Here is a 57,671-nt window from a genome sequence, read left to right as displayed (position 1 = left end):
TTTGGTGAAAAATATCGCCGTACGTAAACGTTTCATTCCATTGCAAATCGTACACATTTTCCACGCCTTGAATGTACATCGCCAACCGTTCCATGCCGTACGTAATTTCCGAGGCTACCGGATTGACATCAATCCCGCCGACTTGCTGAAAATACGTAAACTGCGTAATTTCCATGCCGTCCAGCCAGACTTCCCAGCCTAATCCCCATGCGCCCAGCGTCGGCGATTCCCAGTTGTCTTCCACAAACCGAATGTCATGTTCCGCCGCCCGAATCCCCAAGGCGGCCAAACTTTGTAAATACAATTCTTGAATCGTATCCGGCGACGGCTTGCAAATCACCTGAAATTGATGGTGTTGATACAGGCGATTCGGATTGTCACCATAGCGTCCGTCCGCCGGCCGACGCGACGGTTCGACATAGGCCACCTTCCACGGTTCCGGTCCGACGGTCCGCAAAAACGTGGCCGGATTCATAGTGCCGGCTCCCTTTTCCACATCATACGCTTCGTACATAATGCAGCCTTGGGAAGACCAAAACGTCTTCAATGCAAACATCATTTCTTGAAAATTCATGTGCGTTCCCTCCTACAAAAAAATCCCTGTAACACGAATACACGTGTTACAGGGACGAGTTTTCACCCGCGGTTCCACCCTCTTTGGTCTGCGACCCGCTTCATTTCCGAGCCATACACATTCACCGAACTTCCGGCTCCGGCCTTCAGAGCGCCTTCAACATCGCCAACAGGCTCCCACCGTCCCTGTTTCGCTGCTTTGATGTCTACTCCTCTCCTGCATTGCCATATAATTTTTTTTATCATACCACACTCGGCGTTTCGTGTCAAAAAAAACAGATACGAGTCGAAACTCGTATCTGTTTACAGTCCGTGCGGACGTTCTCTTAGAAAGAAAAGTTCAAAGAAACAGTGGTGTATTCAGACGGCTTCGTCTGTGCATGCTGTTCCTGTCCGGCTTCTTTCTTACCATCAAACTGCGGTTTTACTGCTTTAGAGCCAAACGTCTGTGCCGCTTTAAGAACAACATTCTTGGAAACCGTATAATCGACACCGATGCCCCAAGATTTAACGTTGTCCAAATCCTTACGCCACGAAGCGGAAGAGCCGCCGACCAAAGAACCGGCATCAGCATGGAGATATTCCACCCATGTATCCCAAGAACCGGCTTTTTCCTGATCCAAATTGCCGTACGTAACTTGACCTACCCATACAGCCGGCGTTTCTTTATTCCCGGCCGTCTTTGCAGCAGCTTTAGCGGCGGTCGTCAGATTGACGGATTCATAGTTCGCCATAGCGCTGAGGTTGTCCGCCAATTTAGCATTTACATACGCGCCCCAAAGAGAATCGGCTTTAAAGCCGTCCTTATTTTGAGTCGAATACTTATGAGCCGGATCAACCGTAAAGTTGTTGTAGTATACACCGGCAGCGGAACCGTTGCCGAAGAAGCCTTCTACTTCGCCGAAGCCCGTTTTAACATTCTTCCCGGCATGATCCCCGCTCTTCAACTTGCCGTAGCCGGCAGTCACGGCGAACTGATCGTTGTGATAGTTGGCCTTTACGCCTTCCAATACATCGCCGTATTGATAGCCATACGCATTGCCCATGGTGTAGCCGTCGATGCGACCGATTTGTACGCTTGAATTGTCATTAGGCGTGTATTCCAAGTTGGCGTTATTGACAAACGCATGCAAGTCACCGGCAGCTTTATCATCGCTGAATTGCTGATCATCCGTAAATACGCTGAAATGCGCCGTCATCGTATCGCTGACTTTGGCATCCGCATTGAGGTGCATGTTGTAATCCCATGCCTTATCATTCTTATAAGCATCATCAGCGGTTTCACTTGTCGTAGTAGTCCCTTTGAGTTTATCTCCGTCTTGAGCCCATTTAATTGTTTCATTAGTTGCACTGCCGGCATGACGATACCGTACCCGTGCATCACCGGAGAATTTTACTGTACCCACTTGTTGTTCCAAGTTGGTAACACGTACGCCCAACGTATTCAATTCGCCGGCAAATTCATTGGCCAGTTTATTAATAATCGCACGTTGCTGTGCATTGGCGCGATCGGCATGGGCCATAGCTTTGGCCGTAATTTCAGCCGCTTCATACCGCGTAATGTTGCGTTGTCCCTGGAAATGCGTGCCGTCTACACCCTGGATGATGCCGGAGTTGGCCAACGTAACGACAGATTTGTATGCCCAGCTGTCACTGGGAACATCAGCAAACGGATTAGCCGCAAAAGCGCACGTAGCGCCTACAGCCATAGTGGCAACCAAGGCTGCCAATACTTTACTTTTTTTCATGTGAATTACCCCTTTTCACTAAAATGTGATGTCGTTTTTTCATCATACAGGGTAACGGACGAGTGTTCCTTGTTTCCTCTCTGTGCCCTATACGTGAAAAACGGTACATCCGCACATGCAAACCATGTGATAAGGAAAGTATACAGGCATTTCTCTTTCTTGTCAACTATTTTGAGCGGTGTTTTCATATTTCTCGACAAGTACGCGCTGTTTTTCCGCCCGGTTTCCCCTGTGTATCCCGTCCGATTCTATGGTATGCGAAAATTCGGCTTCATGTTCCCGGCAGTTTTTATAGTTCTTCTCACTTGTGTCGGGAATGCGTCGCTGCCTGCAGGTCGTTTATTTTTTCAGTGCGACTATTTTTCTGAACGACCGTTCCGAACCGTGCAGAATATATTTTCATCATACACGTTTGTGCGAGCCGTTTTTCTTATTTTTCTATAAAAAAAGCCCGTTTTTCATTATGGTTTATATACGCAAGCAAAAAGAGCGCAGAATGCTGCATGCTGCCTTCTGCGCTCTTTTTATGTCCCGGTTTGCAGAAACGGTAAAGGAGAGGGGTCCTATGGGGTAGTGCCGTTCCCACGCTCCGGAACAGTCTTATCATTACGGGGATAATGATAATTACAGGTATATTGTAGCTCTCTTTTTTTTCCTCTTCCACTCCAAACGGTTCAAAAATAATCCAATCGGACATTTAGTTTATTTTTTTATAGTTATATTTATTATGAAATTTATTTCGCTTCTCCGTGCAGCATATGTTCCGTGTGCAACCCCGATTTTCCCGCAAAAAAACCGCCCCTTATAAGGAGGCGGTTGTCGATATCTTTCTATTTGCGCATGGCGCGTTTACGATCATGTTTATCTAAAATGGCTTTGCGAATACGAATGCTTTGCGGCGTAACTTCCACCAATTCATCCTCATTAATCCATTCCAACGCCTTTTCCAAGCCCATATCTTGCGGCGGAATTAACCGCAACGCTTCATCGGAAGCGGAAGAACGCGTATTGGTCAAATGTTTTTTCTTGCACGGATTGACATCAATATCCACATCGCGGTTGCTTTCCCCGACTACCTGTCCTAAATAAATTTCTTGGGCCGGCTTAATAAACATTACGCCGCGATCTTGCAAATTGAAGATTCCGTACCCCGTAGTCGTCCCCGATTCGAAGGCGACCAAACTGCCGCGCGTACGGCCGGGAATTTCACCTTTCCAAGGCGCATACCCGTGAAATACATGGTACATAATGCCGTTGCCCTTGGTGGCCGTCAAAAATTCACTGCGAAAACCGATCAGTCCGCGAGCGGGAATAATAAATTCCAAGCGTGTATACCCGGAAACATCCGTCATATTTACCATTTCCGCCTTGCGGGTACCCAATTTTTCCATTACTGCTCCCATAAATTCCTGCGGTACGTCAATGGTCAACGCTTCCAGCGGTTCACATTTTTGGCCGTTAATCTGTTTGGTAATGACACTGGGCTTGCCGATCTGCAATTCATAGCCTTCCCGCCGCATTTCTTCAATTAACACGGCAATGTGCAATTCACCGCGACCGGAAACTTTGAAAGCATCGGCACTGTCCGTTTCTTCCACGCGCAGGGATACATTGGTCTGCACTTCCCGGAACAAGCGATCCCGCAAATGCCGACTCGTCACATAGTCGCCTTCCTGTCCGGCAAAAGGACTGTCATTGACATAGAAAATCATGGACAACGTCGGTTCATCAATATCAATTTTCGGCAAGGCTTCCGGATTCTGCGGATCCGTTACGGTTTCGCCGATTTTCAAATCGCCGATGCCGGCAATGCAGGCGATTTCCCCCATTGCCGCTTCCGTCTGTTCCTTACGTTGCAAACCTTCATACGTATACACGCGACCGATTTTGCCGCGTCGCTGGCCTTCGCCGTCCGTGACTACTACATTCTGATTGGGAACCATTTTTCCGCGCACTACACGACCGATGGCTATTTTCCCCACATATTCATCATAATCCAAAGTCGTCACCATGAACTGCAACGGGCCGTCCGCATCTCCCTGCGGGCAGGGGCAATGGTTCACAATGGTCTTGAACAGCGGTTCCAAATCCTTGCTTTCTTCGTCCATGGACAATTTGGCAATACCGTCCCGACCGTTGGCATAGACGACGGGAAATTCCAATTGTTCATCCGTCGCATCCAATTCCATGAACAACTCCAGTACTTCGTCTTCCACTTCCGCCACCCGCGCGCCGGGTTTATCAATTTTATTAATGACCACAATCGGTTTTAATTTCTGTTCCAACGCTTTCCGCAGCACATATTTAGTCTGCGGCATGGGGCCTTCAAAGGCGTCGACCAGCAATAACACGCCGTCGACCATGTTCAGTACCCGTTCCACTTCACCGCCGAAATCGGCATGCCCCGGCGTATCGACAATATTGATTTTAACGCCGTCGTGCATAACGGAAGTATTTTTGGATAAAATCGTAATTCCCCGTTCCCGTTCAATATCTCCCGAGTCCATAACCCGTTCCGCTACTTTTTCGTTCGTACGAAAAATATGACTTTGTTTCAACATGGCATCCACCAAGGTGGTTTTACCGTGGTCAACGTGTGCAATAATCGCAATATTACGAATGTCTGTACGTTCCATCTACATTCTCTCCTATACCAGCAAATACAAAAACATTTTATTGAAGTATGTAACTTACTAAGTATAACACGAAAATATTCATTCGTGAATATTTTCGGCTTTTAAAATAAAAAAAGCGGAAGATCCGTCGATCTTCCGCTCCGTTGTTCCTCATTTTTCTCCCAAAATTCGCACTTCCGGCTCCAAACGCACGCCGTGTGCCGCTTCCACCCGCTCTTGTACGGCATGAATAACCTGCAATACATCTCGGGCCGTTGCCCGACCGGTATTCACCACAAAGCCGGCATGTTTCGTCGATACTTGCGCGCCGCCGAACGTTAACCCTTTGAGACCGGTTTGATCAATCAGGGTGCCGGCAAAATATCCCGGCGGCCGTTTAAACGTACTGCCGGCACTGGCCATTTCCAAAGGCTGTTTACTGCGTCGCCGCCGCATGAGTTCTTCCATTCGTGCCTGAATGGCGCTGCGGGAAGCGGCATGCAACAATAACTCCGCTTCCACCACGTACTCCTGCGTTTCCTGAAAACGGCTGCGACGATACGCGAAGCGACATGCCGCCGCCGCATACGTATGCACGCCGCCTCTATGATCCACCGTGCGTACGCGGGCGACAATATGACTCATTTCCCCGTCATAAGCACCGGCATTCATAAAGACGGCGCCTCCCAACGTGCCGGGAATTCCACAGGCGAATTCGGCACCGCCGAGTCCTTCGGCACAGGCAAACTCGCACACGTCCGCCAACATATGCCCGGCGCTGGCCGTAATTCGGTCGTCATGTCGGTATAAGACCTGCGTCAAAGCCTGCAACTGAATAACCGCGCCGCGAATACCGCCGTCCAAAACCAATACATTGGAACCGCCGCCCAACACGGTAATCGGCAGCTGTAACGCCCGGGCCGCCCGAATGGCCAGGGACATTTCTTTGACGGTATAAGGCAACAGCAATAGATCCGCCGGCCCGCCTACGGCAAAGGTCGTATGGCGGGACATGGGTTCATTGGCCAGCATCTGCTCCGGTTTCATATGCGGTTGTAAGGTTTTGATCAATAGGGAAAGACGATTATCGGTCAAGAATACTCATTCCTTTAGCCATGGCCTGTTGAATAATCTGCAATATTTCGCCCGCCATATTCTGCCATGTATGATATGTTTGTAAATAATCCTGTGCCTGTGTGTTGTTTTTTATCAAAACGGACAACTCATTCAGGCGATCCGTCCGTTTTTTGGCCGGCGCGGCGCCCATAGATTGTCCGTAGGCCAGTTCCGCCTGCAATACCAAAAATTCTTTCACCATGTCTTTCGTGCTCTTATCTTTTGCCAACTCTTCGCCGGCTTTGACCAACTGCTCATACTCCCGGCATTCCCCGATCGCCTTGGCCAGCGCTTGCGCTTTGTCATAAATTTCCATGTGTACACCTCATTTTTATTGTAAATTATCAATACCTATGCCGCCGGTTAATCCCGGAAATTGCAACTGTCGCAAGGCTTCATAGGCAACAATGGCCACCGAATTGGAAAGATTCAAACTGCGTGCCGCTTCGATCATGGGAATCCGGAAACACCGCTCCGGATGTTCCTTTAACATGCTTTCGGGCAAGCCTTTCGTTTCTTTTCCGAAAAACAGCAAATCATCTTCCGTAAAGGATATGTCCGCATAGCATTGTCGGGATTTGGTCGTCAAATAGTACATGGCATGTCCGGCATACTTAGCCATCACGTCCGCTACATTTTCATGTACCTGTACATCGACTAACGGCCAGTAATCCAATCCGGCACGCTTTAAATATTTATCTTCCAACGAAAATCCCAACGGCTTCACTAAGTGCAACGTCATATGATTGGCTGCACATAAACGGGCCACATTCCCCGTATTGCCGGGAATTTCCGGTTCCACCATTACAATATGCATGATTCGTCCTCACTCCGCTCTTACTGGTTTCATCGCCGCCGGCTGTGACAACCATCGGCCGCTACGGCAAGTCTTAATATCCTTTATTATAATACGCTTTTTTTCTATACAAAATCAACTGTTTACGAAAGTTTTGCCGATTAATTTTCCGCCCCGCTTTTCTTGCAAAAAAGCGGCCGCCCCTGCTGCGGGCAACCGCTTTTCTTCGTTTCGCCTACCTTCTTTGTACGGCCCGTTGGCAACGACGTAACAGGTGCGCCGCCAAAAAAGACGTCAGCGCCGTAAATACCATTCCCGGGCACGCCGCCAGCCACATGGCGGTAAACCCCTTGCCCAAGATGAGCGTAATCACCGCCCGCGCCGCAGTCGTCCCGAGAGGACCGGAGAGGGCATAAAACACGCGTGACGATCCCAAGGCCATCCATACGACGCCCACAGTCAACCGAAATGTCATGGCAATACATACACTGATTAAGGTTTGTACGCCCAACAGCAAACTGATAACGGAAGCGATGATCCCGGCGGTTATGTATTTTTTAAATCCGAATACTCCGCATATGCCTACGGCAATAGATGCGGACAGCTGAAATTCCGTCCCCGGAAAAATCCCGGGAATTTTAAACATGCCGCTGACGCCGATAAGTGCCGCCAATAACGCGATTTGACAAATATCCCGGCCGGTGCCGCTCTTTTTTTTCGGTTCTTTACCGGCCGTTTCGGTCGCCGGTAAAGCCGTATGTTTTACTGTTTCCATGTCGCTTTTTCTCCTTGTTCATTTAAAATGTCGGCACCTCGCCGCAACTCGTCGGGCGTATGCCCGGCCGTAACCGTAATACGTAACCGTGCCGTACCTTCCGGTACGGTAGGCGGACGAACGGCCGATACCAGGAGCCCCGCCTCGGCACATGCGGCCGCATACTGCATAGCGGCTGCGGAAGACCCCGTCAAAATCGGTAACACGGGCACGGGCGGTTGCCGTTGAGAAATAGTCGGCACTTGTCGGCACATATACGCAATATGGTCCCGAATTTGTGCGACATAAGACGCCCCCTGTGCCCGTAACAGTCGCAATGCCGTCAAGGCCGCCGCCGCCACGGCGGGCGGTAAGGCGGTAGAAAAAATAAACGGCCGGGACTCGTTTTGCAAATACCGGCAAATCGCTTCCGAAGCGGCCACATATCCGCCTAACGCGCCTAAGGACTTGGATAACGTACCGATATGTATATCCACGTCATGACACGCAAAATATTCCGCCGTACCGCGGCCGCTCTTTCCCAACACGCCCAAGCCGTGCGCATCATCCACCAGCAATACGGCACCGTAAGTTTGTTTAAGCCGTACCAATGCCGGCAACGGGCATACATGACCGTCCATGCTGAACACTCCGTCCGTAACAATATACCGCCTGCCGCCGCTTTCGTGCTGCAACTTTTTTTCCAAATCGTCCATATCCATATGGGCATACACGACGGTGCGGGCGCGGGACATGCGACAGCCGTCTATAATACTGGCATGATTTAAGGCATCACTGAAAATCACGTCGCCTGCCTGCGGCAATGCCGAAAGTACGCCGACATTGGCCATATACCCCGTACTGAACAGTAAGGCCGCTTCCGTGCCTTTAAAATCGGCCAATTCTTCTTCCAATTCCCGCAATATAAACGGCGCTCCCGCCAACAGGCGAGAACCGCCGGCGCCGCAACCGTCCGTGACGGCTCTGCGGGCCGCCGCCTGCACGAGCGGATGATGGGATAAACCCAAGTAATCATTGGTATTAAACAGAAGATACCGACGGCCTTGCCTATCGTATCCGCAAGTAGACGAAATCATGTGTAAATCCCGAATGCGGCGGAATCGCCCCTGTGCCTGCCGCTGCGCCAGACGGGAATTCACAAACTCATAAAGGTTCATGGCAAGTCACCAACACCGGCTGATATTGTAAATACGCCATATACGCTTCCACATCCGTAGTCGGCCGGATAAAAATAACCCGTCCGCCTACGGGATCTCCCGCTTGCTTCATCACCATAATGCGTTCATAACCGTACCGGGGCGAAGCGACATAGCCGGTAACATATTGCGGATCATCGGACCAGCACAACTCCGCAACCGTCCCCGGAGCAGCGGCCACCTTGGCGGCCAGGACAAATGCTTCCCGAGCATGCAGGCCGGTATACGGCGTATGCGCCAGTGCCCGGGCATACGCTGCCGCATCGGCACAATCCATGGTACTGCACCGCACGCCGCGCTCTCCCTTACCGTCCACCCGTTCACCGCTGACCGCATCCACCAACATGGCGCCGCGCATACTGTCACGCAACGCCGTAAGATACGAAAAGCCTTTAGCCGCGGCCGCTGCCGATACGCCGGCTCGCAGTAACGCCAATCGCGCCTGCCGCCGCCCTTCCGCCACGGTCTTAACATCCTGTTGCCGCACCGGCAACAGCGGACAATACTGAATTTGTGAAGGCTCGACGCAGGCCACTTTAATCTGAATAAAATCGGCCGCGCCGCGTTCGTGTTGCCGGGCACGTCGCAAAACCCGGATCACTTCCTGTTCTATATTTTCGGGCTTCACGATTCGTTCCGCACCGGAAATATGTCGACCGACACGGCCGTTTTTTCCGCCCTTCCGAGCATGCATTTTAATACTGTACAACATCTGTACCGACTCCTTTCCTGATGTTCTGTAACGTACGTCCTTGAGTATACGTATTTTTTTCTTAATTGTCAATGTTATTTTAATTTCAAAAAGTTTACAATAAATTTATATATATTCTCCGTCCAACGCCTTTCCGGTCGGTATACCGCCCGTATTGTAAAAAAAATACCGATAACCCTGTAACGGTTTATCGGTACTGTTTTTCTTTCTACATACGTGCCAATTTTTTCGGATCCATCACTTCATCATAAGCGGGCGCCTCCACGCCGGACGCCAACGCCGCCTGTCGCAGGGTAATTCCTTCCAGCGCCGCTTTTTTCGCAATCGCGCAGGATCGGTCATAGCCGATAAGCGGCACTAAACCGGTAACCAAAATCAACGAACGTTGCAATAATTGCGCAATCCGTTCCTCATTCGGTTCTATCCCCGCCAAACAATGATCCGTAAAGGAGCGCATCGCATCGCTTAATAAGCGCACGGATTGCATCATCGTATACGCCATGAGCGGCATAAATACATTTAATTCAAAATTTCCCTGACTTGCCGCAAACCCCATGGCCGCATCATTGCCCATGACTTGCACGGCCACCATGGTCATCGCCTCGCACTGCGTGGGATTTACTTTAGACGGCATAATCGAGCTTCCCGGTTCATTCGCCGGAATGCGAATCTCCCCGATACCGCACCGCGGTCCCGAGGCCAACCACCGCACATCATTGGCGATTTTCAACAAATCCGCCGCCAACGCTTTTAAGCCGCCGTGCACCGCCGTCAGTTCATCCTTGCTCGTCAGGGCCTGAAATTTATTCGCCGCCGTATGAAACTCTTCCCCGGTCAATTCACTGAGCACGGCGGCAAATCGCACATCATACCCGGGCGGGCAATTAATTCCCGTTCCTACCGCCGTACCGCCCATGGCAATACTGCGTAAAAAATCAGTCATCGTCGTAAGCATTTGCCGATTTCTCCGAATCATGGCCGCCCAACCGCCGATTTCCTGCCCCAACGTCAGCGGCGTGGCATCCTGCAAATGCGTTCTGCCGATTTTTACAATATGGGCATACGCCTCGGCCTTGGCATTCAATACCTCTTCCATATGCGCTAACGCCGGGAATAACCGCGCTTTTAATTGTAATACGGAAAGCACATGTAAGCCCGTAGGAAAAATATCATTGGAGCTTTGTGAACGGTTAACATGGTCATTCGGATGTACGTGTCCCGGTTGGCCGTGTGCCGCCATGATTTGCTCCGCCCGATGGCCGATAACTTCATTCATATTCATGTTGAATTGGGTGCCGCTGCCGGTCATCCATACGGATAACGGAAACTGATCGTCCCACCGATGCGCGACAATTTCTTCACAAGCCTGCACAATAGCCGCTTTCCGCGTTTCGTCCAAAACCCCCGCCTCGGCATTCACCAAGGCCGCCGTTTTCTTTAAATACGCAAAAACGGTTACCAGTTCCAAGGGAATTTTTTCCGTACCGATTTTAAAATTTTCATAACTGCGTTGCGTTTGTGCGCCCCATAATTTCTGCGCCGGTACTTTTATTTCTCCCATTGAATCTTTTTCTATACGATAGTCCATAGGATCCTCCTGTCTGTTACCGTAATCCCATTTTCGTCTCCCCGAAAATACGTGCATCCATCGTTTTTACATGTGCGGCCACACGCGGCGAAAAATCCATAAACGGTATAATATGCCGGCGTATATCCACGCCGGGTGCTACTTCCGTAAGCAGCCAACCGGCCGGTGTCAACGTAAACACCGCCCGTTCCGTCACAAATAACACCTTCTGCCCCCGCTGTTTTGCCGCGACGCCGGAAAAGGTAATTTCTTCCACTTGTTTTTTAAACTTATGGTATCGACCTTCTTGTGTAATGCACAAGGTGCCCCGTTCGCAATGCGCCTGCAGGCCGACAGCCGTGAATGTGCCTAAGAAAATAATTTTTTTGGCCTGCCGTGTTAAATCAATAAAGCCTCCCGGGCCTACGACACACCCGTTAAATCGCGATACATTAACATTTCCCAGATAATCCGTCTCCGCCAACCCCAAGGCGCATACGTCCAAGCCGCCGCCGTTGCAAAGCGACAGCATGTCCGCCATGGGAATCATCGCTTCCGGATACAGCGCGCTGCCCATTTCCGGCCCGGTCAATTGCACGCCGCCGATCACCCCCGAATCGGAAGCGGAAATAATGCGGGATTCCATACCTTCTTCGGCCAGCACACTCCCGATACTTTCCGGCATACCGATGCCCAAATTCACCAACTCTTGCGGCTGCAATTCCAACGCCGCCCGCCGTGCACAAATCTTCCGCACGGTCAGCGGTTCATGCGGTCTCCCGCCGTCGGGATCCGGCACAATCTCCGTCCACACGTCACGCTGCCGTACCACCGTTACATAGTCCACCAAATGACGGGGGATCGTCACTTGTCGCGGATCCAATTTTCCTCGTCGCACGAGATCCGCCACTTGTACCAACACGATCCCGCCGCTTTGCTTAACCGCCATGGCAATCTGCAACTGCTCTCCGATCATGTCTTCATGCTCCAGAGAAATATTACCGGTTTCATCGGCAATAGAACCGCGAATAATGCCCACCTGAATAGGAAAGGTGCGATAATATAAATATTCTTTTCCCTGTACGGTTTCTACGGAAACCAAGGGCTTCCCTTCTTTCCGGGTGCGTGCATTACCGCATGACCCTTCATACCGCGGGTCCGCCGTCGTCCCCAGTCCGACTTCCGTCAAAAAACCGTTTTCCCCTCTGGCACAAGCCTGATACAAACGAAATATGGTGCCTGCCGGGATCATATACGCTAAACAACGTTCCGCACGAATGGCTTCCGCCAACTTCGGTTCCAAACCGACATGACTTGTAATCAGCGTCCGGATACATCCCGGCGCGGCCAACCGATCGCCGCCGCGTCTGCCGCCGTCACCGGCACCGGCCACTTTGACCAGCGTCAGTTGTGCCGGTTTTCCGGTCAACGCATATTGTTGCTGCAACGCTTGTAAAATAGCATCCGCCGTACCGAAACCGGCATGACCGCTCATGGCCACGGTCGCATGATCGGCAACTAAATGCGCCGCTTCTCTCGGTGTTATAAATTTTATCATACCCCAAAACTCCCCCCTGTTCTTATAGTATGCGTGATGATGACCGAATCTGCAAGCCCCTGTCGCCGATATTCTTACAACCGCCGCCGACAGCTCCCCCTAAAAAGCACCAACCGTACGACGGGACCGCCCCTGTCGTACGGTTGATTATGGAAAATACGTTACCGCCGGTTTTGTATCCCCGCTGTACCCGGTGCCTCTTTTCCGCCCGGGCAGGCGACCGTATATCCGTATCGTATGCTATGGCCGGCGTTCTGCACCGCTTGTTTTTCTAACAAAAGCGGCGACACGTCCCCCGAATACGCGTCGCCGCACAGCCTCATTCAACGGCAATGAGTTTTCCGGGATTCATAATCTGCTTCGGATCCCACGCCCGTTTAATACTGCGAATCAGCTGCAATTCTTCAGCCGACGTACATCGTGCAAATTCATCCCGTTTTTTATAGCCGATACCATGTTCTCCCGACATTTTTCCTCCCAGTGCATATACTCTGGGAAATAAATCACGATGAAATTCTTTAATCTTTTCAAACCAAGCTTCCGGCGAAAGTCCTTTGTTATTTAGCGGCAATACATGAATATTGCCGTCCCCGATATGAGCAACCGTCACACAATATAAATCATATTTTTCTCGTAATTCCGGCAATTGCGCCGTAATAGCCGAAATTTTATCCAACGGCACGACAAAATCTTCCGCCTGATACATTTTATCTATATTCCGTGCCGCTTCGGCAAATTGTTTGCGCAAGGTCCAAATCCGTTTATCCGCTTCAAATTCATCAATCGAACCGTTTTGTTCCGCCAAATCACAGAGTTGTTCCATCTTGCGATCCAGTTCGGCTTCATCAAACGTTTCTACTGTGACAATCACATACGAACACCCTTCTTGTACATGCGGCATGGACATATCTAAAAACTTGCACGTCATTTGCAGCGCTTCTCTATCCATATATTCAATACTCGTCGGATTGATACCCGCTTTTAAAATTTTATTGGGCAACGCAAACGCCGCCGTATCATCCGTAAATACACATACCATGTTAAACGCATACGGAGGCAGAGGACGCAACCGCAAAGTTATTTCAGTAATAATTCCCAAAATTCCTTCCGAGCCGGCAATCAGTTGTTCCAAGCAAAGGCCGGAAGAACATTTTTGCAAACGACCGCCCACCGTCACAATCTCTCCGGTCGGCGTCACGACTTGCAAGCTGTAAATCTGATGGCGTGTCGTACCGTAACGAACTGCTTTATTACCGCCCGCATTATTGGCAACGTTGCCGCCAATCTGACAACTGTCGGAACTGGAGGGATCACCGGCATATAACAGGCCGTATTTTTTCGCTTCCCGCTGCAAGTCCCCCGTCAACACGCCTGGTTGACAAACGGCATACATATTTTCCGCATCCAATGTCAAAATTTTATTCATCCGTTCCAGTTCCACCACAATGCCTTTGTAAATGGGAATTGCACCGCACGCCACCCCCGTTCCGGCCGCGCGGGGCGTAATCGGGACCACATACGTATTGGCCAATTTAACGATTTGCGCCACTTCTTCCGTAGTACCGGGAAAAACCACCACTTCCGGTTTTTGAAAAAAATGGGAATTTCCTTCTTCATCCGTTTGATATGCCGTGAGACAGTCCTCGTCCGTTTTGACATATTTGTCTCCTACCGCTTGTCGTAACGCCGCCAATACTTCCGGCGTCACCGGGTTAAAATGAGTTTGCATACGTATCATCCTTTCCTTATATAATAGGTTTAGTATACCATGTAATAATCGCTTGTAAAGTAAGTTAAACGTTTAATAATATAAATTTCTTATAAAATATATAATAAAAAAAAAGAATGAAGATATTCATTCTTTTTTCTCACTTTTCTCAAATTATTCGGCCAACGTTTCCCACTTTTCATAGGCCTGTTGCAACGCTTCCACGGTCTTTTCATACTGCTCATTGAGGGTCATTAATTTTTGACTGTCCGCCATATTTTCCGGTAAAGACAACTGCACTTCATACATTTTTACGGTAGCCTCCAATTCAGCAATCTTCATTTCTATGGTTTCCAACTGTTTTTCCTTACCGTAGGAAGAAGGGGCGCTTTTTTTTATATGCTCCGAAGCCCGTATTTTTCCTGTCGCTTCCTTTTTTTTCGGGATTGCCGTTGCGGGTTCCGCCTTTTCCTGTGCGGCTTGCTGTTCTTCTTGCCGTTTTTCCCGATAATAGGAATAGTTTCCCAAATATTCTTTTACTGTCCGATTTTCCAATACCAACGTACGGCCGGCAATGGTATCCAAAAAATAGCGGTCATGCGAAACCACTAAATACGTCCCGCCAAAATCCAGCAGCGCTTTTTCCAATATTTCCCGGGTAGGAATATCCAAATGGTTCGTCGGTTCGTCCAAAATCAAGAAATTGGGACCTTGTAAAAATAATTTCAGCAACGCCAACCGCGCTTGTTCCCCGCCGCTTAATGCGCCAATCGTTTTATCGACTTCATCCCCTCTGAATAAAAACCGTCCCAATACGGAACGTGCTTCTTCTTCTCCATAGCTGAAGGTATCCATAATTTCCGCCAATACCGTAGTGCGGCCGTTAAATTCCGTATGTTCCTGCGAAAAATATCCCGGTTGTACCCGACTGCCCCACACAATATGCCCGGAAGTCGGCGTCGTTTCTCCCATAATCAGCTTCAACAACGACGTTTTCCCCGTGCCGTTCGCGCCCACCAAAGCCACCGTTTCGCCGCGACGGATGGAAAGCGAGAGATGCGAAAATAACGGCTTCCCCGTATAGCCGCCGCAAACATCATCCAATACTAACACTTTTTGGCCGCTCTCTACGGCCGGCGAAAAAGAAAATTTCAACGTAGCCGCTTCCGGATTCAGGTCAATTCGTTCCAGCCGGTTTAATTGAGATTGACGACCGCGCGCTTGTTTCGCTTTAATACCGGCCTTGTATTTTCGTATGTAGTCTTCGGTTTCCCGAATATGTTCCTGTTGCTTTTGATACGCTTTTTCCAAGGCATCTCGCTGTTGTCGATACTGTATTTTGTACTGCGTGTAATTCCCCTTATATTTTTTTACACCGCCGTCGGTTAAGTCCAAAATTCCCGTAGCTACCCGATCTAAAAAATACCGATCATGTGAAACAATCAAAATACCGCCTTCATACGACAATAAATAGGTTTCCAGCCATTCCAACATGTCCACATCCAAATGATTTGTCGGTTCATCCAAGAATAAATAATCCGGTCGCCGTACTAACGCTTTTGCCAAATTAATACGTGTTTTTTGACCGCCTGAAAATTCTTGTACCGGGCGTTCCATATCGGCTGCCGAAAACCCCAATCCCTGTACAATCTTACGAGACATACTTTCATACGCGAAGCCGCCGAGCCATTCAAATTTTTCCTGCATGCGTGCATACCGCCCCATCAGTTCCGTATCCTGAGGACGTTCCCGCATAACTTGTTCCGTCTCTTTTAATTGCTTTTCCAATCGCAGCACATCCTGCCATGCCTCGGTAAGCAATTGCCGCAATGTAAGCCCCGCATCATAGGTAATATTTTGCTGCAAATAGCCGACGGTTTCACCGGCCGATACGATAAAATTCCCGTCATCGTACTCTTCTTCCCCTATAAGACATTTTAATAACGTGGATTTTCCCGCCCCGTTCGCCCCGATCAAACCTAACCGCTCCCCGCGATGTAATTCAAAGGATACATCCTTAAAAACGGTATGTATGCCGAATGACTTTGTTAATTTCTGTACTTTTATACTCCCCATCCGTGACACCTCTTATGCACTTCACCGGCGCACCGCCGATGATCGCTGTTTTTATTCTTATCATAAAACGTCCGGTCTCTATGGTCAAATAAAAAAAGAGAGCAGTTTTCTTCTGCTCTCTCCCGCTTCTTTCTTCCTTACACATTCCACTCTTCTTTGATTGTCGAAAGGCACATAAAGGTCTGTGAGGAAGCAACCGTAGGAATTTCATTCAATTCATCCATCAAAAAATGTTCCAAATCATCCGGTGTTTTTACCAACACTTTCAGCAAGTAATCAAAAGCGCCTACAATATGATGGCATTCCAACACTTGCGGAAACCGGATAATACTGTCACGAAATTCTTCCACTTCTCCGGATCGTTCCAGATTGACCATAATAAAGGCAGTCACATTATAGCCTGTCTTCCGGCGGCTGATTTTAGCTCCGTATCCCTGAATAACACCGCCATGTTCCATCTTACGTACGCGTTCGGCAACGGCAGGAATTGACAAGCCAACGACTTTGCTGATTTCCGTCGCAGATGCTTTCCCGTTCTTCTTTAAAATCGTTAATATCTTATCATCAATATGATCCATATTTACTACCATCCTCTGCGAATATTTAAAAACTATTATGTACGCCTATATTATCATATATTATGAGGAAAAAGTAAATATGTTTTGTGCAAAACAGACATGCCTTATACAAATACCTGCGCATTATATATGTATATTGATTCTTATTATTGTGCTAAGTGAAAATCCGGATGTAAATCGGAAAAATTCTTTTTAAATCCTTTCGTCATATATACCGTACCGTCCGTACCGGTAATTTCTCCTTCTACGCCCGGCGTATTTTCTATAAATGCCAACCCTTTTTCCGGTCCCAAAACAAATACGACCGTCGTTAAAATATCGCTCAACATACCGCCGTGCGGTACATCTCCCTGAATAACAAGGGAATCACTCATGACACCGTGACGCGCCGGATAGCCGGTTTTAGGATCAAAAATATGATGATATCGTACCCCGTTTTTAATAAAATATCGTTCATAATCACCGGATGTGGATAAAAATTGATCTTGAATTTTAACAATCCCCAAATACGTTCCGTCTTCCTGCACGCGCGGATGCTTAATACCGATATTCCATGCAGTCCCCTTCGCATTCGTATTCATCGCATACATGGAGCTGGCCCCCAAGTTAATCAGACCGTTAGTGACCTTGTGTTTTTTATAAATTTTGAGAATTTCATCAACGGCAAATCCCTTGGCAACTCCGCCCAAATCAATATACATGCCGGGTTTTGCCAACATTACGGCATGATCCGACGGACGCAATAAAATATCCTTATAATTTACATAGGACAAATGTTTTTGTATCTCCGCCGGTGCCGGAATATGTTCATCCGGATTTCCTATGTCCCATAATTTAGTAAATATACCGACACTAATATCCCAAGCACCCCGACTTTTTTCCGAGTACGTCTTGGCAAAAGAAATCATTTCATACACGTCGGGATCAACCGCTACATACGATTTTCCGGCGGCCGCATTGATTTTGCTGACATCACTATCAGCATGATTCGTACCGGCCAACCGATCCAAGCGATTAATAAAATCCATACTTTCTTGTAATGCACCTTGGGCGTCTCCGCCGGCCGCCCGCAACGATACGGTCGTATCCATTGCCACCCCGTTTCTGTCAAAAAACTGCTCCGTCTGTGTTTTACCACATCCGGAGCAGCCTGCAATGACAAGAAACGCCGTAAGTATCCATCCTATAATACGTCGTTTTCCCCTCATATGTTTACCCTATCTTTTCTTCCGATACAAGATGCGATTCCAACATGGCCGTAATCGCTTTTGTCGGACATTTAGTAATACAAGTAGCTTCTTCACAGCTGTGACAAATAGCCGGATTAACAACGGCTAAGTGATCCACTACTTTCACACCGCCTTCATGAGAACAATTTCGCATACACAAGCCGCAACCGATACAAGCGGACGAACAGTTTTTCTTGGCGGCCGCTCCCATTTCTTTCGAAGAACACCCTACGCTGACAGGCGCACTCATCGGCAATAATTCAATAATATGGTTGGGGCATACGCCGGCACATTTACCGCACCCGGTACACAGTGATTTGTTCACTACCGGCAAGCCGTTTTCCCCCATAGTCATCGCGCCGAACGGACAAGACCGCACGCAATTTCCGAATCCCAAACAGCCGAATTTACAAAACTTGGGTCCCTGTTGTACCAACTTGGCGGCGGCACAGTCGTGAATTCCTTTGTATTCAAAGGCCACTTTGGCAATACCTAAACCGCCGCGACAACGAACATGCGCAAATTGAGGTTCTGTTTCTTCCGCAATTTTTCCGGTTAAATTGGCTACAATATCCGCCACTTCTTTTTTCCCCGGCACGCATAAATTCGGAGCTACTTCGGGATCCAACACGACGGCTTCCGCATATTTTGCACAACCTGCAAATCCGCAAGCCCCGCATTGTCCTTTCGGCAAGGCTTCTTCCACTTCACCGATGAGCGGATTTTCTTCCATGGCAAACTTTTTATCCGCAAAAGCCAAAATGAACCCGAAGACAACGCCTATACAAGTCATAATAGCTACCGCGGAAATAGCGATTTGCGTATATTCCATGATATTAATTCCAACTCCTTTCCATTATATCATACCGGAGAACCCGAGAAAAGCTAAAGCCAACATGCCGGCTACAATAAACGCAATCGGAGTTCCCTGCAAGGCCTCCGGTACTGCGGCATAATCCAATTTTTCCCGGCAGCTGGCCATCAAGACCAAGGCCAACGCAAACCCCAAACCGGAGCCGACGGCAAATACGAGATTTTCCAAAAACCCGTAATGATTGGTAATACTGATCACCGGTACAGAAAGTACAATACAGTTGGTGGCAATTAACATCAAATAAATTCCCCACATGTTATATAAAGTGGGTGACATTTTTTTAATGACGATTTCCAACAGCTGTACGAAGCTGGCGATTAGTACCACAAAAGAAATGGTTCGTAAAAAAGTAAGATCCAACGGCATTAATACATAGTTATATAACAACCATGCCAGCACGGTACTCATGGTAATAACGGAAGTAACGGCAAACCCCATGCCGATCGAGGCGTTCAAATTTTTTGAAACCCCGAAGAAAATACAAAGGCCGAGAAATTTTGTCAAAACGAAGTTGTTAATCAACACGGCACCGATGAACAGGGTAAAATATTCTCCCATTATCCTTCACTCCCTTTCATTTGTTTCGCTTTTTCACGAGCATTATTCCACATCTTAATCCCCGCCATAAAGAAACCGATTAACATAAACGCTCCCGGCGGCAATGCCAAAATAAGTGCCGGCTGATACGACGGTCCGAACATGGGAATCCCCAACAAGGTGCCGTTACCGAACAGTTCACGAACCACGGAAATAATAAGCATGGCGCCTGTAAACCCTACGCCCATGCCCATGCCGTCCAAGAAAGATACGACAATACCGTTTTTGGAAGCTACCGATTCGGCACGAGCCAAAATAATGGCAAATACAACCACCAAATCCAAATATACGCCCAGCGCCTTATATAGTTCCGGCGCATAGGCCTGTAATACCAATTGTACACACGTAACAATCGTGGCAATACAGGTAATGTACACAGGTACCCGTACTTTTTTATTAATCGTACGACGAATAATAGATACTACCACATTATTGGACGTAATAACGAACCATACCGTCAAGCCCATGGTCAAGCCGTTAATAACACTGGTCGTAACCGCCAAACCCGGACACAGACTCAAGGCCAATACAAAGTACGGATTTTCTTCAATAATGCCTCGGCTAAATACTTTCCAAAGATTCATTATGATTTCCCTCCCATCTGTGCCGCTTTTTCTACAGCCTGCTTAACGCCCAAAGTAAAGGCGCGGGAAGAAATGGTAGCCCCTGTCATCGCTTGTACTTTGTCTTTTTGACTCGGATCCTTGGTAACTTCCAGAGATGCTTCTTTTTTCCCTTTTATTTGACTTTTAAACGGCTCTTTTGCACCGCGATCGCCCAACCCCGGGGTTTCATTGGCTTCCAGCGCGACATAGTCGATTACCGTGCCGTCCGTACTTACTGCCGTCAACAATTTAATAGGACCGCCGTATCCTTTCGGTGCCGTAGGAATAATATACGCAATCTTTTTCCCGTCTTTTTCCGCTACAAAGGTATCTTTTTCACCGGCAACGGGCGTGAATTTTTCAGCCTGCGGAACTAAACCGCGCATGGATTCTTCCTTCATCTGTTCCGCTTTAGCACGCGCCGTAGGTCCCGTAATAAAGAAGACGGCACCGATAATACAGCCGGAAACAAGACAGGTTAAGATCAAATTCATAGCAATTTTTACTAAGTTGTTTCCTTTGTTCTCGGCCATCTTATTTCGCCCCCTTTGTCTTCACTGCGCCAAAGACCTTGGGTTTTACAACCCGATCAATCAACGGTGTCAACGCATTCATCAATAAAATAGAGTAGCAAACCCCTTCGGGATACCCACCCAAGAGACGAATCAAGACGGTAATAATGCCGCATCCTAACGCAAACAGCATTTGTCCTTTCAGCGTAATCGGCGCCGTAACCATATCCGTGGCCATGAAAAACGCCCCGATAATCAAACCGCCGGCCATCATATGGAATACGGCCAAGTGCGCGTCCCCGGCAACCAAGCCCATTAAAATTCCGACCGTAGCAATCATAATGACGGGGACTTGCCATTTAATATACCCGCGATAAATCAAAAACAAGCCGCCTAAAATCAGCAACACAGTGGAAGTTTCTCCTAAGGAACCGCCACGGAAGCCGAAAAACATACTTTTATAAATCGCCGCCCAGTCGTTTGTACCGAACAAATTGAACAGTGCTTCCGTACCGCCATGTTTCAGTACATTAAGCGGGGTAGCACCTGCTACACCGTCGACTACGGAGCCGTTCATTTGTGTCCACGTAGTCATTGCCACCGGCCATGATACCATCAACCCCGCACGACCTACGTGTGCCGGATTAAACAAATTGTACCCCAGGCCGCCCATCGATTGCTTACATACTACAATGGCTAAAAAAGACCCGATCACGCTCATCCACCACGGCAAGGACGGCGGACAGCACATTGCCAATAATAACCCTGTAATCACGGCACTGCCGTCGGCAATGGTGACCCGTTTATGCATCATTTTTTCCCATAAAAATTCAAAAATGACTGCCGATACGATGGCGACAATAATATTTACCAGGCCGTTCATCCCGAAATAATATACCCCGAAAGCGGCGGCCGGTACCAAGGCGGCGACGACGCTCCACATAATTTTTGAAATAGATTCTTTACTCCGCACGTGAGGGGAAGAAGATACGGTAAAATTCCCTTTCGTATCCGTTCCCGCCATTTGCCCTTTTGCTTCTGGACTCATGATATCCCTTCTTCCATTCGTTCTCAGCTTATTGTGCCGCTTTTTTCTGCGCCGCCTGCTGGATGGCTTTTAACTGCCCTTTGGCATTTCTGAAATACTGAACTAAATTGCGTTTTGCCGGACATACGTATACACAACTGCCGCATTCCACACAATTCATTACACCGTATCCGCGACATTCATCCCACGCTTCCCGGGAAGAAAAAATACTCAACTGGCTCGGAACCAACCCCATCGGACAGGCGTCGACACACCGACCGCAACGAATGCACGGTTCTTCTTCTCCTACGTCGCACTTTACCGAAGATAACGCCAGAATACCCGAAGCGCCTTTGGTAATGGGAATATCCAATTGATATTGTGCAAACCCCATCATCGGTCCCCCGGCAATGACCCGATCCGGTTGTTGCGAAAAACCGCCGCAATGTTGAATCGCTTCTTCATAAGTCGTGCCGATACGCAACCGTAAATTTTTCGGTTCCGCAATACAATCGCCGGTAACGGTCGTCACCCGTTCAATTAACGGAATCCCGTAACAAACGGCATCCGTAATGGCAATAACCGTACCTACATTACTGACTACACAGCCTACATTCATCGGCAAACCGCCGGGTTCGACCAAGCGCCCTGTACAAGCTTCGATCATCATTTTTTCCGCCCCTTGCGGATACTTGGTCTTGCACGTAACCACCGTCACTTCCGGCACCTGCCGAAACGCTTCCGTTAAATTGGCAATCGCTTCCGGCTTATTGTCTTCAATGCCGATGTAACCTTTTTTTACGCCCAATACTTTCATGCAAATTTGTACGCCTGTAACAAATTTACGGGTCGGTTCCTCTTCTACCATGGAACGAAAATCACAAGTCAAATACGGTTCGCATTCCGCACCGTTAACAATAAAAGAATCGACCGGCTTGTTCGGCGTCAATTTTACATGCACCGGAAAGGTTGCCCCGCCGCAGCCTACAATGCCGCAAGCTTTCACGGCATCAAGAATTTCTTCCTTGGACATTTTTTCCCAATCCCGATGCAGCGGCAATCCTTCCGCCCATTCATCCAATCCGTCCGATTCAATAACCACGGACATACAGGTAACCATCGTATTATGCGGCATAGGAGCAACCTTCACGACTTTACCGGAAATAGAAGCGTGAATGTCCGCATGCAAAAACGCATCACTGGTGCCGATAAGCTGTCCTTTTTTCACCATGTCGCCCACTTTGACCACCGGTTTACAGGGGGCTCCGAAATGCTGACTCATCGGAATAATAACCTTTTTGGGCAAGACCGGCGTTTCGATCGCCTTGTCTCTGGCCAACCCCTTACCGTCCGCCGGATGAACGCCACCTCGTTTAAAGGTATTCAACATTACTAATCACCTCATTAACAGATCCATGAAAACACAACAAAACGGGAGTATTTCGCAAATTTTCCGTCTCTCACGCCAAGTGCAACGCTCCGGTACTTACACTTCTATGCCGTTTACCGACACGAATAAATTTTTCGAAATCCTCCCTGTCCCGAAGCCGAGATTGTGCTTCAAAGGACATAGATTTTTTTCGGTTATACGTTTATCTATAAAAGCATAAAAATTTGTCTTTAAGTATACCGAAAAATCATTGAGAAAGCTTATTAATATTCATTATATATGTAATCAGCCCTCATTCATATAAAATTATAGCATTGTATTTTCTATTATTCAACGTAAATAGCAATAGCAATTACGCCATCTATGCTATTTTTTAATACTTCAAACAAATACTTGCACGTATTATACAACTGTCTTTTTATTCATATTTTTCATTAAATGTGTTAAAATACACAATGATTAAATTCTACTCTAAGTAAGTATACTTTTATCACAAACATATTTTCTGTTTAAAAATATATTCCGAATACGTATAATACCCGCCTTCACAATATACTTCCCGCCTTCACAATATACTTCCCAAAACGCAAAAAAAACGGGCTGCCGTCACCGGACGGCAGCCCGTTTTTACTATTTCTTATTTTTTTTGTTTTACTTGTAAAGCCGCTTCAATTAATCCGTTAAATAAAGGATGCGCTTTAGTGGGTCGCGACTTAAATTCCGGATGGAACTGACATCCGACAAACCAAGGATGATCCTTTAATTCCACAATTTCTACCAACCGCTCATCCGGAGATGTACCGGATAAAATCAACCCTGCATCCACCAGCTGTGTCCGATACTTGTTATTAAATTCCCAACGATGCCGATGCCGTTCATAAATCAAATGCTCTCCGTATACGGAAAACGCCTTCGTGCCTTCCTTTACCTTACACGGATAAACGCCCAGCCGCATCGTGCCGCCTTTATTATCGATATCCACCTGATCCGGCATCAAATCAATCACCGGATTTACGGCCGCTTCATCAAATTCGGACGACGTGGCTCCCGCAATCCCGGCAACATGCCGTGCAAATTCCATAACCGCACATTGCATGCCCAAGCATAACCCTAAATACGGAATCTTATGTTCTCGTGCATATTGTACCGCCGAAATTTTTCCTTCCACGCCGCGATTGCCGAAACCGCCGGGAACTACAATACCGTCTATGCCGGCAAATACGGTCGCAGCCGACACCTGCGGATCTTCCAAAGTTTCCGAATCAATCCAATGAATATTCACTTTGGTTTTATTCGCAAATCCCGCATGATTCAACGATTCCGCCACACTTAAGTAAGCATCATGCAAAGACACATATTTACCGACCAAAGCAATGTCCAATTCTTGCTCCGTATGGTAAATATCATGAACCATTTTTTTCCAATCCGTCATGTCGCAAGGTTTATTCGGTAACGCCAACTTGTCCAAAACAATGCGATCCAGCCCTTCTTCCGCCAACAATAACGGCACTTCATAAATACTCTTGAGAGTTTTATTTTCGATGACCGCTTCTTTATCAATATCACAGAACAACGCTAATTTTTCTTTCATTTCTTCCGACAACGGACGTTCCGTTCGGCACACAATAATATCGGGTTGAATGCCGATTCCTCGTAATTCTTTTACGCTGTGTTGAGTCGGCTTGGTTTTTAATTCCCCGGCGGCGCCGATATAGGGAACCAAGGTAACATGAATATATAAGACGTCATTTTTACCGACATCCTTCTTGATTTGCCGAATGGCCTCTAAAAAGGGCAAACTTTCAATATCCCCGACTGTGCCGCCGATTTCGGTAATCACCACATCCGCATTGTCATCGTCCCCTACACGGACAACACGTTTTTTTATTTCATTAGTAATATGGGGAATAACCTGCACTGTATGCCCCAAATAATCGCCATGCCGTTCTTTTTGTAATACGGACCAATAAATTTTGCCGGTAGTTACATTGGAATTTTTCCCTAAATTAATATCAATAAACCGTTCATAATGCCCCAAATCCAAATCGGTTTCCGTACCGTCATCCGTAACAAATACTTCGCCATGTTGATAGGGACTCATCGTGCCCGGATCCACATTAATATAAGGGTCAAATTTTTGAATGGTAACTTTAAAGCCGCGATTTTTCAATAATCTGCCCAGCGCAGCCGCTGTAATTCCTTTTCCCAATGAAGAAACTACCCCGCCTGTTACAAAAATATATTTAGTCATAATGCCTCCCTAACGAGCCCTGCTCATATCAAAAAAAGTGCTTATTCCCTGCATGTAAGTACTTACATTTGTTGCGGAGCGGAAATTCCCAACACAGCCAAACTGTTCGCAATGGTAAAGCGTACAGCCGTAACCAATCCCAACCGCGCGATTGCCAATTCCCGATCTTCCTGTATAATACGACAATGATTATAAAAAGCATGAAATAAGCCGGCGGTTTCATATACAAAATGAGCAATACGATGCGGCGCACGTGCCGCCGCCGCCCGCTGAATTTCTTCCGGAAAAGCAGCCATTTTCTTAATCAAAGCCAACTCCGCTTCTTCTTGTAACAAATCCCACTGCACCGCTTCCCACCGCTGCGGCAATGCGATCCCCGCTTCTTCCGCCTGCCGATAAATACTGTAAATCCGGGCATGGGCATACTGTATATAGTATACGGGATTTTCATTGCTGTGAGACATTGCCAAATCCAAATCAAAATCCAACTGCGTATCTAACGATCGCATAATAAAAAAGTATCGCGCCGCATCCGTTCCGACTTCTTCAATAAGTTCATTTAAGGTAATCGCCTGCCCTGTCCGTTTGGACATTTTCACAGGTTTACCGTCCCGAAAAAGACTCACCATCTGCAACAATAGCACTTCCAACCGCTTCGTGTCATACCCCAAGGCCGCCATAGCCGCACGAACACGGGCCACATACCCGTGATGGTCGGCCCCCCAAATATTAATCATGGTTTTAAAATGACGGTCATATTTATTCTTATGGTACGCAATGTCCGCCGCTAAATACGTCGGCTCCCCGTTTTCACGAATAACCACCCGATCCTTGTCATCTCCGTAAGCAGTGGATTGCAACCATAAGGCGCCGTCTTTTTCATACACCTTTCCCCGTTCGCGCAATGCGTCACAAGCCTGCCGAATCCCTTGCGGATGCAACGTACGTTCACTGAACCAATGATCATACTGCACATGAAAACGGGCTAAATCCTTTTGCAGCGCTTTTAATTTTTCTTCATACGCCCGATCTTTAAAGATCGCCAATCGTTCCGCTTCCGAAACTTGTAAATACCGATCGCCGTCCTGCGCCGCTATCGCCTTTGCCGTATCTATAATATCCTGTCCGTGATAGCCGTTTTCGGGAATTTCCGCTTTCCGCCCGAACAGTTCCAAATATCTGGCATTAACGGAAGCCGCCAAATTATCCATTTGTTTCCCGGCATCATTAATATAATATTCCGCTTCCACTTTATAGCCGGCCATGCGTAATAAATTAACCAAACTGCTGCCATAGGCGGCGCCCCGCCCATGGCCCACATGCAACGGACCGGTAGGATTGGCACTGACAAATTCCACCTGTACAGTATCTTCCGGTCGTTCCGCACACGTACCGTAGGCCTCCTGTACTGTCAAAATATGCTGTAATACTTGATAAAATACGCGAGAATCCAAAAAAATATTAATAAACCCGGCACCGGCCACTTCCGCTTTGTCCAACCACGGCGCCTTTAATTCTTCTACAATACTCTCCGCAATATGACGCGGCGCACAATGCGCCGTACGAGCCGACTGCATGGCAATATTCGTCGCAAAATCGCCGAATTCTTTTTGCGGCGGAATTTCCAAAACAATATCCGGATAGTCGCCTTCCGGTAATTTTCCCGCCGCCACCGCTTTATCCATGGCAGTGCGTATTCCTTGTATAACCGCTTCTTTAATGTCCATTATGCCCGATCCTCCTGCACTGTAATGGTTAGTTTCGTATAATTGTAAAACATACCTTCCAAAGAAAGATTGTATTCCAAATGAATGGTGCCGATACCGTCCTGCATATCCACCTGACATTCATATACTTTTGTATGCAATTGAAAATCGCCGTCTTCTAAAGCATATATTGAGTCTTCTTCCTGTCCTTTGCGAAAATCATGATGCTGATGTATTTTTCCCGTCCGTACTAAACTGATGGATTGGTCGGGAAATACTTTTACTAAAGTGTTCACGCCGTCCATTTCGCTCATCATCCGCTCATCATATCGAATATACTGCGTATCGCCCTGCACATGCGCCGTCCCCGTCGATACCAATTCAAATTCTGTTTTTTTGCCGATTTCATCTTGCTGAATACTATGAATTTTCACTACTACAGGCTTCAACATATACCAACCTTTCCTATCAATAATTCAATGTTTCCATTATATAACATGTACTGAAAAAAAGAAACACTTTTTAAAAGGCGACACATATTTTTCTCGGATTAGTTCCCTTGCCTGCGACCGCTTCGCCATTTTTTACAATTCGAACGGGTCTTTTTCTTTCTTTTATAAATATGGTATAATCAATGTAATGTCCGCATGTTTTTTTAACGTACGGAAAATGACTGCTAAGGAGGTTTTCCACATGGAAATTACAAAAGATACCAGTATTATTGAAGCCGTTCAAAAATATCCGCAAATTGTAGAGATTTTTCAAGATTACGGATTGGGCTGTGTAGGCTGCATGGCGGCTCATTTTGAAACAATCGGACAGGGGGCGGGTGCTCACGGCATCGATATTGATGCCTTAATCGCCGATATTAACGATTCCATAAATGATCCCGAAGCCTGATAGGAGGCTTCCGGGCAGCAAAAAAAGAGGCGGCTGTAACTTCTTACAGTCGCCTCTTTTTTTGCTATTCCTGCAGATTATTTTTTTTCAAACCGATAGCGTTGTACGGCTTTCGGATATTTCCGCATATCCGTTTCACTCATAAACATTCGTAACGGCCGTGCATAATGTCGCTCCGGATTATTTACAGGCTTATAAATAACAAATTTTTCTCCGGTTTCCGTATGTTCCGCAACCGTAATAATTTCATAGTCATTATTTTTGAAATGTCGCCATATTTCATGGGCTTTAGGATTTTCTCTCATCGCTTCTCCTTTTTAAAACGTCGTCAATTCTGTAAAAATTTTTTCCGCATACCGATCGGTCATCCCTGCAATATAATCAACACACGCCGCCTTATATGCCTTTTCTTCCGTACCGATCGCATATAATACGGTATTTTTAAAAACATTGCCGAATCGATCTTGCTTCGTTTCCGCCCGGCCTATATCGGAAAATTTTTGCAAGCGTTCCAAAAAATGCGTTCCCAATGTCGGATAGTACTCGCTCATTTCCCTAATCCGCTGTAACGTTTTTTCGCCCGCATAGCAGTCCCGCAACGTATAATAGATGGATTGTATAATCAATTTTGCATATTCATGATATATTTGCAACCGCTTGTGACGATAAATGTAACGGTAATTAAAATTCATGACATCATTCATTAAATGTATGTTTTTCTTCGATAACAGCAAGCCTTTTTCCGGCGTACTTTCGCTGCACAAATCTGTAATTAACGGATACATAATGGACGTATTGGTCAAAGACGGCAGAACAATATGAAATTTATTCTGCAGTCGTTCTTTCAAGGCCCGTGCGGGCGTACCGTTTTCATCAATAATTTTAAGGCGCACCGCATCTTCTATATCCCTACCTAAATACGCAATTTTGTCGGAAATTTTAACCACGCAACCTTCCCAGGTATACGGTTCATATTGTCCCGGATGCGTAATCGATTGTAACGGGATCGCCTCTTCTCGCGGCCGCAACACGGCTTCCCGCACTTCACCGCAATGATTAATAATACCGTCTCGCACGGCATAGGTAAGCAACATATTCACCGTCCGTCCGGCCGGATCCAATAAGGTTTCAATACCGTCCACCACCCGCAATCCTTGCCGCTCATGCCAAAAAGAAGTTCCCAAGTCCTCCTTGCATATGGCGCGCAATACGCGTTCTCCCAAATGCCCGAACGGCGCATGCCCCAAATCATGCCCGGTCGCAATCGCGGCAATCAATTCCGTATTCAGCCCTAAATATCGCCCAATCGTCTGACTTACGGAAGCCACCTGATTCACATGTTCAATACGCGTACAAATATGATCGTTTTTAGTAGTAAAAAACACTTGCGTCTTGTGCTTCAATCGACTGTAGGCGGTAGAATGAATAATCCGGGTATAATCGCGTCCGAATTCAGTGCGAAAATCTCCTCGACGATGATATAACCTTTTTTCTCTTGCTATCGCTTGTTGCCAGTGTGGATGTCGCTCGTCCATGCGAACAGCGGCAAATGCCCGGTTCATAGGCCTCCCCTCCTTATACGATAAAAAACGCTCCCGCCGTTAGCGGCCGGCAGCTGTTCATTGCTTAATCTCCGCCTCTATATATTTACTTTCTTCTTCGGCTACCTCAATTCCCAGCCGCCTCCGGGCTTCTTTTTTTATTTCCTTATATAATCCTCGGGGGAAACAAGAAGAATACGTCGTAATACCGCGCGGAAATACGGCTTCCCGTTCCAGTATATATCCTTCCGGACAATATCGCGAAGCATACGGATGACGGGGAGAAAAATAAAGCACCGTTCGCAGTGTCCCGCTGCGATTAATCACCTCAAAGGCATCCACGACGCCATCCGTTTTCCATTTATGAAAAAACACTTTAGAACCGGTTGCCAATATACGTAACCGTGATAAATACATCCACTCGCCGAAACTGCCGTTCACAGGAATCGGATTGGTTGCCGCCGTACCGAAAGGGCCGGTTCCTTCCGGCAACCGATCACAGGGAAGACCGTTTTCTACAGCCGTCCGTTCTGCCGGCGCCAATGTTTCATTTTGTAAAGCGGGCGAATTACATAACGCAAACGCGTCATCATACATTTGTTCCGTACGCGTACGATTTTTATCGCTCTGCCGAAAAGCTTCCCATAGGTCCATAACCGGTTGCTCCTTTTCCTTTTATTATAGTTGTATTATAGGATACGAAGTACAATCTGTCGAGAATTCTCTAAAAAATATCTATTTTTTTACAATGGGTCCATTTTAAAAAGAAGACAACGGCAACTTTTTATTTTTAAGTTTCGCTTAAAATTTTTAAGAAGTCTTTACTTTACTTTTCTTATCCCGGCATGCCGGTCATACGTAACGGCAGACGTATAATTTTTACTTATTTGCTTTTATTTTATCTTTGTACTATGATAATCATAGAAATAAAAAAACGACAAAAATCCCTTATTTTATCGGTATTTCTACCTTTACACAGGAGGCGAAAAAAATGACACATGTAGGAATTAATACAAAACTGGTAATTTCGTTAGGCATCCTTCTTTCTTACGCATTCATTCTTAATCATATTTAACTTCGACTAAAAAATAAGATTTCTTAATTACCAATGAAACAAGCACGCTTTTTATTAAAAATAAAAAGCGTGCTTGTTTCATTGGTAATTCCCGGACAATACAAAAAATTATTTTTTCCTGTTTTGTCCGCTTCTTTATATATACTTTAAAAATCTTTTGTTTTAAATAAAACTTCCCAATGCCCTTCCAGTTGCTTATACGTTACTCGCATAATCGCGGCATGTAAATCATGAATCCAAGTATATATCCGTGCATCCAAAGCACCGGTATCTGAGTTTCGGGCCAACGTATACATCAGCACGTCCTTCTTATGCGGGGCATATGCAAAAGAAATGCCCGATTGTCGAGGATGGGCAATCCGATCGAAACGATACGGCGTATATCCCGTAATCCGATGTCGTTTATACCACCCGGTTACCCAAGCTTGCGGATGAATACGTTGCGTAACGACTACCCCCATATAAGTATCCCGTCGTTGTGCCTGTTCCAACGCATACCAATCCTGTCGATATCCTGCATAAGCCTGAATTTGCGCTTTCGGCCACGGCTGCCACGGTACATGCGAAATAATGCCGTGCACGCCGCTATGCCGCCCCGTTCTTGCGGCGGATTCACGCCAGTTCCCCCACGAAGCATTAGCGCTGAAAAAAACACCCGTATTTCCCAAATAAACCTTCGGAGATTGATATTCCCATTCAGGAAACTTGGTAATCCATATCGGATCTTCATTATTATCGCTTGTTTCTTTACTATATGCAAATCGTAACCTTCCCCACGGCGAATAGTGACTCAATTTAACCGAAGGCGCAAAGTGACTTCGTACGGACCAGCGATATTGACTTTCCAAACGCCAAGTCCCCGCTTCATTCAAGGCAAAATTGGCATAGCCGCCAAATCCCCAGCCGCCTTTTTCCGTATGTGACGGTTTGGGAAACAACGTAACCGCCCACGGTACGCTCTGCTGATTGCCGCCTATTTTTTTTTCATAATGTCCATAAGAAAATACGCAACTATGTTTCACCCAAAACCGCGCATTATCCATCGTAATTTTTTGCCCTTTTTTCACGATAATATTGTCGCCGGTCACATAGTAATCCGGCACGTCGGCAACCGCATGAGGCGTCGTAAGCAAACCTTTTTTCAACAATATCGTATCGCCGTGTACCGACACACCGGTACCGCGAAAATATATAAGGCCCGAAGGGTCATAGCCTTCCGCCTGTGTTGCCGCTCCTTCTTGTCGCCGACGATCATAGGTTACATCCGTACTTTTCATCAGACTGGTGCCATACGTATACATCATCTTACCGGGAAAATCATACTTTCCGGTATACCGATTGCCGCGTAAATAATCCGCTTCTATCCGATTCGCGCCTTGCGAAATTTCTATATTTCCCCGGCTCATCATATAGCCGTCCCCATCACGAATCGCAATCGTATCCGCCTGCAGTTGCAAAGGCTCCTGTTGCTCGGTTGCCGCCATACCGGCACTCCACGACATACTGTATATACTTGCCAAACCTATAACGATACCTATTTTATTTCTTTTGTACATGGTTACTGTCCTTACGTGTAGGTTGAATAGTTACGACAATTTCATCGTCATTACCGCTGACAACTTGTTTTTTTGATGTGCTTACCGGTTGCTTTTCTTGTATATCCTTTTTTTTCGGTGTCAACGGCTTCGTATACGGATCTTGTACCGCCGTATTTACCGTCACCGCTTCCCGCCCCGATCCGGCTGTCGCTGCCGCCGGCACAGGAACACGCCCGGAAGAAAAAGACGGCTTCTGTCCCTCCTGCGGTACTGCAGGCAGACCCGCGCCACGTACAGCCGCCGTGGCGACAGCCGGAACCGGAGCCGGTGCAAGCACAGCGACGTTCGCTACAGGTTCCGTTCCGTTCGTCGAAATATCCGGAACCGACGGTTGTACAGGAGTTGTTACCGGAGCCGTAGACATAGTGTCGGTCTGTACGGCGGCCTTCTTCGGCGTCACCGGAACTTGCAGCGGCGCAACCGGCAACGGCACCGGCAAAATAGCGTCTGTATTAATACTTCCCGCCACTAAATCCGCGCTTTGCATGCGATCGATAATCCCGTCACGCTTTATGCCCATCGTTTCCACTGTCCGGACAGTTTGTACATACATAACCGTTCCCGTCGGAATCACCGCTTCATTGCCGTGCACAAATAACCCGCCTACCAAACCGATAGGCCCCAACACCAAGGCTCCGGCGGCGGAAGCGCCGGCCGCACCGACGGCATGTTTATATTCTTCCGTATTGCGATCCGCTTCTTTAACATTAATCAATGTCCCGTCGATTGCCCGGAGCTGATGAAACTGTAAGGTAATCTTTCCGTCTACGCCGAACCGTTTCGCTTTTCTCACTTTAGTTACCGTGCCGTCCAGGGTCATTCCTTCCGGAATCACTTCCATATCGCCGATTTTTATAGGTTGCAACACGGCAAAACGCACTATATCGCCGGTTTGTGCCGTGCGCGAATCCAGCGCATCCAACAGTTTAACAGGAATCACGGTTCCCGCCGGTAAAGGAATGCCTTGTGCCACATACCGTTTATTTCCCAGCAACAACCGCCGCAGTACGGCAACTCGTGTAGTCAGCGGACCCGAACCGGCATGTCCCAAAATCCCTTCTTCCAAATTTTCCACCCGTACCGTCAGCGGTTCATCCGTAATAACCCGAGCATATTTCCCTTGTAAAAGGTTAACAGTGGATAATAAAGAAAGATAGTCTCCGGCGTTTCCATATACATCTTTATACATTGCATCGATTTCTTCCTGTAAGCCGGCATGCCCCCGACCTGTACCGTTGAGCACACTGTCCAAAGCGGCTGCCCGCGCTTGCAGCGCTCCCGTTTGCGGCGTTCCGTATACGGTAGTTTCTACTCGTTCCGTTTTTTCCAAGATCGTGTAATCCGCTCCCTGTACAGCCATGACACCGCATATAGACAAGACGGTCATCATGGCGGCTATTTTTTTTGCCACATATCCAATTCCTCCTATACTACCCGTTCCCTATGTTTTCCACATAAAATTAATAGTTTTCTTTATTATATAAAACACCTATTTAAAAAGCAATAAAGAAGGTGCCGGTCATAGTATTGTATTGTAAGTGATTATTATTTTTATTTAAAATTTATTTATATTTACTCTTGTTTTTATCAAAATAGTCTGTTATAATATCAATATAACAAGTAAAGAATATTTGTTAGTATAAATTAATGGTTATGACCATTACATATCATGGTGTAGAGTATAGGAGGTAACTACTATGAAAAAATTTGTATGCGGTATTTGCGGTTTTGTATTTGAAGGTAACAGTGCTCCCGAAAAGTGTCCGCAATGCGGCGCACCCCAAAATAAATTTACCGAATTGTCCGCCGGTAAAAAAGAATATGCCGATGAACATCGTGTAGGTATTGCCAACGGCGTAGATGAAAAAATCATCGAAGGACTTCGCCTGAATTTTACCGGTGAATGTTCTGAAGTCGGCATGTATTTGGCAATGAGCCGTGTGGCAGATCGTCAAGGGTTCCCGGAAGTAGCGGAAGCATACAAACGCATTGCCTTTGAAGAAGCGGAACATGCCGCTAAATTTGCAGAATTGCTCGGTGAAGTAGTAACCGATGACACGAAGAAAAATTTGGAAATGCGTGCCGCCGCCGAACAAGGCGCCTGCGAAGGCAAAAAAGAATTGGCAACCTTGGCTAAACAACTCAATTTAGATGCTATTCACGATACAGTCCATGAAATGGCAAAGGACGAAGCTCGTCACGGTCGTGTATTTGACGGTTTATTGTCCCGTTACTTCGCGTAAAAGTAACGTTCACGCCACTCTCATGCATAAGATCTCTACGAAAGAGCCTTGTATTTCCCTTATACAAGGCTCTTTTTTTTATTGCTTTTGTTTCCCGGCAACCGCCGTGCCGTTCTTTTCTTCCGCCGTTCGCCATTTTTCTTTAAACGCCCTTATTTCTCCTTCTCTTTCTCGATGGAACCGAATTACGGCATTGCCGGGACGATTGATATAAAGTAAGGTATCCGCTTCCTGCGGCACAATAAAATAAAGTAAGTCCAACGTATGGTCAATATATAATTTGCCGTTTTTCACCTGTCCTGTAGCACTCGGTTGGGTATCGGTTTGCCAACTTCTATTTTTACCAATTCCTTGCCAATGTTGATCCTGCATAGAAACAGTATATGCCCTTCCTTTTTTCTCAATCGTTGCCAAATAAATCACATTCGCCTTAGGTTCATAATAACCGACCCACTTTCCCGCATAAGGGTCCGCAGTGGCACAAGCACTTACTATCAACATAATGACGATACCGGCCAACGTCAAAACAATACCTTTATATCCTTTCATCTTTCACCCTCCTCTTGTATTTTATTGTACCATACTAATTACGCAATTCGTCGCATATCTCCCTACGACCGCTTGAACGGTACAAGAAGATGCGACCTGCCTACTTACTATAACGTAAAAAACGCACTGCATATGCAGTGCGTTTTTATCTGTCATAGTATTACTATGCTTAAGCTTGTGCGTCAAACCCCTGTTGGAAACGTACGTACGTTTCACGACGAGCTTTAGCATCCGCTTCTGTTTTAGCATACAAGCCGGCAGCTTCTTCAGGGAATGCTTTCTGCAAGGACGCATATCTGACTTCGCCTTGGAGGAATTCCTGGAATTTGCTGTAATCCGGGGTCTTGGAATCCAAATGGAACGGATTCTTTCCTTGTGCTTTGAGATCCGGATTATACCGGAAAAGATCCCAATAACCGCATTCAACAGCCAATTTTTCTTCCAACTGGCTCTTGCCCATACCTTTACGGATACCGTGGTTAATGCAAGGTGCATAGCAAATGAGCAAGGAAGGACCATGATAAGCTTCCGCTTCTGTAAAGGCTTTCATCAACTGATTCTTATCTGCACCCATAGCAACCTGTGCTACATACACATACCCATAAGAAATAGCCATCATGCCCAAATCTTTTTTCTTCGTCCGTTTACCGGAAGCGGCGAACTGCGCAATAGCCGCTGTCGGAGTAGCCTTGGAAGACTGTCCGCCGGTATTGGAATAAACTTCCGTATCAAGAACCAAAACATTCACATCATAGTCGGAAGCCAATACGTGGTCAACACCGCCGTAACCGATATCGTAGGACCAACCGTCACCGCCGATAATCCATTGCGAACGTTTAACAAAGAATTTCTTCTTACCCAAGAATTCTTCCAATACAGGCTTACCTTCCGCTTCCGCTTCCAATAAAGCGGTCAATTTATCCGCACGTTCACGGGAACCTTCGCCTTCGTCCACATTGGCGGCCCAATCACTTAAAGCAGCCTGCAATTCGGCAGAAGCTACCGCTTTTGCTTCGTCCACACGAGCCACTAAATCATGACGAACTTTATGAACCCCCATAAACATACCGAAACCGTATTCCGCAGCATCTTCGAACAAGCTGTTTGCCCAAGCCGGACCATGGCCTTTTTCATTCATCGTATACGGAGAAACAGGTGCCGATGCGCCCCAAATGGAAGAACAGCCGGTAGCATTCGCAATCATCATGCGATCCCCGAAGAGCTGTGTCAACAACTTGGCATACGGCGTTTCACCGCAACCGGCACAAGCGCCGGAGAATTCAAGTAACGGCGTTTCAAACTGCGAACCGATAACCGTAGTTTTCTTTTGCGGATTTTCTTTCGGCGTTACTTTTTCCGTTGCATAGTACCAAAGCTCCATTTTAGCCCGTTCCGTATCCACATTCGGAACCATCGTCAACGCATCTACCGGGCAGACATCCACACAGGAGCCGCATTCCAGACAGTCGTCCTGGTCAACGACAATAGCTACATCATATTGCTTACCGGCGCGAGCTTTCGGCGCTACTTTATATCCGGCCGGAGCGGCAGCCGTTTCTTCTTTTGTAGTTAAAGAAGGACGAATGGTAGCGTGCGGGCAAACAAAGGAACACTGCATACAACCGATACATTTTTCCGCATCCCAAGAAGGTACATGCAATGCCGGTGCGGCTTTTTCATATTTAGACGTACCGGAAGGCATCGTGCCGTCTTCACGACCTTCAAATGCCGAAACCGGAAGATCGTCGCCGATTTGTCCCAACATAGGAGCTGCAATGTTCTTGAAGTATGCAGTCGTCGGACGACCTTCTACTACTTCATCCGTTGCATCGGCCCAAGATTCCGGATAATGAACTTCATGGAATTCACCGATCCCCGCATCAACGGCAGCCCAGTTCATATCCACGACTTTCTGCCCTTTTTTGCCGTAACTCTTAACGATCGAGTCTTTTAAGTATTTAACGGCATCTTCCAAAGGAATAACTTTTGCCAACGCAAAGAATGCGGCCTGCATAACCATGTTGATCCGTGTACCCAAGCCTAATTTCTGTCCGATGGCATCCCCGTTTAACGTGTAGAATTTGACATGATTACGGGCAATATCACGTTTTAATTTTGCCGGCAATTCATGATCCAATTCTTCATCCGTCCACGTGCAATTCAGCATAAATGTACCGCCTTCTTTAATTCCGCGAAGGAGGTCGAAGCGATTTGCATAGGACTGACGATGACAGGCGATATAATCCGCCGCATCAATCAAATACGGCATATCAATCGGTTTCGTCCCGAACCGCAAGTGAGACATCGTAACACCGCCGGATTTTTTGGAGTCATATGCAAAGTACGCCTGTGCATACATATCCGTATGGTCACCGATAATTTTAATAGCCGATTTGTTGGCGCCTACAGTACCGTCGGAACCGAAGCCCCAGAACTTACAGGAAGTAAGACCTGTCGTATCGAACTTAATTTTCGGAGCGCGCGGCAGGCTGAGGTTGGTAACATCGTCGACAATGCTCAACGTAAAGCCGTTCAGCGGATGTTCTTTCTTCAATTCTTCAAATACGCTGTACATATCTTCCGGCAAAACGTCTTTGGAACCCATGCCGGCACGACCGCCGATAACCTGAATATCCAATTTTTCTTCCGTAACGAAGCCGACAATATCCAAATACAACGGTTCGCCCAAAGAACCCGGTTCTTTAGTACGATCGATGACAGCGATTTTCTTAACGGTCTTCGGTAATACATTTAACAAATGTTTATTAGAGAACGGACGATACAAGTGTACGTTAACAGCACCTACTTTTTCGCCTTTCTTTACCAAATATTCCACCGTTTTCTTCGCTACGTCCGACAACGAGCCCATAGAAACGATGACATATTCCGCATCCGGTGCTCCTACATAATTGAACGGTTTGTAGTCGCGGCCGGTAAGTTCGGAAATTTTATCCATGTAATCGGCAACAATGTCCGGCATAGCATCATAAAATTTATTATTGGCTTCCGTATGTTGGAAATAAATATCCGGGTTTTCCGCCGTACCGCGAATTTCCGGATTATCCGGATTCAAGCCGCGTTCACGGAATCTCTTAATCGCATCCCAATCAACCAATTTACGGAAATTATCAAAATCCATAACTTCCACTTTTTGGATTTCGTGTGAAGTACGGAATCCGTCGAAGAAGTTAATAAACGGCAAGGAGCCTTTCAATGCCGCTAAGTGAGCGATACCGCCGATATCCATAACTTCCTGAACATTGGATTCGGCCAAAAGACAGCAGCCGCTGGCACGAGCCGACATAACGTCCTGATGGTCGCCGAAAATGTTCAAGGCGTGGTTTGCCAACGCACGAGCGGCAACGTGGAAGACGCCGGGAAGAAGTTCGCCGGCAACTTTGTACATCGTCGGAATCATGAGCAGGAAGCCCTGAGATGCCGTATAGGTGGAGGTCAACGCACCGGCTTGCAACGAGCCGTGGAATGTACCTGCAGCACCTGCTTCGGACTGCATTTCAACAACTTTCGCCGTATGACCGAAAATGTTTTTCATACCTGCTGCGGCCCAATCATCCACATGTTCCGCCATAGGCGAAGACGGCGTGATAGGATAGATAGCGGCAACTTCGGTAAACGCATAGGAGACCCATGCAGCTGCTTCGTTACCATCCATGGTTTTAAATTTGCTCATAGATAAAACACGCTCCTTAATTAAAATATAATAAAATAAATATAGGTAGAACCCATATTAAAAATAAAGCCATAAAGTATTTTCTCAACTATATTCAGTCATGAAGAAGGAATCCCGAACAACCGTCCGCGATTTACAGTCTCTACTCCATCTCACTATACGCAAAAGGAAATTTGCATATAAAAAACACAGATAATATTCAAAAAAGGTATTGCTATTATGGCAAATGTGTAATACTATATACTATAGCATTACCATAGCACATGGCAAGTATCCTTTTGTTCGAACTAAACATAGTCGAACTACTTTGTAACTTTCTTACAAAATAATTATATTCCTTAATAGGGGTAAATTCAATAGAAAGTCCTTGCTATTTTAGTCATTACTCTGTGCTATTTTGTAAACGTATACCGTTCGGGTATCTATTTATGCAGGAGGTGTTACTATGGATTTCCATCATCTGAAATACTTTGTCGAAGTCGCCGACAAAAAATCATTCAGTAAAGCAGCCCGTACCCTTCATATTTCACAATCCGCCATCAGTCGCACGATCAAAGCCCTGGAAGAAGAGCTGGGCGTCGTTCTTTTCATGCGAAACGCGAAAGCGGTGGAATTAACAGATGCAGGAACAATTTTCCTTTCTCATGCCAAACGGGTAGTTTTCATGTTCGAACATTTGAAAACCGATTTTGAAAACGAATTCAAATTGGAACAAGGTACCGTTTTGATCGGCTTACCGCCTATTACAGGAGCCCCGATTTTCGCCAATCTCTTAGGCGCTTTCAAGCAGGAATATCCTCAAATTGAGTTGGATCTCTACGAACACGGTTCGAAAAAAGTCGAAGTCAGTGTCCAAGAAGGATTAATCGACTTGGGCATTGTCTGCACCCAACCGAAAGAAAAAGAATTCGAATCGTTTTTTCTTACCCAAGATCCGATGAATGTCATTATTCATCGCGACAATCCCTTAAGCAAAGAAAAGCACATTTCTTTAAAACAATTGGCAAATGAATCGCTGGTTCTCTATCGGGACGACTTTAATTTGCATGATGAAATCATTCAGCAATGCAAAAAAATAGGCTTCCAGCCTAAAATTGTTTTTGAAACCAGTCAACGTGATTTAATGATCCAAACCGTAGTGGCAAATTTAGGCGTAGCCTTATTACCCAGCCGTCTCTGCCCGACACGGGAAACCAATCCGCGTACAACGGAATCCGTAGTCGTCCGTCCTCTTACGGATCCGGAAATCATGCATGTCGTATATGTCATTTGGAAACGCGGCCATTATTTATCTCATGCGGCACAATTATGGTTGGATTTTGTCCGTAATAAATCCCGCGTTATTTCTAATTTATAAACCGCGCCGTACTACACTGACATCGCCCGTATACGTCGCTTGTTGAAGTGCACGCATACGGGCGATATATCTTTCGCAAACTTCCTCTCACCGAATCTCTCAAAAAAGCCGTTTAAACGGCTTTTTTATTTTTTCAATATCTTTTCCCGAATGTCCCCTAACCGGCGTGTTATATATGGCAAATTTCAAATTTATTCCCTATTCATTTTAACATTGATACTCTTTTTCGTTTGTTTTATATTTCACAAGCGCCCTTTCTTAGGAAACTTAAATAAAATTTCCGCTCCCCCATCCGCTTTCTTCCGCAGTCCCTCTTATTTACCGTTAAAAAATGAAAAAACAAGGTGCCGTACCTAATACGACACCCCTTTACCCAACGTTCTATAATTCGCTTACATCTAAATACGCAAACCCTTTCAGTAACGATTTTATAATTTTCCCCATTTCCCGGCAGCCGCCGACTTTTCGACTTTCCAAATTCAACGGCATCTGCGGATCATGTAAAGACATTCGTAATAAAGCCCATCCATGGTCAAACAGCAGTCGTACCCCTTCATAAGAAGGTTCAGCCGCATGAATCCCGATTTCTTCCGCCCGCTGTTTCAATACGGCCAATACCAATTTACCGTACCCCGGGGCATCATCCGTTTCCCTGATAGCTAAGCGATATTCACAACTTTCCAACGGTTCTTTCAAGGCGGCAATATAGTGCGCCGAATCCTTGCCCGCTTCTTTGGCCGCTGTAACGGCGACAATCAATTTGACAGCTAAATACGCGCCGTCATCCAAATAATAATTTTCTTTTAAAGCTCCGTGCCCCGAGGTCTCTATAGCCAAGGGAGATACCGTTCCCGCATCATTTAGGCGAATGCATTCATTAATGACATTTTTATACCCCCGCCTATACCGATGATGTACCAAATGCAGCGTGTCTTCCAAAAAGGCGGTCAATTCGTCAGATGTAACAGAATCTGTTACAATAGTACTGCCCGCATATTGCGGTGCCAAAATTGCGGCCATCATGGCAATTAACTTATTTCGATTAATGGGTTCCCCGTCATGTAATACGGCACTCATGCGATCCACATCGGTATCAAAAATCAGTCCCAAATCCGCATGACTGTCCCGAACCGCCTGTTGAATAGCGGCCATAGCTGCTTTCGCTTCCGGATTGGGCACATGATTCGGAAACATGCCGTCCGGTTCCAAGAAACGGCTTCCTTCTATATCGGCGCCTAAAGGTGCCAATACTTGTTCGGCAAAAAATCCTCCCGCGCCGTTCCCGGCATCCACGACAATATGCATATGTTGCAAAGGCCGGTCGGCTTCGGAACACCCCAGTCCGGTCGCTATTTTTTTACGTAAATACGCGGCATATGCGGGCATCAAAGCCAGCGGGTAAACCCGGCTGTCGGTCTTTTTTTCTATGCGCTCCGACCGGGCGGCGGCCCGCAAAATTTCTTTAATCTCTTCTTTTTCCAATCCGCCTTGTCGCGTAAAAAATTTCAACCCGTTGCGATTATAAGGTAAATGACTGGCCGTAATCATAATAGCGCCATCCATTTTCATATCTTCAAAAACCGTACTCATAAACATAGCCGGCGTCGAAGCCAGGCCGCACAAAAACACGGTCGCATCCTGTGCGCACAATCCTTGTACTACGGCTTTTTCCAAAACATTTGCCGATATACGGGAATCATGTCCGACAGCAATGCGCAACGATTTTTTTTCTTCGCAACGGTGCGACCGCAAAAAACGAACAAACGCGGCGCCTATTTTTTCTACCGCTGCCGGCGTTAAGGTAACTTCTTCCGAAGGTACGCCCGCCACGGCAACCCCGCGAATATCACTGCCGTTTTGTAATTTTAAAAATTCATATGTATAACTCATGTTCGCCTCCTATATACGCTATACTATCTATAGTACTGGAAATTATCCGAAAACACAAGAAAGGACCGGTCTTCATGAAACAATATAAACTCATTGCTTGCGATATGGATGAAACCCTTCTGAATACGGATGCCTCTATTTGCCAACGCAATATTACCGCCATTAAAGAAGCGACTGCCCGCGGCGTCTATTTTGTTCCCTGTACGGGACGGGGCTTTCGTTCTATCGAAAAAATATTGAAAATCTTGGATTTATATAACTGTGCCGACCAATATGTCATCTCTTTCAACGGCTCCTGTATTACGGAAAATCGAAACTGTCGCTCTCTATATTGGCGGCCGCTTCCCTTCGCGCTCGCCGATACACTGTATCAATTCGCCATAAAATATAATTTATGTCAACACATTTATACGCGTGAACATGTATACTTGCGCGGACTTACGCCGGACGAAAAAGCGTTTCTCCACGGTCGCATGTCGTACATAATCACCGACGCCGCCGACTTAGCCTTTCTTCGGCACCATGAAGAAATTGCCAAACTGATTATTACCCATACCGATCCGCATGTACTCCAACATATTTACGAAGAAATGAAGCCTCTCTTACACGGCATAGATATTACTTTTTCCAGTAATCGCTACTTGGAATTTTTGCCGGCACATGAAAATAAAGGAACCGGCTTATTGCGTCTGGCGACGCTCTTGGGAATTGATGCCGCGCAGACCCTGGCTATAGGAGATAATATTAATGACATAGAAATGTTGCAAGCGGCGGGACTCGGAATCGGCGTACATAATCTGAATCCGAAAATCCGCCCTTATTGCAAGGTTATTACGGACGCCGACAATAACGAAGGCGCCGTAGGAGAAGCAATAGAACGATTTATTCTCTCCCGCTGAACAAAGAGTGTGCCCTTTGCCGACACAAAAGGCACACTCTTTGTTAGTATACGACGCGTATCTTTCCGCCGCTATTGCTGAAAATTTTTTCTATAATCTTTAGGCAAGGCGCCGGTTACTTTTTTAAAAGCGACAGAGAATTTACTGCTGTTTTCATATCCCACCTGATTGGCAATAGCCAAAATACTCGCATCCGTAGTTTCCAATAATCGCTTGGCTATAGCAATGCGAAAATCTTTAATATATTGTCCGATAGTACTGCCATACACACTTTTAAAACAACGTTTCAAAGTAGTCGGGGCAATGCCGTATTTTTTTGCCAAATCATCAATAGTTACATGCTGCTGCATATTCTCCGTCAAACTGTTATGTACCGCTTTCACAATATCCACCTGACTTTTGGTCAAATAAATTCGTTTCTCTTCAAACTCCGTATCCAACGTTCCCAAAAACAACAGTACTTCCAATACTTTCAAGCGGGAATAGCGAAGGTGAATCGACTCGGGCACATGATACAATTCGTAAAATAAATGTTCCATATTCGGGGTCGCTTCCATAATCATTCCAAAAGCGGCATTCTTACAAAACCGGTTACACAACGCCCCCAAATCAAACTGCGGCTCTCCCAATAATTGTCGAATACAAGGTTCCGCCTGCGGTACGGAAATCTTCATGGACAGCCCGCGATAAAAAGCGGAAGGAAAAAAGGCGGTATGACAATATTCATGGTGGTCTCGCCAACTGATGGACATATCTCCATGTCCCATATACAAGTATTCGCCATTATTAAATTGGCATTCCACCCGTCCTTCTTCGCAATGATTAATAGCAAACACATGCGGCACCGGCGGTGCACAAAAAGAAAAGCACTCAATATGCGCATCTATATAAAGAATATCCACCCCCGGAAATATGGGGCAACGAGTCAAAATAACTTTTCCTTCTTCATTTTCAAAAGAAACAACAGTACGCTCTTTCGTTTCTTCAATCAAGCGCATGTCATTCATGCCCTTCATGGTTTCCTTATGTTTCCTGCCTTCTTTATAAGACCTTTTGATTCCGTCTTTTTTTGCCGCCATGTATTACTCTCCGTCCTGCTCGCGCGGAGAACCGGGGAACGTATACACTTGTGTAGGCGCCTTTCCCCGCTTTCCGAATTCCCCCCACAAGAAATGCGCTTTATGCGGTGTAATTTCAATAACATGCAACATAACCGCCATTTTATCCAACCGTTCTTTGGCTATCCCCCGGGCCGCCGCAATCCCGTCGTATTCCGCATCACCGGGTTCAATAAAGCGAACCGTACCGTCCAATTGCAACCCGGCAATTGTTTTAAACCCTGTAAACGGATCAAAAATAGACATACTGACATGGCGATTGCGATATAAATAGGCGAATTTTCTGCCGCCTTCACTGAAAATATATAGTTTTCCCTGATGATAAATATATTCAATCGGCGTGGAATGTACCGCTTCTCCCCATCCGGTTGCCAAGGCTCCCGTATTATGGTGATGCAAAAAGTCTTCTATCGCTTTTAACACCTCCGGATCATTCGTATGTTTTGTCCGAACAGCCCGTGCCAATCCTTCTCCCGCCACAATAGCATCTTGATCCAATACCTTACGATCCACAAAAGCGGTAAACGAAAATTCTCCCAAATCAGGAATATTCATCATTTTTTCCGGGGTTTCGCCTACCAAAACCAACCCCAGCCATTGCGGATGTTTTTCCGGTAACGTCAACAATCCCGGATTCGCCAAATCGCTTTCTTCTATTACCAAAACCAGTCTTGCATACGGTGTCATAGCAATATTCGAGCCAATTTTCACATAGCGCCCCATGCAAACAATACTACTCATCATGCAAGCTACACGCTGTGCGTGTTCTCCTTCATACATAAATAGTGTATTAGCCATATTACTCCCTCTTTTCCCATAGATTCTTACTACTACTGTAGTTTTATTATGAATACATCGATATGAATTGTCAATAAAAAAAAGCAAGGACGCAGCGTGAAGCCTGCCGATGCTCGCCCCGTCCCGGACCTGTTTCGTTCACCGGTTATACGCCCCGTGCCGTCGGCGGCCAAATATATTTATGCAACTGCAACTGCAGTCGCCAATTCATCAATCGGTACGCTTCCATATACGCCACAATTTCTTTCGGCTCTATAGCCGCAAATACGGCGCTGATGTATATGGGGCAGGAAGGGTTAAAATACGCGCATATTTTTCGGGCCTGTTCTAAATCCGCGTGTGTGCCGACGACAAATTTCAACACATCTTGCGGTCGTAAAAGTTGAAAATTTTCTTCTTTCATAGCCGTTGTCATGCCTGAAGAAATACTTTTATAATCCACCGTAAACCAAACATGAGAATAAGATAAATAAGGTCTGATAGAAACACTGCCATTTGTTTCTATATTCACATCCCTGTCCTGTAATCGTTGCAACAACAGATGAACATCCTGTAACAACGGTTCGCCGCCGGTAAGCGTAATATTCCTGTACCGAAGCTGCGACAGGATCTCCTCGACCGCCATCGGAGTTCCCTCGGTAAAAGCATAGGTTGTATCACAATACGAGCACCGTAAATTACATCCGCATAACCGAATAAAAGAGGCGAGCTCACCGGCTCGCCGACCTTCTCCGTCAATACTGTTGAATAGTTCATTCACATACAACTTATTTTTCATAAACGGCTACATTTCCCTCACTTTCCCGCACTTCCGCTTTTACACAATGAGGAACCGTGTCGCAAATCCATTTGGCTATATTTTCTGCCGTCGGATTAAACGAAAAAATCTCATTTAAATCTTGATGATCCATCTTGGCATGTACCAATTCTTTAATCTGCTTAAAATCAATGACCATGCCGTTTTTATCCAAGGTTTCCGCTTGGCAGGTGACATAAATAATCCAATTGTGTCCATGCAAATGCGTACATTTACTTTCATAGTCCAACTGTAAATGGTGCGCAGCTGAAATTTCCAGTCGTTTTCGTACAGTATACATAAAACGGGGCCTCCTTATACCGCTGCGGCCGTTTCCAAGGCAATGCGAATCATATCATTGAAAGAAAGTTGTCGTTCTTCCGCCGTACAAGCTTCCTTGGTAAGCAAATGATCACTGACCGTAAACAACCCTAATGCCGAAACGCCATATTTCGCCGCCGCCACATATAAACCCGCCGTTTCCATTTCTACTGCCATAATTCCATATTGTGTCAATTTTTCATTATTTATTTCTTCATCATAAAACCGATCAACGGAAATAACATTTCCCACTCGTACGGGAATATGTTCCTGCACCGCTTTTTCATAAGCCGTCCGCAAGACCTCGAAATCGGCCAAGGGAGCGAATTGAATGGAAGGTCCGAAAATATTTTGAATAATACTCGAATCCGTCGTCGCGCCCTGTGCAATAATCACTTCACGCAAATGAATATCACTCCGCATGGCGCCGCAAGTCCCTACCCGAATAAGTGTTTTTGCCCCATAGTCCCGAATTAATTCATGGACATAAATAGAAATGGAAGGAATCCCCATACCCGTTCCCTGTACAGAAATCTTTTTTCCTTTATAGGTGCCCGTATACCCGAACATATTGCGTACTTTTGTATAGCACTTCGCGTCTTTCAAAAATGTTTTCGCAATATACTCGGCACGCAGAGGATCGCCCGGCAATAATACGGTTTCCGCAATTTCTCCCGCAGAAGCCGCTATATGTAAACTCATAATGATACCTCCTTTTAAAAAAACAGCGGACTTGCGAAAGCAAGTCCGCTTCGTATGTATTATACCATACTTTTACCGTACCCCCAAATACGTCTTCGTTTTATGACACCGTCATTCTGCGCTTAACCGCACCGGCAATACCGGCCGCAGCCAGACATTTTACAATATCCAGCGGAATAAACGGCAATACGCCGATAGCAACGACATGTATCCAAGGCATATGAGTTACCGCCTGCAATTGTACCGCTCCCATAATATAAATCACGGGAATTCCTATGCCGATGCTGACCGCTCCATACCGCTTAAAATGATACTGCTTCCCTTTAAAATACGAAATTAAAACCGCCGCCACTAAAAATCCCCATATATATCCGCCGGTAGGACCGAACATTTTACCGAAACCGGCAGTTCCGCCGGTAAATACCGGTATCCCGATAAGCCCCAACAAAATATATACCGCCATAACCGTACCGGCTTTTTTAGTCGGTAATAAAAAGCCGACCAGATTCACTACCAACGTTTGTAATGCCAACGGCGACTCTGTAAACGGTAAGGGAATGATAATATAAGCGGAAATACAATTCAACGCCACTAACAAAGCCATCCCGGTTAATGATCGCGTACGCACTGAATCTTGCACGAATTTTCTCCTCCTCTGTCATTACTGTTTGCAGTATAACAAAATGGGAGCGCTTTGTCAACTCCAATCAACATAAACGGTTTACATAAAAGCTTTTTCCCGTTTTTTTCCGCCGGTACCGCCTACACGACGCCGGGAAAAGCCCGCACAAATTGAATACGCAAATCGGGAAAGACCTCTACGTATTGAATTGTAAAATCTTGTCCATATTCCACATATTGCCATTCTCCCACGTGCTGCGGAAAGCTGCGCACCCGTTGTACTCGCAAATCGGGAAAAGACCCCACTACTTTTACCCGCAAATCCCCATGATACGGAACCACCTTTACTTTTCCCGCTAAATAAATACCGCGACAATAGCCGTCGGGCGTAACCGCACCGACAGCTAAAATATAGGACGGTATACCGATCAATAAAACAAGCAGCATCCATAATTTTTTCCACATAATCCGCTTCCCCTTTACGTAAAAAAAAGCGGAAAGACCGAGATGAAACACTGCACCATATTCCGTCCCGCTCTTTCCGCATTCATTTATTCTTCTTCAATTTCTTCAAATTCTTCGTAAGTTTCTTCTTCTACGTGTTTAGGTTTCAAAGGCTGCATACCGCGTTTACCGTTAACATGATTTTTCCATACCACCCATAAAGACGTGTCCACACAAATAGACGAATACGCCCCGCTAATAAACCCGATAAGCATGACAAGGGAAAAGTTTTTAGTCGATTCCCCGCCAAAAAAGTGCAAAGCGCCGCAAGCGAACAATACGGTCGCCAAGGTATAAAAACTGCGGTGAATGTTCTGCACAATGCTGTCATGTGCAAGTTTTTCATACGAATCCGTTCGCCGATGAGTACGCGTATTTTCCCGCACCCGATCAAAAATAACCACCGCTTCATTCATAGAATACCCGATGACCGTTAAAATAGCGGCTAAAAATGATGCGTCAATTTCTAAGTGGAAAAAGGAAAACACACCCAGCACCATGATTAAATCATGTAAAATAGAAATAATCGCCGATACGGCTATCTTATATTCAAAACGAAACGAAATATATGCGGCCAAAACAATAAATGCGACGGCCAAATTCAAAATCGCATTTTTAGTAACTTCCGAACCGATAACCGCACCGACAGATTCCGTCCGTTTTACTTCCGCGCCGCCCAATTTATCATTCAGTTCTTGGGCCACCGTTTTGCTTTCTTCCGTCGTCAAATTGCGCATACGCAACATCACTTCTTTCGAAGCGCTTTGATCCGTCACGCCGGAAAGCTGAATAACGGTGTTTCCCAATTTTATAGAAGAGTGATCAACTACGGTTCGCACTTGTGCCACAGTTACCTCTTGTTTAAACTGCATATCCAAAATAGTACCGCCCGTATAATCAATCCCGAAATTAAAGCCATGCACAAAAATAGAAATTAAACTTAAAAGGACTAAAATGGCTGAAAGCGAGAACCACCATTTTCTGTGCTTCACTATATCAAAACTCATTTTCGTCCCCCCTTTTTCAAGTGTTCCGGTACAGGCCGATTCAAACCGTACCATCTCGGATTGCTTACCAGTCCCGTATTAATAAACCAGGTCAATAAAGAACGACTGATCACAATCGCCGTAAACATGCTGACAATAATCCCCAATGCCAAGTTGACGGCAAATCCTTTAACCGTTCCCGAGCCCATAACCATTAATACAATCGCCGCAATCATAACGGAAACATTGGCATCCAAAATAGTACTGAACGCACGCTTAAATCCCGCTTCCATAGAAGAACGCAAACTTTTACCGATCAACACTTCTTCTTTAAATCGTTCAAATATTAAAATATTCGCATCCACCGCAAATCCCATAGATAAAATAATCCCCGCAATGCCGGGCAGGGTCAACGTCGCATCCAAATATTTCAACAGTCCCAATAAGATGACAACATACACCAACAAGGCCAAGTTCGCCACAATACCGGCAATACGATAGACCGCAATAAGGAATATCATAATTAAAATAATACCGATGGTAAAGGCTTTTTCACTCTTCATTTTTGAATCTTGTCCTAAACTGGGACCGATAGTTCGTACTTCCATGACTTTCAATTTTACCGGCAACGCCCCGGAACGCAATAAAACGGCCAAATTTTTAGCTTCTTCCAAGGTTTTACTGCCCGTAATAACCGCTTTGCCGCCGGTAATCGGTTCATTAACGACAGGATTGGTCAACACCTTACCGTCCAGTAATATAGCAATATGATGTCCCACATTGGCTCCGGTCAAATCGGCAAATTTTTTGGCCCCTTCATCCGTAAATTCAATGGCTACCACATTTTTATGGCCATTATCAATTTCTTCTTTAGCCGTTTTTAAATCTTTACCGGTCAAATGCGTATCGCCGTTTTCATCTTTAAATTCCATAACCGCCGTTTTCCCAATCGTTTCAATCGCCTTTTCAGGATTTTTTTCTCCCGGCAATTCCACAATAATACGTTTCGCACCTTCTTGCTGTACCAACGGTTCGGTCAAGCCCATTTCATTAATACGACGTTCAATAATCGACACGGCTCGTTTTAACGAATCTTCCGTTACCGGTGCTCCCGGCGAATCTTCCGCTTCCAACACAATATGTGTACCGCCCTGCAAATCCAACCCCTGTTTAATTGAATCCGGGAATGGTTTGACCACTGCAAACGGCAATACCGTACCTTGTCGCATGGATTTTGCCGGCGGAAAAACAAGTGTAAAAAATGCCGCCAAAATAATCACGACCGCCACAAAAAACTTAATTATATTACGAGTTTGCAATACATTTCCCCCCTCCGGGTTATTTTATTTTTCTGCCTGCCAATAACGACGGGGCGTCAATACGGCATCCATTCGCCGGTCCCAGCCGGAAACAGGCACTTGCGCCATGATTTGGCAATCCCATGCGACACCGATACGTACCGCTTCCGGATACGAACGCAAAAACCGATCATAGTAACCGCCGCCACGTCCCAATCTTCGACCGTGTCGATCAAACGCCAATCCCGGCACAATAATAAGATCGGGAGTTTTCGTCACGGCCGGTATTTCGTCCGCTACCGTTCGAATCCCATAGAGTCCCTTTACCGTCCGCTGCAAGGAAAACAACGGCACGGCTTCCATAAAACCGCCCTGCCTACAACGGGGAACCCATACTTCTTTGCCGTCATGTCGCGCCTGCACCGCCAACCTGTCCAGTTGCACTTCTCCGGAGCAGGCTAAAAAAATCATGAGCCGCTGTGCCTTATGATACGCAGAAAGGCGACATAACCGTTGACAAATCGTTTGACTGTCTACAGCTTGCCTCTCCTGCCCCATATTAGCCAAGCGGCTTTTCATAACCGTTCTGATAAAATTTTTGTAAGTCGCTTTCACCTTATTACGATCCCACTACTTGACTGACAGCACTGCGAGAAATTTTAATTTCCACTTTTTCAGCAATGCGAATTTCCACAACATCTTCCTTAGTAGCGGTAACAACGCCATAAATACCGCCGGCAGTAATAATTTTTGCACCTACTTTCAGGCTGTTCATCATTTCTTGTCGACGTCGTTGTTGCTTTTTCTGCGGTCGCCATAACAAAAAGTAAAAAATGACGATCATAATAATAAGCGGCCAAAATTGTTGTGCCTGGTTCAACATATTCATAATACGGTTTTCACCTCCTATATTTCTCAATGCGTATATAAAAGATTCGGGAATATGCTGCAAGACCTGCCATCGCTACTATACTGTACCCGTATTATTGACGCGATTGATAACACGAATGTAACCACTCTTTGACTATCCGCACATTCCTCATTATATAATACGCTTTTTCACTATGCAAAATCAACCGTATCCGGCCGTTTTTATTCGTTCTCTTCCCGCATTCGCTACCGGTCCCGATACACACGCCGAAATTGCCGGCAAAATTCTCGGAAAGTTCCGTCTACAATAGATTGACGCAAATCTCTCATAAAATGCAATAAAAAATGTAAATTATGAATGCTCACCAGCCGATAGGCCAATAATTCTTCTGCTTTAAAAAGATGCCGAATATACGCGCGCGTATAATTTTGACAGGTATAACAATCACAATTTTCTTCTATAGGTACAAAGTCCGCCGCATATTTCGCATTACGTACGGTTAGTCTTCCCGTTTTCGTCATAGCCATACCGTTTCGCGCCACTCTCGTAGGATATACACAGTCAAACATATCGACGCCGCGAGCCACTCCTTCCAGCAAGCAGTCGGGCGTTCCAACACCCATTAAATATCTGGCTTTATGTTTCGGCAGCAATGGCACGGTATATTCCAAAATATCATACATCAACGACTTTTCTTCTCCCACGCTCAACCCGCCAATACCGTACCCGTCAAAATCCATAGCCACCAACTCCGCACAACTGCGAGCCCGCAAATCTTTATACATCCCTCCCTGTACAATGCCGAAAAGACCTTGTGTAGGACTGTGATGATGTTGTAAACAACGTTGTGCCCAACGAGAAGTTCGCGCAGTAGACTGCGAAGTATAATCATAGTCGGAAGGATAGGGAATACATTCATCAAAAGCCATAGCAATGTCGGAATTTAATGCCATTTGCACATCCATCGATACTTCCGGAGAAAGAAATTTCCGCGATCCGTCCAAATGAGACCGAAAAGTTACTCCATCTTCTGTAATTTTTCGCATTTGTCCAAGACTGAATACTTGAAAACCGCCGCTGTCTGTTAAAATCGGTTGTTGCCAATGCATAAATGCATGTAAACCGCCGGCCTGTCGAATCAATTCTTCCCCGGGACGTAAAAATAAATGATACGTATTGCTCAAAATAATTTGCGCCCCCATGGCGTATAATTCTTCCGGCGTCAGCGTCTTTACCGTCGCCTGTGTTCCTACAGGCATAAACATAGGTGTTTTAAATGTACCGTGCGGCGTATGAAGCAACCCGGCTCTGGCCCCGTCACATTCCGCCTGTAATTCATATCGAATGACCAATGTCGCGCCTCCTTATCGAATAAACATAGCATCGCCGAAACTGAAAAAACGATATCCTTCCGCAACCGCAATCCGATAGGCCTGTAAAATCTTTTCCCGCTTCGACATAGCGCTAATTAACATCAGCAATGTCGATTCGGGTAAATGAAAATTAGTCACCAATGCATCGGCGATACGATAGGTATAACCCGGATAAATAAAAATATCGGTCCATCCGCTGCCAGCCTGTACGACACCTTCTTTTCCGGCACTTTCCAACGTGCGAATCGAAGTGGTCCCTACTGCAACCACCCGACGGCCCTCCGCTTTTGCCCGATTGACGGCCGCCGCCGCTGCCGGCGTAACACTGTAAAACTCACTATGCATTTCATGGTCTTCCACATTTTCTTCCTCAACGGGACGAAACGTTCCCAACCCTACATGCAAAGTGACAAACACCGTTTCCACACCTTTAGCGCGTATTTTTTCCATTAAATTTCGGGTAAAATGCAAGCCTGCCGTCGGTGCCGCCGCCGATCCCCGTTCTCGTGCGTATACGGTCTGATATTCATCGGGATTCTTCATTTTTTCATGAATATAAGGCGGCAACGGCATTTCTCCGATTTGATCCAAAATTTCATCAAACACCCCGTCGTAATGAAATTGCACAATACGACCGCCGAAATCGGTTCTTTCTTTTACCGTCGCGCATAAACGGGAAGAAAATTCTATTGTCGTTCCGGGCAATGCTTTTTTTCCGGGTTTAACCAGCACTTCCCAACAATCCTCCCCTACCGGGGTAAGCAGCAACACTTCCACTTTACCGCCCGTTTCCTTTTTTTTTCCATGTAATCGTGCCGGAATAACGCGAGAATCATTAAAAACCAAGACATCCCCTTTATGCAGCTCCGCCGCTAAATCATAAAAATATCGATGCGCTACGGCACCGGTTATTTTATCATATACCATTAACCGCGCATGATCTCGCGGTTCTGCCGGATGTTGTGCAATTAATTCCTTCGGTAATTCATAAGAAAAATCACTAAGTTTCAAAATAGACCTCTTTCTAATACAACTGTTCAATCCGTGTACCTGTATAATAATGGGATAATATTTGACGATAATAATTTTTTATCCCCTTATTGGACAAAGCCATTTGATATGCGCCATACTGACTCATTCCCAAGCCATGTCCCCAACCGAACCCGTAGACCACAAAAGGCACGCCCTTGGTGACAGAAAACAACGTTTCCCGTTGTACGCTGCTGCGATCCGGATCCGGTAACAGCCCTTGTCCGTCATACACATCAAATAAAGTACTTTTTAAAGACAAAAGAGACTGAAACGCATTGCCGCTTAGCGTAACTTTTCCTTCCGTGCCGATAATCACTAAGGAACGTACTCTGCCGGATATACCGCGATCAGAAACACTCATAGGACGACGTTGTAACGGAGATAACAATATGCCGGTTACGTCGCCCACATTCCTTCCCGTTGCTTTTAATACTGCAGCCAAGCGCTCCGGCGTAAGCGAAAGTTGCCACCGATATGCCGGCATCGCTTCACTGAAATCCGGAACCCCGCGTAAATATCCGTAAGCTTTGCCCCAAACATTCTCACTGTTTTCCGTCCAACCGCCGGCGGTAGAACAAAACAGTGCATCAATTACTTTATTTCCATAAAACAGCACTTCCCCGTTCGTTTCATCTACCGCCCGCAATACGGACGGGGATTCTCCGTTTACGCCGCCATACATTTGACTGCGGGTGTCATCCGTCACGTCAAACCCGCGAGTTCCATACGAATTTTTATGCGTAATCGCATAAGTCCGTGCCGCCACTGCTTGCGCCTTTAATGCCTCCAAATTCCAGGAAGGCGACATTTCTTTACCTACTACGCCATATAAATAATATTCCAAAGGTACTACATTGACCAACGTCATGCCTTCCCGACCGGGCGTTTTTATACATTCCAGCATGCCGCGATAAGTATAACCGTCTGTAATTCGTACCGTTCCCTGATATCGTGCAGGCTGAAACGAAACGGGTCCTTCCAAGCTGCTGCCGTCTATAGAAAACATATTATCAACATACGAAATCGTTACGGGCATATGAGGCGCCACCGTTTTCCACAAATTTCCCTTAGAAAAAATCTCCAAGCCGCCCGCACTTACCAGCGAAATCGCATTCCGTCCTTCGCGAATGCCCACCCGAATAGGAATGCCGGGACCGGATGCAGCCGCGCTCAATACCCCGACACACCCCAAGAAAAATACGATACCGATACTAATTTTGTGTATTACTTGCATATATCCCCCTATTCTGCAGTTTCTATACGCCCGTTGTTCTACACGTGATGAGACACCTCTTGCGGCAGGGGTAATCCCAAATGTCGATAGGCGGCCTCGGTCACCACGCGACCGCGCGGCGTACGATGTAAAAATCCCTGCTGCATCAAAAACGGCTCATATACATCTTCCACCGCATCTACCGATTCACTGATAGCCGCAGCAATCGTATCCAAACCGACAGGGCCGCCGGCAAATTTTTCAATAATAATTTCCAACACCTTGCGATCCGTTCTGTCCAAACCGCAAGAATCCACTTCCAAACGTGTCAACGCGGAAGCCGCCATTGTTTCATGAATAAACGTTTCTCCCGCCATTTGCGCAAAATCACGCACCCGTTTCAATAAACGATTCGCAATTCGCGGTGTCCCTCGTGAACGTCGCGCTATTTCCATGGCGCCGGAAACATCAATAGCAATATTTAAAATAGTAGCCGTACGCTGAATAATCAACACCAACTCTTCCGGTTTATAAAATTCCAAACGACAAATGACTCCGAACCGATCCCGCAAAGGCGGGGCCAACCTTCCGACTTGTGTAGTTGCGCCGACTAACGTAAACGGCGGCAAATCAATCCGTACAGAACGGGCACTCGGGCCTTTTCCGATTACAATGTCCAAGGCATAATCTTCCATAGCCGCATACAGCACTTCTTCCACGCTGTGCGACAAACGATGAATTTCATCAATAAACAACACATCCCGCTCTTGCAAGTTCGTTAAAAGCGCCGCCAAGTCACCGGGACGTTCAATTGCCGGACCGGAAGTAATGCGCAAACTCACATTCATTTCATTGGCAACAATTCCCGCCAAAGTCGTTTTTCCCAATCCCGGCGGACCGTATAACAATACATGATCCAAGGCTTCTTGCCGCAACTTTGCCGCCCCTATGAACACTTCCAAATTTTGCTTTGCCTGTTGCTGTCCTATATACTCTTTTAAATAGTGAGGGCGCAAACTATATTGCCACGAGTCACTGGGTAAATCATGATTTTCCACAAGCCGCGTTTCCTCCATATTCACCGCCCCCTACCCAGCACTTGCAATGCGCGACGAATTTTTTCTTCCACACTCAGGTCCTTACCGGGTATCGATGCAACTGCCGTTTGCGCTTCACTTTCACTATACCCCAAACCGCGCAACGCTTCTACCGCCTCATCCGTATGAGATCCTGTAACTATATCCGCCCCGTTCTCCGCACCATCGGGGATACATCCCTGCAATGAACCGACTTTATCATGCAATTCAAAAAGAATTCGATCGCCGACTTTTTTCCCGATTCCCGGCATACGAGTCAGCGTCTTTAAATCCTTACGCTGTACAGCTGCGCAAAATTCCTCCGGTGTTACGGCACTTAAAATCCCCAGCGCCACCTTCGGGCCCACACCGCTCACGCCGATTAATAACATAAATACATCATATTCCTCTTGGGTACCGAACCCATATAAAAGGATCGCATCTTCCCGTACATGCATATAGGTAAACAGCGTCGTTTCCCGCTCCGGTACAAGTGCCGCCAACGTAGCGGCCGGCGCATATATACGATACCCGACACCATGTACATCAATAAAACAATACTCATGAAAAATTCGGGTTACAGGCCCGCGTATATAGCCGATCATAATTGAACCTTCCTTTTTAACCGCTGCGAATGCTGCGAATAAACCGCATAAATAGCCATCGCCAGTCCGTCCGCAGCGTCATCGGGCTTAATCTTCTCCCGAATCCCTAAAATCCGCATTGTCATATCCGTCACCTGTTCTTTCGTCGCTCTACCGTAGCCCGTAACCCCTTGTTTTACCTGTAAAGGAGTAAATTCCAAAATAGGAATACCCGCCTGTTCCGCAGTCAATAAAATAATCCCTCTGGCTTGGCCCACAGTAATAGCCGTAGTAACATTACGATTAAAAAAAAGCTGTTCCACGCCGACTACATCCGGTTGATACGTCGCATATAATTCCTTGAGCCCTTTAAACAACATGACTAACCGTTGTGCATCCGTATCTTCAGGGGAGGTCCGAATCGTCCCGTACGTAACCGGATGTAACCGGCTCCCCTGCGCATCGACTACGCCAAAACCGCAAATAGCCGTACCGGGATCAATGCCTAATGCGCGCATCCTTCATTCCTCCCTCTTTCTGCAATACAGCTTTATTTTTTTATTATATCACAGCAATCCGACATAAAAACAGCCGGTTCGCAGTACGAATAAAAAAAGTGTGCTTCCCGCACACTCTTTTATTCGTACATGCTTATTCAGCTGTAGTGTTGTTGACAACCTGTTTACCTTTGTAAAAACCGCAAGTCGGGCATACGTGATGCGGTCTTACGGGTTCATGACACTGCGGGCATTCTACATATCCCGGTACACTCAATTTCCAATTCGCACGACGCATTTTCTGACGTGTTTGTGATAAACGATTTTTTGGTACTGCCATACTTTGCACCTCCTTACATCACGGTACGTTTAGTGCTTTGACCTTAACAACTCCTCCAAGACAGCCAGTCTCGGATCGATCGTGTCGGTAGGACAACTACAGTGTTCTTCGTTCAAATTCGCCCCACATGCGGGACATAAACCGGCACATGTCGAACGGCATAAAACCTGCATAGGTTCGCTCAGGATCAAAGTTTCTCTAATAGTCTCCGTCAAATCGATGTATTCCCCGTCATACGGCAATACATCGTCCGGAAGCTCTGCTTCTGTACCATAGATTTCAGACAGTGTTGCTTCTCGCTTCACCGACACCGGCAACAAACAACGACTGCAAGTATATGTCCCCCGGGTCCGTATAATGCCCTGAACAACAATATGCAGGCCATCAAACCAATACGTTCCCTCTACATGAACTCGTTCATCATGCCAGGGAAAAGCGGTGACATCTCCCAATCCGGCAGCCGGTTCTTCAAAGTGAAAAGAAAAGGATATGCCTTTTTCTTTGCATGCTCTTTCGACTTGTAGTTTCATTATTCTACCTCGACTATACTATTATATATACCACACTACCCTTTGTCAATAATTTTATG

The 57,671-nt window shown here is 46.3% G+C and carries 57 protein-coding genes (1 of these 57 running past the window's edge); 5 read left to right on the top strand and 52 right to left on the bottom strand.

Translation table 11 applies throughout. From position 1 onward, the window contains the following. The 12 genes from glyQ to HMPREF1039_RS00330 form a co-directional block, all read right to left on the bottom strand. On the bottom strand, positions 1-574 hold the 5' portion of the coding sequence (glyQ, locus tag HMPREF1039_RS00390; RefSeq protein ID WP_007390336.1) for a glycine--tRNA ligase subunit alpha. It extends 308 nt beyond the left edge of the window; 574 of the gene's 882 nt are visible here — the first part of the coding sequence; the start codon lies at positions 572-574; its stop codon lies beyond the left edge, outside the window. A 325-nt stretch (positions 575-899) separates the two neighbouring features. Next, complete coding sequence (locus tag HMPREF1039_RS00380) at positions 900-2,321, bottom strand: S-layer homology domain-containing protein (RefSeq protein ID WP_007390372.1); 1,422 nt, start codon at positions 2,319-2,321, stop codon at positions 900-902. A 430-nt stretch (positions 2,322-2,751) separates the two neighbouring features. Further along, on the bottom strand, positions 2,752-3,018 hold the full coding sequence (locus HMPREF1039_RS00375) for a hypothetical protein (protein ID WP_039891562.1): 267 nt from the start codon (positions 3,016-3,018) through the stop codon (positions 2,752-2,754). Between the two features lie 133 nt (positions 3,019-3,151). Further along, positions 3,152-4,957, bottom strand: coding sequence for a translational GTPase TypA (typA, locus tag HMPREF1039_RS00370; protein ID WP_007390413.1), 1,806 nt, complete (start codon positions 4,955-4,957; stop codon positions 3,152-3,154). Between the two features lie 150 nt (positions 4,958-5,107). Beyond that, complete coding sequence (gene murB, locus HMPREF1039_RS00365; protein WP_288223851.1) at positions 5,108-5,983, bottom strand: UDP-N-acetylmuramate dehydrogenase; 876 nt, start codon at positions 5,981-5,983, stop codon at positions 5,108-5,110. A 37-nt stretch (positions 5,984-6,020) separates the two neighbouring features. Then, entirely contained in the window at positions 6,021-6,368 is a 348-nt protein-coding gene (locus HMPREF1039_RS00360) for a YlbF family regulator (RefSeq protein ID WP_007390394.1), read from the bottom strand. Between the two features lie 15 nt (positions 6,369-6,383). Then, positions 6,384-6,869 (bottom strand): tRNA (cytidine(34)-2'-O)-methyltransferase, encoded by a 486-nt coding sequence (locus HMPREF1039_RS00355; protein ID WP_007390410.1) that lies wholly within the window; start codon positions 6,867-6,869, stop codon positions 6,384-6,386. 214 nt (positions 6,870-7,083) lie between these two features. Then, a complete protein-coding gene (locus HMPREF1039_RS00350; protein ID WP_007390366.1) occupies positions 7,084-7,623 on the bottom strand; it encodes a hypothetical protein in 540 nt (179 codons plus the stop codon). Then, entirely contained in the window at positions 7,611-8,780 is a 1,170-nt protein-coding gene (locus tag HMPREF1039_RS00345) for an aminotransferase class I/II-fold pyridoxal phosphate-dependent enzyme (protein WP_235720009.1), read from the bottom strand. Before HMPREF1039_RS00345 ends, HMPREF1039_RS00350 begins: the two co-directional genes overlap by 13 nt. Then, entirely contained in the window at positions 8,767-9,531 is a 765-nt protein-coding gene (locus HMPREF1039_RS00340; protein WP_007390368.1) for a 6-carboxyhexanoate--CoA ligase, read from the bottom strand. Before HMPREF1039_RS00340 ends, HMPREF1039_RS00345 begins: the two co-directional genes overlap by 14 nt. Positions 9,532-9,739: 208 nt before the next feature. After that, positions 9,740-11,119: a class II fumarate hydratase gene (gene fumC, locus HMPREF1039_RS00335; RefSeq protein WP_007390354.1), complete on the bottom strand. Its 1,380-nt coding sequence runs from the start codon at positions 11,117-11,119 to the stop codon at positions 9,740-9,742. A gap of 16 nt (positions 11,120-11,135) precedes the next feature. Then, on the bottom strand, positions 11,136-12,656 hold the full coding sequence (locus tag HMPREF1039_RS00330) for a CoA-transferase (RefSeq protein ID WP_007390393.1): 1,521 nt from the start codon (positions 12,654-12,656) through the stop codon (positions 11,136-11,138). Between the two features lie 29 nt (positions 12,657-12,685). Between HMPREF1039_RS00330 and HMPREF1039_RS07935 the strand changes: the two genes are divergently transcribed. Next, positions 12,686-12,931, top strand: coding sequence for a hypothetical protein (locus HMPREF1039_RS07935; protein ID WP_141557570.1), 246 nt, complete (start codon positions 12,686-12,688; stop codon positions 12,929-12,931). Between the two features lie 44 nt (positions 12,932-12,975). Here the strand turns inward: HMPREF1039_RS07935 and HMPREF1039_RS00325 are convergent, their stop codons facing one another. The 13 genes from HMPREF1039_RS00325 to HMPREF1039_RS00265 form a co-directional block, all read right to left on the bottom strand. Further along, the gene (locus tag HMPREF1039_RS00325; protein WP_007390392.1) at positions 12,976-14,385 is read right to left on the bottom strand and encodes an FAD-binding oxidoreductase; all 1,410 of its coding nucleotides are present in this window, start codon (positions 14,383-14,385) and stop codon (positions 12,976-12,978) included. Positions 14,386-14,538: 153 nt separating this feature from the next. Beyond that, positions 14,539-16,440: an ABC transporter ATP-binding protein gene (locus tag HMPREF1039_RS00320; protein ID WP_007390355.1), complete on the bottom strand. Its 1,902-nt coding sequence runs from the start codon at positions 16,438-16,440 to the stop codon at positions 14,539-14,541. A 137-nt stretch (positions 16,441-16,577) separates the two neighbouring features. Beyond that, positions 16,578-17,018, bottom strand: a complete 441-nt coding sequence (locus tag HMPREF1039_RS00315) for an Lrp/AsnC family transcriptional regulator (RefSeq protein WP_039891557.1) — start codon at positions 17,016-17,018, stop codon at positions 16,578-16,580. A 146-nt stretch (positions 17,019-17,164) separates the two neighbouring features. Continuing rightward, complete coding sequence (locus HMPREF1039_RS00310) at positions 17,165-18,226, bottom strand: FAD:protein FMN transferase (RefSeq protein WP_007390343.1); 1,062 nt, start codon at positions 18,224-18,226, stop codon at positions 17,165-17,167. A gap of 4 nt (positions 18,227-18,230) precedes the next feature. Next, the gene (gene rnfB, locus HMPREF1039_RS00305; protein ID WP_007390411.1) at positions 18,231-19,079 is read right to left on the bottom strand and encodes an RnfABCDGE type electron transport complex subunit B; all 849 of its coding nucleotides are present in this window, start codon (positions 19,077-19,079) and stop codon (positions 18,231-18,233) included. A gap of 24 nt (positions 19,080-19,103) precedes the next feature. Then, complete coding sequence (locus HMPREF1039_RS00300) at positions 19,104-19,679, bottom strand: electron transport complex protein RnfA (protein ID WP_007390417.1); 576 nt, start codon at positions 19,677-19,679, stop codon at positions 19,104-19,106. Then, positions 19,679-20,302: an electron transport complex subunit RsxE gene (gene rsxE, locus HMPREF1039_RS00295; RefSeq protein WP_007390349.1), complete on the bottom strand. Its 624-nt coding sequence runs from the start codon at positions 20,300-20,302 to the stop codon at positions 19,679-19,681. Before rsxE ends, HMPREF1039_RS00300 begins: the two co-directional genes overlap by 1 nt. Beyond that, positions 20,302-20,856, bottom strand: a complete 555-nt coding sequence (locus HMPREF1039_RS00290; protein ID WP_007390370.1) for an FMN-binding protein — start codon at positions 20,854-20,856, stop codon at positions 20,302-20,304. The genes rsxE and HMPREF1039_RS00290 overlap by 1 nt, the downstream gene beginning before the upstream one ends. A 1-nt stretch (position 20,857) precedes the next feature. Further along, the gene (locus tag HMPREF1039_RS00285; protein ID WP_007390416.1) at positions 20,858-21,883 is read right to left on the bottom strand and encodes an RnfABCDGE type electron transport complex subunit D; all 1,026 of its coding nucleotides are present in this window, start codon (positions 21,881-21,883) and stop codon (positions 20,858-20,860) included. A 28-nt stretch (positions 21,884-21,911) separates the two neighbouring features. Beyond that, positions 21,912-23,252 carry an electron transport complex subunit RsxC gene (gene rsxC, locus HMPREF1039_RS00280; RefSeq protein WP_007390338.1) on the bottom strand — a complete coding sequence of 447 codons (1,341 nt, stop codon included), beginning with the start codon at positions 23,250-23,252 and terminating at the stop codon, positions 21,912-21,914. A 637-nt stretch (positions 23,253-23,889) separates the two neighbouring features. Next, the gene (locus HMPREF1039_RS00275; protein WP_007390402.1) at positions 23,890-25,503 is read right to left on the bottom strand and encodes a CTP synthase; all 1,614 of its coding nucleotides are present in this window, start codon (positions 25,501-25,503) and stop codon (positions 23,890-23,892) included. A 62-nt stretch (positions 25,504-25,565) separates the two neighbouring features. Next, a complete protein-coding gene (argS, locus tag HMPREF1039_RS00270) occupies positions 25,566-27,230 on the bottom strand; it encodes an arginine--tRNA ligase (RefSeq protein ID WP_007390414.1) in 1,665 nt (554 codons plus the stop codon). Further along, entirely contained in the window at positions 27,230-27,661 is a 432-nt protein-coding gene (locus tag HMPREF1039_RS00265; protein WP_007390332.1) for a DUF1934 domain-containing protein, read from the bottom strand. Before HMPREF1039_RS00265 ends, argS begins: the two co-directional genes overlap by 1 nt. Positions 27,662-27,902: 241 nt before the next feature. Here HMPREF1039_RS00265 and HMPREF1039_RS00260 point away from each other — a divergent pair, with 241 nt between their 5' ends. After that, complete coding sequence (locus tag HMPREF1039_RS00260) at positions 27,903-28,109, top strand: DUF1858 domain-containing protein (protein WP_007390385.1); 207 nt, start codon at positions 27,903-27,905, stop codon at positions 28,107-28,109. A gap of 77 nt (positions 28,110-28,186) precedes the next feature. Here the strand turns inward: HMPREF1039_RS00260 and HMPREF1039_RS00255 are convergent, their stop codons facing one another. From HMPREF1039_RS00255 to HMPREF1039_RS00235, 5 genes are all read right to left on the bottom strand, one after another. Beyond that, positions 28,187-28,414, bottom strand: coding sequence for a DUF1653 domain-containing protein (locus HMPREF1039_RS00255; protein WP_007390375.1), 228 nt, complete (start codon positions 28,412-28,414; stop codon positions 28,187-28,189). Positions 28,415-28,426: 12 nt separating this feature from the next. After that, on the bottom strand, positions 28,427-29,671 hold the full coding sequence (locus HMPREF1039_RS00250) for a deoxyguanosinetriphosphate triphosphohydrolase family protein (RefSeq protein ID WP_007390409.1): 1,245 nt from the start codon (positions 29,669-29,671) through the stop codon (positions 28,427-28,429). 57 nt (positions 29,672-29,728) lie between these two features. Beyond that, a complete protein-coding gene (locus HMPREF1039_RS00245; protein WP_007390388.1) occupies positions 29,729-30,304 on the bottom strand; it encodes a hypothetical protein in 576 nt (191 codons plus the stop codon). Between the two features lie 567 nt (positions 30,305-30,871). Further along, positions 30,872-32,245 (bottom strand): LPS-assembly protein LptD, encoded by a 1,374-nt coding sequence (locus tag HMPREF1039_RS00240; protein WP_235720008.1) that lies wholly within the window; start codon positions 32,243-32,245, stop codon positions 30,872-30,874. 19 nt (positions 32,246-32,264) lie between these two features. Then, positions 32,265-33,734, bottom strand: a complete 1,470-nt coding sequence (locus tag HMPREF1039_RS00235) for a hypothetical protein (RefSeq protein ID WP_007390369.1) — start codon at positions 33,732-33,734, stop codon at positions 32,265-32,267. A gap of 286 nt (positions 33,735-34,020) precedes the next feature. Here HMPREF1039_RS00235 and HMPREF1039_RS00230 point away from each other — a divergent pair, with 286 nt between their 5' ends. Continuing rightward, positions 34,021-34,566 carry an NADH peroxidase gene (locus HMPREF1039_RS00230; RefSeq protein WP_007390382.1) on the top strand — a complete coding sequence of 182 codons (546 nt, stop codon included), beginning with the start codon at positions 34,021-34,023 and terminating at the stop codon, positions 34,564-34,566. Positions 34,567-34,644: 78 nt separating this feature from the next. Here the strand turns inward: HMPREF1039_RS00230 and HMPREF1039_RS00225 are convergent, their stop codons facing one another. Beyond that, entirely contained in the window at positions 34,645-35,115 is a 471-nt protein-coding gene (locus tag HMPREF1039_RS00225) for a hypothetical protein (RefSeq protein ID WP_007390401.1), read from the bottom strand. A 169-nt stretch (positions 35,116-35,284) separates the two neighbouring features. Beyond that, positions 35,285-38,806, bottom strand: coding sequence for a pyruvate:ferredoxin (flavodoxin) oxidoreductase (nifJ, locus tag HMPREF1039_RS00220; RefSeq protein WP_007390346.1), 3,522 nt, complete (start codon positions 38,804-38,806; stop codon positions 35,285-35,287). Positions 38,807-39,251: 445 nt separating this feature from the next. Here nifJ and HMPREF1039_RS00215 point away from each other — a divergent pair, with 445 nt between their 5' ends. After that, positions 39,252-40,163 (top strand): LysR family transcriptional regulator, encoded by a 912-nt coding sequence (locus HMPREF1039_RS00215; protein ID WP_007390357.1) that lies wholly within the window; start codon positions 39,252-39,254, stop codon positions 40,161-40,163. Positions 40,164-40,544: 381 nt separating this feature from the next. On the opposite strand, the gene HMPREF1039_RS00210 is transcribed toward HMPREF1039_RS00215, so the two are convergent. Continuing rightward, the gene (locus HMPREF1039_RS00210; protein WP_007390412.1) at positions 40,545-42,053 is read right to left on the bottom strand and encodes a phosphohexomutase domain-containing protein; all 1,509 of its coding nucleotides are present in this window, start codon (positions 42,051-42,053) and stop codon (positions 40,545-40,547) included. A gap of 74 nt (positions 42,054-42,127) precedes the next feature. Here HMPREF1039_RS00210 and HMPREF1039_RS00205 point away from each other — a divergent pair, with 74 nt between their 5' ends. After that, the gene (locus tag HMPREF1039_RS00205; RefSeq protein ID WP_007390407.1) at positions 42,128-42,952 is read left to right on the top strand and encodes a Cof-type HAD-IIB family hydrolase; all 825 of its coding nucleotides are present in this window, start codon (positions 42,128-42,130) and stop codon (positions 42,950-42,952) included. Positions 42,953-43,023: 71 nt separating this feature from the next. Here HMPREF1039_RS00205 and HMPREF1039_RS00200 read toward each other — a convergent pair whose 3' ends face one another. The 19 genes from HMPREF1039_RS00200 to HMPREF1039_RS00115 all read right to left on the bottom strand — a co-directional run bounded on the left by HMPREF1039_RS00200 (position 43,024) and on the right by HMPREF1039_RS00115 (position 57,612). Next, complete coding sequence (locus tag HMPREF1039_RS00200) at positions 43,024-44,031, bottom strand: helix-turn-helix domain-containing protein (protein WP_007390356.1); 1,008 nt, start codon at positions 44,029-44,031, stop codon at positions 43,024-43,026. Between the two features lie 3 nt (positions 44,032-44,034). Further along, the gene (locus HMPREF1039_RS00195; RefSeq protein ID WP_007390395.1) at positions 44,035-44,868 is read right to left on the bottom strand and encodes a pyridoxamine 5'-phosphate oxidase family protein; all 834 of its coding nucleotides are present in this window, start codon (positions 44,866-44,868) and stop codon (positions 44,035-44,037) included. 145 nt (positions 44,869-45,013) lie between these two features. Then, the gene (locus HMPREF1039_RS00190; RefSeq protein WP_007390384.1) at positions 45,014-45,646 is read right to left on the bottom strand and encodes a radical SAM protein; all 633 of its coding nucleotides are present in this window, start codon (positions 45,644-45,646) and stop codon (positions 45,014-45,016) included. Then, the gene (queD, locus tag HMPREF1039_RS00185; RefSeq protein WP_007390337.1) at positions 45,636-45,965 is read right to left on the bottom strand and encodes a 6-carboxytetrahydropterin synthase QueD; all 330 of its coding nucleotides are present in this window, start codon (positions 45,963-45,965) and stop codon (positions 45,636-45,638) included. The genes HMPREF1039_RS00190 and queD overlap by 11 nt, the downstream gene beginning before the upstream one ends. Before the next feature lie 14 nt (positions 45,966-45,979). Next, the gene (deoD, locus tag HMPREF1039_RS00180; protein ID WP_007390347.1) at positions 45,980-46,687 is read right to left on the bottom strand and encodes a purine-nucleoside phosphorylase; all 708 of its coding nucleotides are present in this window, start codon (positions 46,685-46,687) and stop codon (positions 45,980-45,982) included. Positions 46,688-46,787: 100 nt separating this feature from the next. Beyond that, positions 46,788-47,327, bottom strand: coding sequence for a biotin transporter BioY (locus tag HMPREF1039_RS00175; protein WP_007390397.1), 540 nt, complete (start codon positions 47,325-47,327; stop codon positions 46,788-46,790). A 122-nt stretch (positions 47,328-47,449) separates the two neighbouring features. Further along, entirely contained in the window at positions 47,450-47,773 is a 324-nt protein-coding gene (locus HMPREF1039_RS00170; protein ID WP_232217155.1) for a hypothetical protein, read from the bottom strand. An 86-nt stretch (positions 47,774-47,859) separates the two neighbouring features. Further along, on the bottom strand, positions 47,860-48,819 hold the full coding sequence (secF, locus tag HMPREF1039_RS00165; RefSeq protein ID WP_007390344.1) for a protein translocase subunit SecF: 960 nt from the start codon (positions 48,817-48,819) through the stop codon (positions 47,860-47,862). Continuing rightward, entirely contained in the window at positions 48,816-50,117 is a 1,302-nt protein-coding gene (secD, locus tag HMPREF1039_RS00160) for a protein translocase subunit SecD (protein ID WP_007390340.1), read from the bottom strand. The genes secF and secD overlap by 4 nt, the downstream gene beginning before the upstream one ends. Positions 50,118-50,141: 24 nt before the next feature. Continuing rightward, complete coding sequence (locus HMPREF1039_RS00155; RefSeq protein ID WP_007390334.1) at positions 50,142-50,711, bottom strand: 5-formyltetrahydrofolate cyclo-ligase; 570 nt, start codon at positions 50,709-50,711, stop codon at positions 50,142-50,144. Positions 50,712-50,715: 4 nt separating this feature from the next. Then, positions 50,716-50,985, bottom strand: coding sequence for a preprotein translocase subunit YajC (gene yajC / locus HMPREF1039_RS00150; RefSeq protein ID WP_007390350.1), 270 nt, complete (start codon positions 50,983-50,985; stop codon positions 50,716-50,718). 227 nt (positions 50,986-51,212) lie between these two features. Further along, a complete protein-coding gene (gene tgt, locus HMPREF1039_RS00145) occupies positions 51,213-52,319 on the bottom strand; it encodes a tRNA guanosine(34) transglycosylase Tgt (RefSeq protein WP_007390408.1) in 1,107 nt (368 codons plus the stop codon). Positions 52,320-52,331: 12 nt separating this feature from the next. Further along, positions 52,332-53,351, bottom strand: coding sequence for a tRNA preQ1(34) S-adenosylmethionine ribosyltransferase-isomerase QueA (gene queA / locus HMPREF1039_RS00140; RefSeq protein WP_007390374.1), 1,020 nt, complete (start codon positions 53,349-53,351; stop codon positions 52,332-52,334). A gap of 13 nt (positions 53,352-53,364) precedes the next feature. Continuing rightward, the gene (locus HMPREF1039_RS00135; RefSeq protein ID WP_007390383.1) at positions 53,365-54,606 is read right to left on the bottom strand and encodes a SpoIID/LytB domain-containing protein; all 1,242 of its coding nucleotides are present in this window, start codon (positions 54,604-54,606) and stop codon (positions 53,365-53,367) included. 38 nt (positions 54,607-54,644) lie between these two features. Beyond that, the gene (gene ruvB / locus HMPREF1039_RS00130) at positions 54,645-55,661 is read right to left on the bottom strand and encodes a Holliday junction branch migration DNA helicase RuvB (RefSeq protein ID WP_007390387.1); all 1,017 of its coding nucleotides are present in this window, start codon (positions 55,659-55,661) and stop codon (positions 54,645-54,647) included. A 2-nt stretch (positions 55,662-55,663) separates the two neighbouring features. Continuing rightward, positions 55,664-56,266, bottom strand: a complete 603-nt coding sequence (gene ruvA, locus HMPREF1039_RS00125) for a Holliday junction branch migration protein RuvA (RefSeq protein ID WP_007390352.1) — start codon at positions 56,264-56,266, stop codon at positions 55,664-55,666. Continuing rightward, on the bottom strand, positions 56,263-56,763 hold the full coding sequence (gene ruvC, locus HMPREF1039_RS00120; RefSeq protein ID WP_007390381.1) for a crossover junction endodeoxyribonuclease RuvC: 501 nt from the start codon (positions 56,761-56,763) through the stop codon (positions 56,263-56,265). The genes ruvA and ruvC overlap by 4 nt, the downstream gene beginning before the upstream one ends. A 133-nt stretch (positions 56,764-56,896) precedes the next feature. Beyond that, positions 56,897-57,082 carry a 50S ribosomal protein L32 gene (rpmF, locus tag HMPREF1039_RS07695; RefSeq protein ID WP_007390367.1) on the bottom strand — a complete coding sequence of 62 codons (186 nt, stop codon included), beginning with the start codon at positions 57,080-57,082 and terminating at the stop codon, positions 56,897-56,899. Between the two features lie 29 nt (positions 57,083-57,111). Further along, positions 57,112-57,612, bottom strand: a complete 501-nt coding sequence (locus tag HMPREF1039_RS00115) for a YceD family protein (protein ID WP_039891550.1) — start codon at positions 57,610-57,612, stop codon at positions 57,112-57,114. Between the last annotated feature and the right edge of the window lie 59 nt (positions 57,613-57,671).

The sequence above is a fragment of the Megasphaera lornae genome, from assembly GCF_000214495.1.
Taxonomy (GTDB): domain Bacteria; phylum Bacillota; class Negativicutes; order Veillonellales; family Megasphaeraceae; genus Megasphaera; species Megasphaera lornae.
Note: the sequence above shows the minus strand (reverse complement) of the source record. Positions and strands in the feature narration are given on the sequence as shown.

Coding starts and splice junctions, on each gene's coding strand:
- HMPREF1039_RS00380 (WP_007390372.1), bottom strand. CDS start 2,321: ATGAAAAAAAGTAAAGTATTGGCAGCCTTGGTTGCCACTATGGCTGTA.
- HMPREF1039_RS00375 (WP_039891562.1), bottom strand. CDS start 3,018: ATGTCCGATTGGATTATTTTTGAACCGTTTGGAGTGGAAGAGGAAAAA.
- typA (WP_007390413.1), bottom strand. CDS start 4,957: ATGGAACGTACAGACATTCGTAATATTGCGATTATTGCACACGTTGAC.
- murB (WP_288223851.1), bottom strand. CDS start 5,983: ATGAAACCGGAGCAGATGCTGGCCAATGAACCCATGTCCCGCCATACG.
- HMPREF1039_RS00360 (WP_007390394.1), bottom strand. CDS start 6,368: ATGGAAATTTATGACAAAGCGCAAGCGCTGGCCAAGGCGATCGGGGAA.
- HMPREF1039_RS00355 (WP_007390410.1), bottom strand. CDS start 6,869: ATGCATATTGTAATGGTGGAACCGGAAATTCCCGGCAATACGGGGAAT.
- HMPREF1039_RS00350 (WP_007390366.1), bottom strand. CDS start 7,623: ATGGAAACAGTAAAACATACGGCTTTACCGGCGACCGAAACGGCCGGT.
- HMPREF1039_RS00345 (WP_235720009.1), bottom strand. CDS start 8,780: ATGAACCTTTATGAGTTTGTGAATTCCCGTCTGGCGCAGCGGCAGGCA.
- HMPREF1039_RS00340 (WP_007390368.1), bottom strand. CDS start 9,531: ATGTTGTACAGTATTAAAATGCATGCTCGGAAGGGCGGAAAAAACGGC.
- fumC (WP_007390354.1), bottom strand. CDS start 11,119: ATGGACTATCGTATAGAAAAAGATTCAATGGGAGAAATAAAAGTACCG.
- HMPREF1039_RS00330 (WP_007390393.1), bottom strand. CDS start 12,656: ATGATAAAATTTATAACACCGAGAGAAGCGGCGCATTTAGTTGCCGAT.
- HMPREF1039_RS07935 (WP_141557570.1), top strand. CDS start 12,686: ATGCGTGATGATGACCGAATCTGCAAGCCCCTGTCGCCGATATTCTTA.
- HMPREF1039_RS00325 (WP_007390392.1), bottom strand. CDS start 14,385: ATGCAAACTCATTTTAACCCGGTGACGCCGGAAGTATTGGCGGCGTTA.
- HMPREF1039_RS00320 (WP_007390355.1), bottom strand. CDS start 16,440: ATGGGGAGTATAAAAGTACAGAAATTAACAAAGTCATTCGGCATACAT.
- HMPREF1039_RS00315 (WP_039891557.1), bottom strand. CDS start 17,018: ATGGATCATATTGATGATAAGATATTAACGATTTTAAAGAAGAACGGG.
- HMPREF1039_RS00310 (WP_007390343.1), bottom strand. CDS start 18,226: ATGAGGGGAAAACGACGTATTATAGGATGGATACTTACGGCGTTTCTT.
- rnfB (WP_007390411.1), bottom strand. CDS start 19,079: ATGGAATATACGCAAATCGCTATTTCCGCGGTAGCTATTATGACTTGT.
- HMPREF1039_RS00300 (WP_007390417.1), bottom strand. CDS start 19,679: ATGGGAGAATATTTTACCCTGTTCATCGGTGCCGTGTTGATTAACAAC.
- rsxE (WP_007390349.1), bottom strand. CDS start 20,302: ATGAATCTTTGGAAAGTATTTAGCCGAGGCATTATTGAAGAAAATCCG.
- HMPREF1039_RS00290 (WP_007390370.1), bottom strand. CDS start 20,856: ATGGCCGAGAACAAAGGAAACAACTTAGTAAAAATTGCTATGAATTTG.
- HMPREF1039_RS00285 (WP_007390416.1), bottom strand. CDS start 21,883: ATGAGTCCAGAAGCAAAAGGGCAAATGGCGGGAACGGATACGAAAGGG.
- rsxC (WP_007390338.1), bottom strand. CDS start 23,252: ATGTTGAATACCTTTAAACGAGGTGGCGTTCATCCGGCGGACGGTAAG.
- HMPREF1039_RS00275 (WP_007390402.1), bottom strand. CDS start 25,503: ATGACTAAATATATTTTTGTAACAGGCGGGGTAGTTTCTTCATTGGGA.
- argS (WP_007390414.1), bottom strand. CDS start 27,230: ATGGACATTAAAGAAGCGGTTATACAAGGAATACGCACTGCCATGGAT.
- HMPREF1039_RS00265 (WP_007390332.1), bottom strand. CDS start 27,661: ATGTTGAAGCCTGTAGTAGTGAAAATTCATAGTATTCAGCAAGATGAA.
- HMPREF1039_RS00260 (WP_007390385.1), top strand. CDS start 27,903: ATGGAAATTACAAAAGATACCAGTATTATTGAAGCCGTTCAAAAATAT.
- HMPREF1039_RS00255 (WP_007390375.1), bottom strand. CDS start 28,414: ATGAGAGAAAATCCTAAAGCCCATGAAATATGGCGACATTTCAAAAAT.
- HMPREF1039_RS00250 (WP_007390409.1), bottom strand. CDS start 29,671: ATGAACCGGGCATTTGCCGCTGTTCGCATGGACGAGCGACATCCACAC.
- HMPREF1039_RS00245 (WP_007390388.1), bottom strand. CDS start 30,304: ATGGACCTATGGGAAGCTTTTCGGCAGAGCGATAAAAATCGTACGCGT.
- HMPREF1039_RS00230 (WP_007390382.1), top strand. CDS start 34,021: ATGAAAAAATTTGTATGCGGTATTTGCGGTTTTGTATTTGAAGGTAAC.
- HMPREF1039_RS00225 (WP_007390401.1), bottom strand. CDS start 35,115: ATGAAAGGATATAAAGGTATTGTTTTGACGTTGGCCGGTATCGTCATT.
- nifJ (WP_007390346.1), bottom strand. CDS start 38,806: ATGAGCAAATTTAAAACCATGGATGGTAACGAAGCAGCTGCATGGGTC.
- HMPREF1039_RS00215 (WP_007390357.1), top strand. CDS start 39,252: ATGGATTTCCATCATCTGAAATACTTTGTCGAAGTCGCCGACAAAAAA.
- HMPREF1039_RS00210 (WP_007390412.1), bottom strand. CDS start 42,053: ATGAGTTATACATATGAATTTTTAAAATTACAAAACGGCAGTGATATT.
- HMPREF1039_RS00205 (WP_007390407.1), top strand. CDS start 42,128: ATGAAACAATATAAACTCATTGCTTGCGATATGGATGAAACCCTTCTG.
- HMPREF1039_RS00200 (WP_007390356.1), bottom strand. CDS start 44,031: ATGGCGGCAAAAAAAGACGGAATCAAAAGGTCTTATAAAGAAGGCAGG.
- HMPREF1039_RS00195 (WP_007390395.1), bottom strand. CDS start 44,868: ATGGCTAATACACTATTTATGTATGAAGGAGAACACGCACAGCGTGTA.
- HMPREF1039_RS00190 (WP_007390384.1), bottom strand. CDS start 45,646: ATGAAAAATAAGTTGTATGTGAATGAACTATTCAACAGTATTGACGGA.
- queD (WP_007390337.1), bottom strand. CDS start 45,965: ATGTATACTGTACGAAAACGACTGGAAATTTCAGCTGCGCACCATTTA.
- deoD (WP_007390347.1), bottom strand. CDS start 46,687: ATGAGTTTACATATAGCGGCTTCTGCGGGAGAAATTGCGGAAACCGTA.
- HMPREF1039_RS00170 (WP_232217155.1), bottom strand. CDS start 47,773: ATGTGGAAAAAATTATGGATGCTGCTTGTTTTATTGATCGGTATACCG.
- secF (WP_007390344.1), bottom strand. CDS start 48,819: ATGAGTTTTGATATAGTGAAGCACAGAAAATGGTGGTTCTCGCTTTCA.
- yajC (WP_007390350.1), bottom strand. CDS start 50,985: ATGAATATGTTGAACCAGGCACAACAATTTTGGCCGCTTATTATTATG.
- HMPREF1039_RS00135 (WP_007390383.1), bottom strand. CDS start 54,606: ATGCAAGTAATACACAAAATTAGTATCGGTATCGTATTTTTCTTGGGG.
- ruvB (WP_007390387.1), bottom strand. CDS start 55,661: ATGGAGGAAACGCGGCTTGTGGAAAATCATGATTTACCCAGTGACTCG.
- ruvA (WP_007390352.1), bottom strand. CDS start 56,266: ATGATCGGCTATATACGCGGGCCTGTAACCCGAATTTTTCATGAGTAT.
- ruvC (WP_007390381.1), bottom strand. CDS start 56,763: ATGCGCGCATTAGGCATTGATCCCGGTACGGCTATTTGCGGTTTTGGC.
- rpmF (WP_007390367.1), bottom strand. CDS start 57,082: ATGGCAGTACCAAAAAATCGTTTATCACAAACACGTCAGAAAATGCGT.
- HMPREF1039_RS00115 (WP_039891550.1), bottom strand. CDS start 57,612: ATGAAACTACAAGTCGAAAGAGCATGCAAAGAAAAAGGCATATCCTTT.